This window comes from Janthinobacterium sp. BJB301 (genome assembly GCF_002735685.1).
Taxonomy (GTDB): Bacteria; Pseudomonadota; Gammaproteobacteria; order Burkholderiales; family Burkholderiaceae_D; genus Janthinobacterium; species Janthinobacterium lividum.
Map to the genome: position 1 here is coordinate 1 of NZ_PDZJ01000007.1, position 57,671 is coordinate 57,671.

The window sequence follows — 57,671 nt, forward strand, 5'->3', positions numbered from 1 at the left end:
CTGATGACCATAGCAAGTTGGTCCCACCCCTTCCCATCCCGAACAGGACCGTGAAACAACTTTGCGCCGATGATAGTGCTGCAACCAGTGTGAAAGTAGGTTATCGTCAGGCTTGTTATTCGCAGTAGAGAAAAACCCGATCAGCAATGGTCGGGTTTTTTTTCGTCTGGCGGTTTGTGATGGCGAACCCCAAACGAAGGCTGGGGTCAGACCCCCTCCCGCGTTGGCGTCGAATCTGGCGTTGGCGGTGTGGAGGGTCTGACCCCGGTGGCTCGGTTCAGCAGGCGAAAAAAAAGCAGCGCTGCGCGCTGCCTTCTTCTTGATTTTATTGGCCGCCCACTACCGGCGTGGCGCCGCTCCTGGCGACCCATTCAATCAGCGCATCGACCGCTGCGCGGCCGTTGCCATTGCCCACCAGATCGCTATTGATCATGGCGACCACCACGCACAGCTGGTTGTTGGCGTCGGGTACATAGCCGGCGATGGCGACGACATTCTTTAACGTTCCCGTTTTGATGCGGGCCCGCGCGGCGGCCGGGCTGTTCAACAGGCGCTTGCGCATGGTGCCGTCCAGCGCCACGATGGGCAGGCTGGACTGGAACTCGGGCGCCCACGGACTTTGCTGCATCGCCTGCAAGACGCCGGCCATTTGCGCTGGCGCAATGCGTCCCGTGCGCGACAAGCCGGAACCATTGTCAACCAGCATGCCCTGGGTATCGATATTGTGCCGCTGGAACCATTCCTGGATGACTTGCCGTGCCCGGCTGGCCGTGTCTTCCGGCACCGCCATGGCGACGGGGCGGCTGCCTAACCAGCCATCGCTCTGCAAACTGCCCAGGCTCAGGAACAAGGTACGGGCCAGGGTGTTGTCGGAGGTCTTGTTGATATCGCGCAAGACCTCGGGCAAGGCGCGCGCCACGTGGTCGGCCAGCATGCGCGTGCCGACGGGTTCGGCCGTTGGCGGCAAGCCTGTTGCCGGCGCTTCGCGCACCGTGCCCGTGATCGAGCCGCCCAGACGTTTCCAGGTGGCACGGAACAAACGATCCGCATAATCGTTGCGGTCGAGCACGTTGATGCTGGTGGCCTTGCTGCAATTCTGCGGGAAAGTGCCGTGCAGAATCACCTGCAGCTTGCCGCCCGCATCGCGCCGGTATTCGGGCGGGCGCCAGCCGTCTTCCCATCTGGCGCAACTGCCCTTGACCAGTTTCATGTCGCTCGTGATGCTGACATTTTCGAGCGGCGGCTGCATCAGGATGCTCAATTGCCGCTCCGTCGAGCTCATGTTGATATCGAGCAGATTGGTGTTCAGCAATAAGGCATCGGGAATGACGTTGTAGCGGAATTCGGCGGATTCGTCGAACGGTGCTGCGCCGATGTCGGGCCGGGCCGGCTGGAACAGCTGGCGGTCGAGGATCAAGTCACCCTTGATTTTCACGATACCCTGGTTGCGCAGGGTTTGCAGCATGTGTGCGAGTACGTCCGCATTGAAATCCATGTCGGCGCCGCCGCGCAGGATCAAGTCGCCCTTCAGCACGCCATTGATGACATCGGCGCTGGTGCGCAACTCCGTGCGGCCGCGAAAGATGGGGCCCAGCTGCTCCAGGCCCACGGCCGTCGTTACCAGCTTCATGGTGGACGCGGGCTGCATGCTGCGCTCGGCGCCATGCGACAGCACGGTGGCGTTGCCGCGCAAGACGATGGCGCCCATGGCGTCTTCCGGAATATTTGCGCTGCGCAGCAGCAGGCTGACGGATTCGGGCAATTGCGCGTGGGCAGTCGACAGGCCAAGACCCGCCAACAGCGCAGCCATCAGAACAGGACGTAACATGGTGCTCCTTAGTGGAAAAAGACGTAGGCAACGAAGACGGCGGTAATCACGCCAGCCAGATCCGCGATCAGGCCGGCCGTGATGGCATAGCGCGTCTTGCGGATGCCCACCGAGCCGAAGTACAGGGCCACGATATAGAAGGTGGTGTCGGCCGAGCCCTGGAAGACGCAGGCCAGGCGGCCGACGAAGGAGTCGACACCGTAGGTATTCATGGCATCGATCATCATGGCCTTCGAGCCGGAGCCGCTGAGCGGCTTCATCATGGCGGTCGGCAAGGCGGGCACGAAGTCCGTATTGATACCCAGGTTGGCGAAGAACCAGTTCATGCCGCTCATCAGGAAATTGAACACGCCCGCATTGCGGATCACGCTGATGGCTACCAGCATGCCGACCAGGTAGGGAATCACGGTGATCGAGGTCTGGATGCCGCCTTTTGCTCCTTCGATGAAGGCGTCGTACACGTTCACTTTCTTGCGCAGCGCGCCAATAATAAATATGGCAATCACGCTGATCAATACCAGGTTGCTGACCACTTTGGACACCAGCTCGATTTCCTGTTTCGTCAGGTATTGCGTAAAGTACCAGATCATGGCGACGATGGCGCTCGTCATGCCGCCCATCCAGCCCAGCACGACCCGGTTGAGCAAGTTGATGCGTTGCTTGATGGAGACCGTGATGATGCCGACCATGGTGGCCACATAGGTGGCGATCATGCAGGGGATAAAGATGTCGGACGGGTCTGCCGCGCCGAGGATGGAGCGCTGCGCCATGATGGCCAGCGGAATCAGGGTCAGGCCCGAGGTGTGCAGTACCAAAAACATGATTTGCGCATTCGTCGCCTCTTCCTTGTTCGGGTTCAAGGTTTGCAGGCTTTCCATGGCCTTTAAACCGAACGGCGTGGCCGCATTGTCCAGGCCCAGCAGGTTGGCCGAGAAATTCATCACCATGTGGCCCGTGGCCGGGTGGTCTTTCGGAATTTCCGGGAAGATGCGCGAAAAGAAGGGCGCGATCACTTTGGCCAGCCAGCCGACGATGCCCGCCTTTTCGCCGATGTTCATGATGCCGAGCCATAAGGTCATCACGCCGGCCAGCGGCAGGGCGATATCCATCACGCCCATGCGCGCCGTCTCGAAGGTGCCATCGATGATGCGCTTGAAGATATCGGTATCGCCGAGAAACAGCCACTGCAGCACTGCGGCCAGGAAGCCAACGAGGAAAAAGCCGGACCAGATGTAATTAAGTGCCATATGCGATCAGTTCTGTGTGTCGGGAGTGAAAAATGTCTGCAAACAAAGTATAGGGGCAGCCCGATACGAGTTGATGAAAGAATGCAGCAATCGCATGCCAAAAAGTTATAAGCTGGCAGCCTGTTTTCATTGGCGCCCCGTCGCTTGTCCGCGTAGTGTGGGGGATGCCTGTCGCTTAGCGCTGTTCCTTACCTTTGTCTGCACTGGATCACTGATGATGTTTTTACGCAAAACCGCCTGCGCCGCCGGCCTGGCCCTGTTGACGCTTTTGACTGTGCCGGCCCATGCCGCCGCCGATGCCGCCCGCGCCGGCAAGACCCTGCACTTGTTTTTGAGCACCAGCGAGACGGGCCTGGATCCGGCCGTGGCGTCCGACCTGGCCAGCCTGAACTTGATGGAAAACATTTTCGACCCGCTCTTGCGCTACGATTACCTGGCGCGCCCGGTGCAGCTGCAGGGCAACACGGCGCGCGGCTTGCCGACGGTGGAAGATGGCGGACGCACGTATATCTTTCACTTGCAGCCCGGCATTTTCTTTACACCCGATCCCGCCTTCAAGGGCCAGCCGCGCGAAGTGACGGCGCAGGATTATGTGTACAGCCTGACGCGGCTGTATGACCCCAACCTGAAGTCGCCGTGGTTGTTCTTGCTGGAAGACAAGCTGGTGGGTGATGCGGCCCTGAAAACAAAATTCAGCTATGACACGCCGATCGCCGGCCTGCAGGCGCTGGACAAATACACCCTGCGCATCCGCCTGAACGGCGTCGATCCGAACTTCCTGTTTTACCTGGCGATGCCGGCGACAGCGGTGGTGGCGCGCGAAGTGGCTGAAGCGTACCCGGCGGCAGGGCAGATCGGTAACCACCCCGTCGGCACGGGGCCGTTCCTGGTGAAGGAATGGAAACGCAGCGACAAGATTGTGCTGCAAGCCAACCCGACTTTCCGTGCCACCGTGTTCCATACGGAGGCCAAGGTGCTGGCCGCCTTGCCGCTGGATGCGCGTGCCATCGCCACCGCGCTGGAAGGCAAGCAATTACCGCTGGTCGAGCGCATCGAGGTGCGCATCGTCGAGGAATATCAATCGCGCATGCTGGGTTTCCTGAAAGGCGAATTCGACTACCTGGAACAAGTGCCGGAGTCGATGACGGACATGGTGCTGGAAAATGGCGCGCTGAAACCGGCATTGCTTGCCAAGGGTCTGCAGCTGACGCGCTTTCCCGTGCTGCAAACGTATTACATGTGGATGAATATGGACGATCCCGTGCTGGGCGGCACGAGCAAGGACAAGCTGGCCCTGCGGCGCGCCATCGCCCTCAGCTACAACAGCCGCGAAGATATCGCGTTGTTGAAAAAGGGGCTGGCCTTGCCGGCCCAGTCGCCGCTGCCGCCCAATGTGCTCGGTTACGACAAGCTCTACCGCAGCCCCGTCGCCTACGATCCCGTGCTGGCGCGCGCCCTGCTGGACCGCTTCGGCTACAAGGCAGGCGCCGACGGTTTCCGCACCCAGCCGGACGGCACACCCTTGCTGCTCACCATGCACACGGAACCGAGCACGGTGGGACGCTTGCGCGATGAATTGTGGCGCCGCAACCTGAACGCCATCGGCCTGCGCGTGGAATTTAAAAGCGACAAGAAGACGGAAATCATCAAGGCGTCGCGCCTTGGCAAGGTGCAGATGTTCGAAACCAACTGGATCGCCGACTTCCCCGATGGCGATAACTTTATGCAATTGTTGTATGGTGGCAACGTTGGCCGCGCCAACTATGCCCGCTTCAATTTGCCCGATTACAATAAACGCTATGAGGAGGCGCGCCTGCTATCCGATACGCCGCGCCGACGCAGTCTGTACTTCGACCTGTTTCAGCTGATCCACGCCTACACGCCGTGGGTGTTGCTGACGCATCCCATCTCTGCCGACCTGCAACAACCGTGGCTAAAAAACTACAGGCGCCACCCCGTGGAATTCACGTCCTGGCGCTATCTGGACGTGGATAAAAGCAGGGCTAGCCCCGCAGGCAAGTGACCATGTCACTGAAAAGGGCATTCATTCCAAAAAGTTATGGTTAGGAAAGCATTTTTCATTGGCTGGGCCCGGATGCATCGCGCTACTCTGAAAATGAAAACAAATAAAGTCATGCGCAAATGTCATAAAAAAATGTACTGCGAGACAGACAGTTGCGACGTGAAAAAAACAGCCTGACTTGAGAACTCAAGTTTCGATTGCCCAAATAAAGGAGAGACCCGTGAAATTGAAGAAGCTAGCGCAATTGGTGGCATTGATGGGGGTGGTGGGGCCGGTGATGGCACAGGAAGCGGCGGCACCAGCAATGCAACGGGTCGAAGTCACGGGCAGCAGCATCAAACGCGTCGCCAAGGAAGGCGCGCTGCCGGTGCAAGTCATTTCGTTTGAACAGATCGAAAAGCAGGGCATCACGACGACCGAGCAACTGGTACGTACGCTGTCGGCGAATGGCACGGGTGCCGATAACATGACTTCGGGCAATAACGTGTTTGGCGCGGATGCCGACAGGGTCAGCGGCGGCGCCTCGTTCGCCTCGCTGCGCGGCCTCGGTCCATCGAGCACCCTGGTGCTGTTGAACGGCCGCCGCATCGCCACGCATGGCGCCAGCGGCAAGTCGGTCGACCTGAACTCCATTCCGCTGGGCGCGATCTCGCGCGTGGAAATTCTCAAGGATGGCGCCTCGGCCATCTACGGCACGGATGCCATCGGCGGCGTGATCAATTTCATTCTGAAAACCAATTACAGCGGCGTGGAAGCGTCCGTCTCCACCAACGATACGCAGGCAGGCGGCGGCGCCACGCGCCGCGCCTCGCTGCTGGCCGGCACGGGCTCGCTGGAAAGCGATCGCTATAACATCATGGCCAGCCTGACTGTCGACAAGGCGCAGCGCCTGAATGGCAGCGACCGCTCCTTCGTCAACGGCTACCAGCCGGGCCGCGGCCTGTCGCCCGACACCACGGGCACGCCGTTCGCCAACCAGATGGCGGGTGCCGGCACGGCGCTGGGCGCCTCGTTCCAGCTGCCCGGCGACGCGAATAAATACCTGCAAGCCAATCCCCTGAGCTTCCAGGGCAAGTGCGACAGCATCGCCGGCATGTCGCAGTACCAGACGGAGCTGTGGAAAGACGTGACCTCGCCGCTGCGTACCAAATATTCCTGCGCCTACGACTATGGCGCCGACTATGTGCTGCAATTCCCCGTCGAACGGGCCAATCTGTTGTCGCGCGGTACGTTCCAGCTGGCGCCCGACCACCGCATGTTCGTCGAAGTGCTCGGTTCGCGCACCAAGGCCACGGCCATTTTGACGCCGATGCAGGTGCAGGCGACCGTCGCCAACAAGAATCTGTATCCGGTCGGTGGCGCGTACTACCAGGACCTGTCGGCCTACATCCCCTCGTTCGACAAGACCAAGCCGATTTCCTACAAATGGCGCGCCAATGACGTGGGTAACCGCACGCAGGAAAACACCACCGACAATGCCCGCGTGCTGGTGGGCTTTGAGGGTAACTTTGGCAAGTGGGATTACAAGGCCGGCATTTCGCGCGCCGAAAGCAGTACCAAGACCAAGCTGACGGATGGGTATTCCTATACGGACAAGCTGTACGCGGCATTGGCGACGGGCATCATCAATCCGTGGGTGGGCGCTGGCCAGAGCCAGACGGAAGCGGCCAAGCAATTGATCGAATCGACCAAGTTCCGTGGCGACTTCCAACATGGCAAGACAACTCTGACGCAGATCGACGGTTCCGTTTCGGGCGAACTGTTCCAGCTGCCGGCCGGTGCGCTGGCCATGGCAGCCGGTTTTGACTTGCGCCGCGAAGGTTACAGCTTCGGGCAAGATGTCGACGCCATCCAGATCCTGCTGGCGCCAGGCAATGCCGCATTGAAAGATGCCAGCCGTACCGTCAAGGCCGTGTATGCCGAATTGCTGGTGCCGGTCACGAAGGACCTGGAAATGCAGCTGGCCATCCGCCGCGATGATTACAGCCTGGTAGGCGCGACGACAAATCCGAAAGTGGCTTTCCGCTACCAGCCAACCGATTTCCTGCTGTTCCGTGGTTCGGCCAGCAAGGGTTTCCTCGCGCCAAGCTTCCAGCAGCTGTACTCCGGTTCGCTGAGCCAGGAATTGCCGAACGGCGTGATCGACCAGGAAGGCTGCGCCAAGCATCCGGGCGTGCCCGAGTACTGCGCCATCGACCGCCTCGACTACAAAACGGGTGGCAACACGAACCTGAAGCCGGAAACGTCGAAGCAGGGCAGCGTCGGTTTTGTCATCGAGCCATTCAAGGGATATTCGGCCTCGTTCGACTACTGGGCCATCAATACCAAGGATCGCATCCTGAACCGCACGCCGCAAATCGTGCTGACCAACTACCAGGCGCTGAACCAGTACATCCACCGCAATCCGGACGGCACCATCGAGTACGTGCAGGCGGGCTGGATCAATGCGGCAGGCAGCCGCGTGCGCGGCCTCGACGTGGGCTTGCGCGGCGAGGGCAAGATCCAGGACGCGAAATGGACGGCGACGCTGGACGGCACGTATATGGACAGCTTCAAGTTCGCGGAATATCAAGGCCAGGAATACCAGGAACTGGTCGGCAAGTTTTATACGCGCGACCTGTACCTGCGCTGGAAACACAACGCCAGCTTCGGCGTGTCGCGCGGCGACTGGAGCGGCTTGCTGATCCAGAGTTTTTCGTCGGGCTACAAGGACCAGGTGCCGAATGGCGGCAAGGGTACGCCGCCGCCAGGCTTCAAGCCGGATGTGTCCAGCTACACCACGTATAACTTGTCGGGCACGTACACGGGCTTCAAAAATACGACGATTACCGTGGGTATCCAGAACCTGTTCGACCGCGATCCACCGTTCACCGCGCACAACGTGGATGAAGTGGTGGGCGCCGGCTGGGACCCGCGCGTAGCCGACCCGCGTGGCCGTTCGCTGTCGTTCCAGCTGAAGTACAAGTTCATGTAAGGCAGCCATGCCGGCGGTGATCCTGCCGGCATGCTAACCTCGTGCGGCGGCGCCTGGCGTCGCCGTTTTTTATTCCAGGAAAGGGCCGCATGTCCAGTCAGACCAATCTCAGCCGGCGCCGCTTCGGCGGCTTGCTGGCCGCCACCCTGGGGGCGGCAGGCACACCGGCGTGGGCGGCGGCCGCGCAAGGGAAGGGCAAACGCATGCAACAGCAACAGGCATTGATCAAGCCGGCGCGCCTGCGCGACGGCGACCTGGTCGCCATCATCGCACCGGGAGGTTTTACGGATGAGGAGTCCATCGCCAAGGCCGTACGCAATATCGAATCGCTGGGCTTGCGCGCCAGCCTGGGCGCGAATATTCGCGCCGTGCACGGCAACTATGCGGGCACGGTGCAGCAGCGCCTGGAAGACCTGCACGCGGCGTTTCGCGATCCGGAAGTCAAGGCCGTGTGGGCCATCCGCGGCGGCTCCGGCTGCATTTCGCTGCTGGCGCTGCTCGACTATGCCTTGATCCGCGCGAATCCGAAAGTGCTGATCGGCTATTCCGACATCACGGCCCTGCACCTGGCCATCGGCCGCCAGACGGGCCTGGTGACGTTCCACGGCCCCGTGGCCTCATCCACGTTTTCCGATTACACGGTGACGCAGCTGCAAAACGTGCTGATGACGCCGCAAGACAGCTATACGATCCCGATGGCGCTGGACAATCATCGCCGCGCGCAGACGCACGCCAACTTCGCCATCCGTACCGTGCACGGCGGCCAGGCGACGGGGCGCTTGACGGGTGGCAACCTGTGCATGGTCAGCGCGCTGGCGGGCACGCCGTATGCGGCCGATTTCCGCAAGCATATTTTGTTCCTCGAAGAAATCAACGAAGTGCCCTACCGCATCGACCGCATGCTGTGCCAGCTCGACCTTTCCGTGGGGTTCAACAAGGCTGCGGCCTTGATGCTGGGCATCTTCGAGCATTGCGAGGCGGCCGAGGGCGACACCGCGCTGACCCTCGATGCTACCCTGGACCAGCATTTGCAGCCTTTACGCGTGCCGGCTGTCAGCGGCTATTCGTTTGGCCACATCCGCCACCAGTTCACGATACCGATGGGCATATTGGCGACCCTGGATGCGGACCGGCAAACCCTGACCTTGTTGGAGCCGGCCGTCTGCTAGCGTACGGTGCAGCGGGGCGATTGTCAGTATGCTAGTGTGATTGCAGGTGCGGCACGAGGCCGCGCCGCCTTCTTCACCGCACCCGACATGATCAACCGCCACGCCAGTACCTACATCCTCAGCCACCCGCTGGCCTTCACGCTGCAGGTGCTGAAGGGTTTCCGCGCCAACCAGGGCCTGCTGCTGGCGGGCGCCGTCGCGTATTACTCGCTGCTCTCCATCGTGCCCCTGCTGATGCTGGTGGTGGTGGCCCTGTCGCACGTGATCGCGCAAGGCGAATTGCTGCAAACCATAGGCCATTACCTGGAATGGCTGGTGCCGGGGCAATCGAAAGCCATCGTGGGCGAGATCGCGCATTTTCTCGACAACCGGGGCGTGATCGGCTGGCTCTTGCTGCTGACCATGCTGTTCTTCAGCTCGCTGGCGTTTACCGTGCTGGAAAACGCTATGAGCGTGATTTTCATTCACCGCGTGGCCATCCGCCGCCGCCATTTCCTCATTTCCGCCGTGCTGCCGTACTGCTACATCCTGTGTCTGGGCGTCGGCATCTTGCTGATCACCCTGGTGGCGGGCGGCTTGCAGGTGATGGGCGAGGAAAGCGTGCGCTTCCTGCGCCATGACTGGGGCCTGGAAGGGGTGTCCGGCGTGCTGCTGTATTTGCTGGGGCTGGCGGGTGAAATCCTGGTGCTCAGCTCGATTTACCTGGTCATGCCGGTGGGGCGCCTGTCGATCACGCATGCGCTGATCGGCGGCGTGACGGCGGCCCTCTTGTGGGAAATCGCGCGTCACGTGCTGGTCTGGTATTTTTCCACCTTGTCGCAGGTCAACATCGTGTATGGCTCGATGACGACGGCCATCGTCGTGATGTTCAGCCTGGAAATCGGCGCCACCTTGCTGTTGCTGGGCGCGCAAGTGATTTCCGAATACGAAAGAGTGGCCCGCGGCGGGGAAGAAGACAAGCCGTTGGCGCTAAGGACCTGATTTAAGGTATGGCTTCAATTCATTATTGCATTGCACAAAAAGCTGTGTTATACTCCGTTCAGTGATTGAGATTTGGCAACAAATTATCTCACCATCCAGTTTCAGCGCGGCGACCGACAGGTGTAATGTCGATGGCGTGACAGTGCGAAGAAATGGATTTTGTAATTCCGGATACGTTGGTCGATTTACACTTGGAGTCACCATGCAGATAGCATGGGAGTCCGAAAATCAGGAGGCACTTTGCAGATAGCACTGGCGTCCATGACACGATTAAAGCATTGGTAATACATTGGAACGAAGCCCGCGCTAGCGGGCTTTTTTTTCGTCTGTGGCTGGCGCGTTGAGCAACCTACTGCGCCGCCCGCTCTCGACTCGGCGTTACTCGCCGTACTTAAGTACGGCTGCGTTACTCAAGCCGATATCGAGCTTGCTCGCTACGGTTGCTCAAGGCGCCGAGACTTCTACTGCTTTTATAAGGCTCTGGCGATGAGTATCTTCTGGATATCGCTGGTCCCCTCATAAATCTGGCACACGCGCACGTCGCGGTAGATGCGCTCGACGGGGAAATCGGACACATAGCCGTAGCCGCCGTGCACCTGGATGGCGTCCGAGCACACTTTTTCCGCCATTTCTGACGCAAACAGCTTGGCCATGGCCGCTTCCTTCAGGCAGGGCAAGCCTGCATCCTTCATGGCCGCCGCGTGGCGTATCAGCTGGCGCGCCGCTTCAATCTGCGTGGCCATGTCGGCCAGGCGGAATTGCACGGCCTGGTGCTCATAGATGGGCTTGCCGAAACTCTCGCGCTCGCGCGCATAGCTCAGGGCCGCTTCATACGCGGCGCGCGCCATGCCCACGGCTTGCGAAGCGATGCCGATGCGTCCGCCTTCCAGGCCGGACAGGGCGATCTTGTAGCCTTGTCCTTCTTCGCCGATCAGATTTTCCGCCGGGATGCGGCAATTCTCGAACAGGATCTGCGCCGTGTCCGACGAATGCTGGCCCATCTTCTGTTCCAGTCCCGCCACGATGTAGCCTGGCGTGTTCGTCGGCACCCAGAAGGCGCTGATGCCGCGCTTGCCGGCCGCCTTGTCGGTGACGGCCATGACGATGGCCACGTCCGCATATTTTCCGCTGGTAATGAATTGCTTGGTGCCGTTGATGACGTATTCATTGCCGTCAAGCGTGGCCGTCGTGCGCAGGGCCGAGGCGTCGCTGCCCGTGTGCGGTTCCGTCAGGCAAAATGCCCCCAGCATGGCGCCTTGCGCCAGTGGACGCAGCCATTGTTCCTTTTGCGCATCGTTGGCGTACATCATGGCGATGCTGCACACGGGACAATTATTCACTGAAATGATGGTCGACGTGCCGCCATCGCCGGCGGCGATTTCTTCCAGCACCAGGGCCAGCGACACGTAGTCGAGGCCGGCGCCACCGAGCGCTTCCGGCACGGCCACGCCAAAGGCGCCCAGCGCGGCCAGTTCCTGCAATTCTTCTTTCGGGAAATGATGTTCCTTGTCCCAGCGGGCCGCGTTGGGCGCCAGGCGCTCGCGCGAAAAACTGCGCAGCGCTTCCTGGATCATGGTCTGTTCTTCATTGAGTATCATGGGACGTCGTCTCGTATTTTTTATAGTGGATGCGGGAATTACCAGGCTATGGGCTTGCCATCGTAGTTGCGGAACACGGCCTTGTCCGTGGCCGGCAGGCTGGCCAGGGTGGCGCGGATGCCGGCAGCGCTTTGCTCGGGTGAAATATCGGCGCCGGCGCCGCCCATGTCCGTGCGTACCCAGCCCGGGTGGAAAGCCACGCAGCTGACGCCTTGCGGGCCATGCATGAGGGCTGTGTCGATCAGCACGGAATTCAGTGCCGCCTTGCTGGCGCGGTACAGCGAACCGGTGGGATTGCCCCGCTCGCTCAGGGAACCCATGTGCGAGGACAGCACGGCCAGTTTGCCTTTCGCGTTGGCCACCAGCGGCGCGAGGATCGGCAGCAGCCGCATGGCCGCCAGCACGTTCGTGTGCATGACGAGGTCGAAATCGGCTTGCGCGGGGAAACCGTCGTGGCGGGGGCCGTACACGCCCGCGTTGAGGATGGCCACGTCGAGCTTTTCATCGTCGAGCTTCCAGCCCAGGCCGGCACAGCCTTCCACGTCCGTCACGTCGAGCTGGTGCGCTTCCGCGCCCAGTTGCGCGAGGGCGTCGCAGGCGTCCGGTGTGCGGGCCGTGGCGATGACACGCCAGCCATCGTGGCGGTATTGACGGACGAGCTCGTGGCCGATGCCGCGCGAGGCGCCGATGATCAATGCGGTAGGCATATGTTTTCTCCCTGAAAATAAAATGAAAGGGCGCGTACCGTGAACTGCGGTGCGCGCCCGTGCTCAGGAAGAGCTTATACCAGTTCGATCGCCATCGCCGTCGCTTCGCCGCCGCCGATGCACAGGGCCGCCACGCCGCGCTTGCCGCCGGTTTTTTTCAAGGCGCCCAGCAGGGTGACGATGATGCGCGCGCCCGAGGCGCCGATCGGGTGGCCCAGCGCGCACGCGCCGCCGTGGATGTTGATCTTGCTGTGCGGAATGTCGAGGTCGTGCATGGCGGCCATCGGTACGGCCGCGAATGCTTCATTGATCTCGAACAAGTCGACATTGCTGCTGCTCCAGCCCGTTTTGGCGTACAGCTTTTTCACCGCGCCGATGGGGGCCGTGGTGAATTCGTTCGGCGCCTGCGCATGCGTGGCGTGGCCGTGGATTTTCGCGATGACGGTGCAACCGAGCTTTTTCGCCGTCGATTCGCGCATCAGCACCAGGGCGGCCGCGCCATCGTTGATCGACGAAGACGAGGCGGCCGTGATGGTACCGTCTTTCTTGAACGCCGCCTTCAAGGTCGGGATTTTTTCCAGGCGGGCCTTTTGCGGGCCTTCATCGATGCTGACGACGGTGTCGCCGCCACGGCCGGACACGGTCACGGGCACGATTTCCCATTCGAAACTGCCATCCTTGGTTGCCGCTTGCGCGCGTTTGACGGATTCGATGGCAAACGCATCCTGCGCTTCGCGCGTGAACTGGTACTGGCTGGCGCACTCTTCTGCAAACGTGCCCATCGAGCGGGCATTGCCCTTTTCATCGCGGCTGTAGGCGTCTTCCAGGCCATCCATCATCATGTGGTCATAGATCATGCCGTGGCCGATGCGGTAGCCGCCGCGCGCCTTCGGCACCAGATAAGGGGCGTTGGTCATCGATTCCATGCCGCCCGCCACCACCACATCGGCGCTGCCGGCGAGCAAGGTGTCGTGCGCGAACATGGTCGTCTGCATGGCCGAGCCGCACATTTTCGACAGGGTCACGGCGCCCGTGGAATCGGGCAGGCCAGCCTTGCGCAAGGCTTGGCGCGCGGGCGCCTGGCCCTGGCCAGCCATCAGGCAATTGCCGAAAAACACGTGTTCCACGGCATCCGGCGCCACGCCGGCCCGTTCCACGGCGGCGCGGATGGCCACGGCGCCCAGGTCGCTGGCGGTGACGTTGGCAAAGTCGCCCTGGAAGGCGCCCATGGGGGTGCGCGCGGCACCGACGATTACGACTGGATCATTCATGTTGGATCTCCGGTTAAGGGTGGGGATGGTGACTGCATACAAAAACGCAGGTGCTGCGGATAAGGGAAGACGTCCTCGATATGGCCGTCTTCGATGCGCTGCTTGCGCGCCTGCCAATATTGCGCCGTCAGCAGGTCGGCATGGTGCTGCATGAAATAGGTGCGGATGCGGGGATTGCCCAGCAGGAAGGTGCCAAATTGTTCGGGAAACACATCGTGTTTGCCGATGGGATACCACGGTTCGGCCGACATTTCTTCCTCCTCCGTGCGCGCTTCAGGGATGACGCGGAACTGGCAATCGGTGATGTACTCGATTTCATCGTAATCGTAAAAAACGACACGCTGATGACGGGTCACGCCAAAGTTTTTATACAGCATGTCGCCCGGGAAAATATTTGCCGCTACCAACTCCTTGATGGCGTTGCCGTACTCGACGATGGCGTGTTCGACCAGGTCATCGCGGCCTTCTTTCTCGGCATTGCTCAGCCACATGTTCAGCGGCACCATGCGCCGCTCGATGTACAGGTGGCGGATGATGATCTGCTCGTGGTCTTCCTCGATCAGCGAGGGGGCGAACTGTTTCAGCTCGGCCAGCAATTCCTCGGCAAAACGGGCGCGGGGAAAGGCCACGTTGGAATACTCGAGCGTGTCGGCCATACGGCCCACCCTGTCGTGGTGTTTCACCAGCAAATACTTTTGCTGGACTTGCGCGCGCGTCGTTTCCTTGGGCGGCGGGAAGAAATCCTTGATGACCTTGAAGACATACGGAAACGACGGCAGGGCAAACACCAGCATCACCAGGCCGCGGATGCCGGGCGCGCTCTCAAAGTGGTCCGACGAGTGTTTCAAATGCTGCAGGTAGTCGCGGTAAAACAGCGTCTTGCCCTGTTTTTGCAGGCCCAGTATCGTATAAATTTCGCTGCGCGGTTTGCGCGGCAGCAAGCTGCGCAGGAATTGCACATAGGCCGATGGCACTTCCATATCGACCAGGAAATAGGCACGCGTAAACGAAAACAGCACGGCGATCTGCTGGTGCTCGAACAGCACCGTGTCGAGCACCAGCTTGCCGTGGCGGTTGTGCAGGATCGGCACGACAAACGGGTATTCGCGGTTGCCGTTGATGCCCTTGCCGACCAGGTAGGCGCCCTTGTTGCGATAAAACAAGCTGGTCAGGACCTGGATCTGGTGGTTCGGCTCCAGCCGGTCGCCGCCAAACAATTGCTGCAACCGCGCTTCCACCTGGGCCACATCACGCTCCAGGTTGGCAAATGCGCAGCCCAACTGGAAGTCCGTCACCATGCGCGTCAGGGTGTGGCGCAAGCCATCCTGGCCGGGGTAATACACGCGGTAGGTGGGGGCCGGGTCTTGCGTTTCGATGTATTCCGTGGACACGACGGGCCGCACGAAAATATAGTCGTTATTGAAATACGTGCGGTGCAGGATGTTGCAGCAGACGGAATTGAAGAAGGTTTCCGCCAGTTCCGGCTGCTTGTGTTCCGTCAACATGCCGATGTAGTGCAGCTTGAGTTCGCGCCACACTTCGTCGCTCAACTCCGACTCTTCGTACTCGTCTTCGAGCATCTGCACGCATTCCTGCACGCGCTTGTCATAAAAGTCGATGCGTTCGCGGGCCGCCGTCTGCGCCGCAGCCCAGGCGCCCTGCTCGAAATACTGCTTGGCGTGCTGGCTGGTTTCGCGGAACAAACGGTAATGCTTGTCGAAGCCGTCGCGGATGGTGCGCGCGATATCGAATGCAATCTGGGAAGAGAGCAATTTGGGGAAGGCAATGTGCGTCATATCTGTGCTCGCATGAATAGCTCATCACCCAGTCGATAATCGCGCGCCCGTACTTACTTGGTTTCCGCAAACAGTTCGCGGCCTATCAGCATGCGGCGGATTTCGCTGGTCCCGGCGCCGATTTCATACAGCTTGGCATCGCGCCACAGGCGGCCGGCCGGATACTCATTGATGTAGCCGTTGCCGCCCAGGGCCTGGATCGCTTCGCCTGCCATCCACGTCGCCTTCTCCGCACTATACAGAATGGCGCCGGCCGCATCCTTGCGCAGCTGGCGCACGGCTTCCGGCGTGGTGGCGCGGTCGCAAGCCTGGCCCACCGCATACACATAGGCCTTGCACGCCATCATGGTCGAATACATATCGGCCAGTTTGCCCTGCATCAATTGGAATTCGCCGATGGGCTGGCCGAATTGCTTGCGGTCATGCACGTAAGGCACGACCAGGTCCATGCACGCCTGCATGATGCCCAGCGGGCCGCCGGACAGCACGGTGCGCTCGAAGTCGAGGCCCGACATCAGCACGTTGACGCCCTTGCCCAAGCCGCCCAGCACGTTTTCGGCCGGTACTTCGCAATCCTGGAATACCAGTTCGCCCGTGTGCGAGCCGCGCATGCCCAGCTTGTCGAGCTTTTGCGCGATGGAAAAACCCTTGAAATTCTTTTCGATCAGGAAAGCCGTCATGCCGCGCGGACCCGCTTCCAGGTCGTTTTTCGCGTACACCACCAGCACGTCCGCGTCGGGGCCGTTGGTGATCCACATCTTGGTGCCGTTCAAGACCCAGCGGTCGCCCTTGAAGTCGGCGCGCAGCTTCATGCTGACGACGTCCGAGCCCGCATTCGGTTCCGACATGGCCAGGGCGCCGATGTGCTCGCCCGTGATCAGTTTCGGCAGGTATTTGGCTTTTTGCTCGGCCGTGCCGTTGCGCTTGATCTGATTGACGCACAGGTTCGAGTGGGCGCCATAGGACAGGCCGACGGAGGCCGAGGCGCGCGAGATCTCTTCCATGGCGATGATGTGCGCCAGGTAGCCCATGCCGGCGCCGCCGTATTCTTCGCTGACGGTGATGCCGAGCAAGCCCATGTCGCCCATCTTGCGCCACAGGTCCATGGGGAACTGGTCCGTGCGGTCGATTTCGGCCGCGCGCGGCGCGATTTCGGCGGCGGCAAATTGTTGGATCGCTTCGCGCAGGGAGGCGATGTCGTCGCCGTGGTCAAAGGTCAAGCCTGGGAGATGGAGCATGTCGTCCTCGTCGTCGTTATAAGTGTGGCGGTCATGGATGCCGGGTCAGTGAAGCTATGATACTCAGTTGTGACGTTTACGTAAACGTAAAGCGATACGCGTAAAGCGCTGCGCGGCAAGCGCCGCCGCATGGATACCTAGTTTGTTTGCGCCTTATCAAGGCTCAAGTCCGCCAGCATGCGCGCGCAAGCGTCTTCATGCGCGCTGATTTCCGCCAGCGCCATTTCGATATCGATGCGCTGCTGCTCCAGCGTCTGCCGGTGCTGCGCCAGCACACCCAGGAAACGGTCCATCTGCGCGCGCGTATCCTTCGGCGACTCGTACATGTCGACCAGGCTCTTGATTTCCGACAACGCCAGGCCCAGGCGCTTGCCGCGCAGGGTCAGTTTCAAGCGGGTGCGGTCGCGCGGCGTATAGACGCGGCTGCGGCCGCCGGCGCCTTCGCGTTTCGGGCTGAGCAAGCCCTGGTCTTCATAGAAACGGATGGCGCGCGCCGTGATGTCGAATTCCCGCGCCAGTTCGGTAATGGTATAGGTCGTCATTGCTGCGGGCGGTGTCGGTTGCATGGGTGGTCGGTCGCTGGATGGGTGCTGCAGGGTAATGGGTGGCAAAGTGCCGTTTACGTCAACGTCAATACTATTGTAGCGTGCCCTGCCCGTGCTGCAACAAAGAAAGGCGTGAATGGGGGGATTTGGCGAATAAGGCAACAATTACTGAAAATAAATTGATTCTTCTTGCGCAAACGCGCTTAAGATCGAGAGTTGGTGGCCAAGATGACACCAAAAAGAGCTTTCCTGGCATAACAGCGACATTCTTTTCGCTGCGATGGCAGTAAAATTTTCAGGCACAGATTCTTTCCAGCCGGCACGATCAAAAAACAACGTTTCACTATGAGTACGTCGTTCATATCGTTTCCATTTTGGAAACAAAATGGCCCTTCTGAAAACTTTGTCTACAAGAAATTGTATGACATGGGCATTGCGTGTATCGGTAGAGAAGGGCATTATCCGATACCGTACGTTGTAATGCCAAACCGAGGCTTTGAATCGTGCTGCAGTGCGAAAATCAAGGCTAGCCGCGAATTTGACCCGAAGCCACGCAGAATCGCAAGAGAAAATTTGGCCCACTTTTTCACCTGAAAAGCCCGGCTGGAGTGTTAATTGTTAATTTATACTCTTTTCAAATGTAACAATCTGTATGGTCATTCAAGAAACTGACTTTCATGTTACAACATGAAATAGTACACCTATGAATTCTTCTAACGAACGCGAAAGCTTCAGCCAGCGACTTCAGTTGGCTCTCAAAAACGCCCATTATTCTCCAGACAGCCCGACCAGACTGGCCCGGGAATTCAATATCCGTTTCGACGGGCGCCCGATTACCGTGCATGCAGCTAGGAAATGGTTAGTAGGTGAAGCAATTCCGACGCAAGAGAAATTGCGCATGATTGCCCAATGGTTGGGCGTTCCAGCGGAATGGTTGCGTTTTGGTGGTCCGGAAAGCGCCACGCCGAATGGCGAAGCGGGCAGCGCTTTGTCGCGTTTTGAGTCCGCCGATGTGAAATTAATTGCCGATTTGCAAAGATTAGATGAACATCATCGTCAAATCGCGCGAGAATTTATTCGCATGCTGGTCAGAGTCAACTACCAAAAGTAAGCATTCAGGCCATCCCCGGCCGGCGCCGTCCGCCTTTCGCTGACGGTGCTCTCCCTGTCCTTTTATTTGCGCAACGTCATACTGGAGACATGATTTTGCCGCACAATAAGACCTCGCATGTTGCGCTGCAGCGGAATTATTTAACAATAATCCCGCTCGCGGCGGCGCAGCGGCCAATACCAGCGCATAATCACATCAGAAGCAGCCAGTTCATCCACTACGGAGCCGAGCATTTGAGCCGTCTTATGAAAAGTAACTACAGCAATACCGCGCAGCTGAAGGACTTGATGACCGTGCCCCCCATGACTGCCGCGCAACATGCGGAAGTGATGCGCAAACGGATCGCCCACCGCAGGATGGTTGAAGAAGCCAGGGATTTGAAGCAGGCAAGTGCTACGCAATTCGAAAAACGCTAGTGGTGGATGCCTGACCAAAGCTACTGCGCGTCGGCATAGCTAGCCTGCGATGCTCACCGTACTAGAGTACGGTTGCGCTTCTCGACTAGCTCTTCCTTCCGCTCGCTACGCTTTTGTCAGGCATCGTGATGCCAGTTAATTCGTGACGCCAACTAGAGGATAGGGGTGTCGCCAGCGGACTTCAAGCCATTCCACCGCGGTGCCAGGCTGTGCTCGATGCCCAGCAGGTCGATGACGCGCGCCACCGTATGGTCGACCATTTCCGCAATGCTCTGCGGGTGGTGATAAAAGCTCGGCAAGGGCGGGAAGATGATGCCGCCCATTTCGGTCACGGCTGTCATATTGCGCAGGTGCGCCAGGTTGAACGGCGTTTCGCGCACCATCAGGATCAGGCGGCGGCGCTCCTTGAGCACCACATCGGCTGCCCGCGTGATCAAATTATCCGACAAGCCATGCGCCACGGCCGCCAGGGTCTTCATCGAGCACGGTGCGATGACCATGCCATCCGATTGAAACGAGCCGCTGGCGATGCTTGCGCCGATGTCGCGCAGCTTGTGCACCACGTGCGCTTGCGCTTCGATTTCCTTGCGCCCCACGCCTGTTTCCTGGTGCAGGGTTAGTACGGCCGCATCGGACAAGACCAGATGCGTCTCGACGCCAGGGATGGCGCCGAGCAATTGCAGCAGCCGCAAGCCATACACGGCGCCCGTGGCGCCCGTGATGGCCACGACGATACGGCGCGGCCGCGCAAGCTGGCTATCAGGCATCCAGCAGGGACTTCAGTTCGCCCGATTCAAACATTTCATTCATGATATCGGAACCACCGATGAACTCGCCTTTGACATACAGCTGCGGAATGGTAGGCCAGTTCGAGTAATCCTTGATGCCTTGGCGTACTTCCGGGTCATCCAGCACGTTGACGGTGGCGATGTTTTCCACGCCGCATGCTTTCAGGATCTGGATGGCGCGGCCGGAAAAGCCGCACTGCGGGAACTGGGCCGTGCCCTTCATGAACAGCACGACTGGCGTGCTCGTCACGGTTTCTTTGATCCAGGTTTGTACGTCGCTCATAGCTGCCTCTGATGGGTAAATAAATAGATGCCGTCATTTTATAAGAAAACGCCGGCACGGGTATGCGCTCAAGTCATAAATCGGGCAAGTCAGCCACGTTGAGGCTTATAAGGTCTTGCCCAGGCACACCGATTGTGCCGCGCCCACGTATTTACCCCAGGCAATGACGGGCGCATAGCCGTGTTTGGCATAAAACGCCACCGCGCGGCCATTTGCCACGCGGGTGGACAGGTGCAGGGCATGGTAGTGATGCTGGCGCGCCTGCGCCTCTACATGGGCCAGCAGGGCCGCGCCCACGCCGGCGGCGCCAGGGCGCGCATACATGCGCTTGAGCTCGCCTATGGTGCTGTCCGCCTCGCCCAGCGGCCGCAGGGCGGCACAGCCTAGCAGTTCTCCAGCGCCATCGCGCGCCAAGTAAAAGCCGCCGCGCAAGGTTGCCGCTTCGACATCGAAGGAGGAACGGCCGCTGTCGCCATTGATGCGCAGCAGCGTATCCGACAATTCATCGAGCAGCAGCTGCGCCTCCATGCTGGCGGCGTCCACCGCCAGGATGACGAAATCATGCCCGGCGGCCATGGACTTAACCGCGCAGCTTGGCGAACGCGGCGGCCATGCTGCCGGCCGGCTCGGGCGCGTTGCGCGACTGCGACTGATGCTGCGCCATGCTGCGGCGGTCGTTGCGGTCGCCCTTTTGCTCGGGCTTGCTGCCCGCTTGCGGCGCGCTGTCCGTCAGGCGCATGGTCAGCGCGATGCGCTTGCGCTTTTCATCGACTTCCAGCACTTTTACGCGGACGACTTGTCCCGCCTTGACCACCGTGTGCGGATCTTTCACGAACGTGTTCGACAGGGCCGAGATGTGTACGAGGCCATCCTGGTGCACGCCGATATCGACAAAGGCGCCAAAGGCGGCCACGTTGGTGACCACGCCCTCGAGGATCATGTCCGGGCGCAAGTCGCGGATTTCTTCCACGCCTTCCTTGAAGGTGGCGGTGGTGAACTCCGGACGCGGGTCGCGGCCCGGCTTTTCCAGTTCCTTCAGGATGTCGGAAATGGTCGGCACGCCGAAGGTTTCATCCGCGTACTTTGCCGGACTCAAGGTTTTCAGCAGCGCCGTTTCGCCGATGACAGCCTTGATATCCTTCTTGATATCGGCCAGGATCTTTTCCACCAGCGGGTACGATTCCGGGTGGACGGCCGAGGCGTCCAGCGGATTGTCGCCGCCCATCACGCGCAAGAAGCCGGCGGCCTGTTCGAACGTTTTATCGCCCAGGCGCGGCACGGCTTTCAAGGCGGCGCGCGAGGTGAACGCGCCCTTCATGTCGCGGTAGGTGACGATGCTTTGCGCCACGCTGGCCGACAGGCCGGAGACGCGCGCCAGCAGCGGCGCCGACGCCGTGTTCACGTCCACGCCCACGGCATTCACGCAATCTTCCACCACGGCATCGAGCGAGCGGGCCAGCTGGCTTTGGCTCACGTCATGCTGGTACTGGCCCACGCCGATCGATTTCGGGTCGATCTTGACCAGTTCGGCCAGCGGGTCTTGCAGGCGGCGCGCAATCGACACGGCGCCGCGCAGGGACACATCCATGTCTGGCAACTCTTTCGAGGCGAATTCGGACGCGGAATACACCGAAGCGCCCGCTTCCGAGACGACGATCTTCGTCATCTTCGCTTCCGGATGCTGCTTGATCAAATCCTGCGCCAGCTTGTCGGTCTCGCGCGAGGCCGTGCCGTTGCCGATGGAAATCAGGGACACATTGTGCTTGGCGGCCAGGCGGCCCAGCGTATGCAGCGAGCCATCCCAGTCGTTCTTCGGCTGGTGCGGATAGATCACGGCCGTGTCGACCACTTTACCGGTGGCATCGACGACCGCCACTTTCACGCCCGTGCGCAAGCCAGGATCGAGGCCCATGGTGGCGCGCTGGCCGGCCGGCGCGGCCAGCAGCAGCGCTTTCAGATTGGTGGCGAACACGTTGATGGCGTCGAGTTCCGAGCGTTCGCGCAGGGCGCCCATCAGTTCCGTTTCCAGGTGCATGAAGCTTTTCACGCGCCAGGTCCAGCGCGCCGTGTCGGCCAGCCATTTGTCGGCCGGACGGCCTTGTTGCTTGATGCCGAAGCGGGCGGCGATGCGGCCTTCGCACGGATTGTGCGGCGCATCCCATTTCGGTTTTTCCGCTTCCGTATCCAGGCGCAGGGTGACGTCGAGGATGCCTTCGCGGCGGCCGCGCAGCAGGGCCAGCGCGCGGTGCGATGGGACCGTGGAAATGGTTTCCGAGTAATCGAAATAATCGGCGAATTTTTCGCCTTCGTCCTGCTTGCCTTCCACCACTTTCGATTCGACGATGCCATGTTCCTGCACGTATTCGCGCAAGGTTTGCAGCAACGTTGCGTCTTCGGCAAAGCGCTCCATCAAAATCTGGCGCGCGCCGTCGAGGGCCGCCTTGGTATCCGCCACGCCCGGGTTGTTACCGTCGGCACTCGTAAACGCGTCGCGCAGGAACTTGCCCGCTTCCATTTCCGGCGTCAGTTCCGGATTGTCCAGCAAGCCGTCGGCCAGCGGCATCAAGCCCGCTTCAATGGCGATCTGCGCCTTCGTGCGGCGCTTCTGCTTGTAGGGCAGATACAGGTCTTCCAGGCGCGTCTTGTCTTCCGCGTGCATGACGGCGTCGAGCAATTCGGGCGTCATCTTGTTCTGTTCCGTGATCGAGGCCACGATGGCGGCGCGCCGCTCTTCCAGCTCGCGCAGGTAGCGCAAGCGCTCTTCGAGCAGGCGCAGCTGGATATCGTCGAGGCCGCCGGTCGCTTCCTTACGGTAACGGGCGATGAAGGGCACGGTGGCGCCTTCGTCGAGCAGTTCGATGGCGGCGGCAACCTGCACCGGTTTGGCGGCAAGTTCAAGGGCAAGACGTTGTTCGATAGTGGGCAGCATGGTTGTTTCCAGAGCGATCAAGCCTGGAATGATACGCAATCGGCGCGATTGCGCAATCTTGACAGCGCAAATGGACTGTGCGTTGACAACAGCGTCAGCGGGCCGGCAGCAGCGGGCTGGCGGGCGCGGGAGCTGGCGGCCTCTGCGGCGTGACGGATTTGCCAAAGGCATTGCCCATGCGGTGTTCGAGGGCGGCGCGGTTGTACAGCCCCAGCTGGTTCGACGGACGCTGCACGGCCGCTTCCGCACCGGACAGGGCGGGCGGCTGACGCTTTATTTCGTTGCTATTCGGCAATAATTTTTCATTCAAGCATGACATCGATTGCGCGCGCTGGCCATTGACTTCCACTTCCACGCAGCCCTTTTGCGGCGCGGCGGCCTTGACGACGACGGTGTGTTCGTCCGCCTGTGCGGACAGGGCGGCGCAGGCCAGCAGTAACAGCAAGAACAGGCGTGCCATGGCGGCTCCCGGAGCGGTGGATCAGGCGTTCAGCATAGCAAGTTCATATGTCGCGGTGATGACACAGGCCGGGATGCGGGCTGGCGCCATGTCATGCAGTTGTCATTTTATGAAGCTACCATCTTGCCATTCTGCAGACAACATTGCAGTCAAGACACTTCATGAGCAGGCTTTCTCGTTGATTTCCCTGGAAAATGACACAAACCTACCGCCGCGCCGCAAAGGGCAATGCCCTGTCCGCCTGCTTGCTGATGACATTGATGACATTCATGACATTCGTGCGACCGGCTGCGGGTGCGGACGGTGCTGATGCCGCCGCGCACGCTACCCTGCACTTCGACTTGCCCGCCCAGCCGCTCGATGCGGCGCTGGTGGCGTTTGGCGAAGTGACCGGGTATTCCGTGCTCGTCAGCAGCCAGCTGGCGGCCGGTCGCGTGGCAGCGGCCGTGCGCGGCGACTACACGCCGGCCGAAGCGCTGCAGCGCCTGCTGGCCGGCACGCAGCTGGGCGCGCGCTTCAGCGGCAGCAACGCGTTTACCTTGCTGGCGCTGGCGGACGCCCCCGTGGCGCCGGCGCCCGTGTCGGCCGAGGCCGTTCCCGCCGCGCCTCCGTTGCAAGGCTATGCGGCCGTTCTGCAGCGTTCGCTCACGCGGGCCCTGTGCCGCTTGCATCCGGACGCGTTTGGCCGCTACCGCCTGGCTTTCCAGCTGTGGCTCGACGAGCGGGGCAAGGTGCGCGCCGTACATGTGCTGGAACCGAGCGGCGTGGAACAGCGCGACCGCGCCGTGCTGCAGCGCCTGCGCAGCCTGCTGATCGATGGCGCGCCACCGGCGGGCTTGCCGCAGCCGCTGACGATTTTACTGACGCCGCGGCCCGACCCAGGCGCCGATTGCGCGCCCTACCTCCTGTCCGGGGTGTCCTGACCATGCCGGATTTGCTGAAAGCCACCTTGCGCAAGCTGTTCCTGGAACGCTATGGACAGTTTCGCCGCCATTTGCAACGCCGCCTGGGCTCGGAAGACCTGGCCAATGACGCGCTGCATGAAACGTATTTGCGGGTGGAACGGATGAACGCGCCCGAGGCGATCAGCTATCCATCCGCCTACCTGATGCGCATCGCCATCAACATTGCGGAAGATCAACGCCGCGACAATGCGCGCCTGCTCAGCCTGCCGGATATCGACGACCTGTACGAGATGGCCGATGAGTTGGCCGACCCGGCCCGCACCTTCAGCGCGCGCGCCGAGCTCGAGGAACTGGAACGGGCCTTGCAGGAGCTGCCGAAACGCCGGCGCGCCATCGTCATCGCCGCCCGCGTCGACCAGTTGCCGCACCGCGACATTGCCGAGCGCTTCGGCATTTCCGCCCGCACGGTGGAGAAGGAATTGCGCGCCGGCCTGGAACATTGCTGCGAACGCATGGGACGCGATTTCATCCAGCGCTTCGGTCCCGGGGCGGGAAAAACGTCTAAACATCATGACTGAACAAGCGGAAGACGACATGGGTGTCATCGAACAGGAAGCGCAGGCGTGGGTGGTGCGCCTGGCCTCGGGCCAGGTCAGCGAGCGCGACGCGCAAGTGTTTCGCCACTGGTGTGCGCGCAGCCGCAAGCATGCCAACGCGTTTGCCGAGGCGCGCGCCGTGTGGGGCGCCATGGCGCCGGCCGCGCGCGCCGTCAAGCGGGCGCAGGCGCCCGTGAACGTGGCGCGGCGCGCCTGGCTCGGCGGCGCCGTCGCCGCCTCACTGGGCTTGCTGGTGCTGCGCCCGCCCACGGACCTGTGGCCGGCCGTGGCGGGCCTCGCTGCCGACTACGCCACCGGTACGGGCGAGCAGCGCGAAGTGGCGCTCGATGGCGGTGTGCTGGTGCAGATGAATACGCAGACGCGCCTCGATGCGGCGCCGCTGCAGGATGGCGCCGCGTCGCTGGTGCTGCTGGCGGGCGAGGCGGAATTCCAGGCCGGCTTGCGCGGCGCGGCGAGGGTGCGCGTGCAGGCGGGCGATGGCACGGTGTCGGCCGGCAGCGCGCGCTTCAATATCCGCTTGTTTGGCCAGGAAGTGTGCGTGACCTGCCTGGCGGGCCGCCTGCGCGTGGCGCAGGCCGGCAACGATGCGGAGCTGGCGGCCGGGCAGCAGCTGCGCTACCGGCCCGAGCATTTCGGCATCGCGCGCGCGGTGGCGAAGAGCGATGTCAGCGCGTGGCGCCAGCGCCTGCTGGTCTTCAAGCAAAGCACCCTGGCCGAGGTGGTGGACGAGGTGAACCGCTACCGTCCCGGCAAGCTGATCCTCAATGGCGAGGCCTTGAAACACACGCGCGTGCAAGCGAGTTTTTCGCTCGACCGCCTCGACGATGTGATCGCCCTGATCCAGGATGCGTATGGCGCGCGCGTGACGCGGCTGCCGGGAGGCATCGTGCTGTTTGGCTAGCGATGCAGGCCGATGGCATCTCGCCAATTATGACATTTTCATGACCTTTTGCAGTCCCGGACCTTGTTCCCTGTCAATGCTGCTGGAAGCCGCGAATCAGTGCCTGCCGCCCGCCCCGTGCGTGCCGCGCGCCGCCTCGCGATATCGGTCAGCAACGGAACATGAAAAGGGAATGTCGCCATGCAGCGAAGCAAGTCGGTCACGAAACACGCATCCTCCTCCGCCATGGCGGGCAACCGGATTGGTCGCCCGGTGCGATTGAAACCGCTGGCGCTGGCCATCGCCGTGCTGCTGCAGGCGGGCGGCGCGCAGGCGCAGCAGCCATTCAGCGGTGCCTGGTTTGCCGGCAAGGGTGCGCAGCAGGGCACGGCCGCCGCCACGGGACGCTTGCCGAATGGCCAGGCCATCATCGGGACGGACAATAAGCAGGCGCAGCAGCAAAAAGCCAATGCCCAGCTGCAAAGTTCGCTGAACAATCTGCAACTGGCCGCACGCGCCATCGCCGTGCAGCAGGCGGCCCAGCAGGCGGCGCGCCAGGCGGCCATTGCCGCCGGCTCGAAGGTGCCGGAAGGCTTGGCCGAAGGCGGCTTGAAGGTCGACAGCAACAGCCTGACGGCGGGCTGGTTCAACGCGAATGGCCCCGTGCAGGCGCAGGCCGACGGCAAGACCGTGGTGACCGTCAAGCAGACGGCCGACAAGGCGATCCTGAACTGGGAAACGTTCAATATCGGCCAGAATACCACCCTGCAATTTGACCAGTTGGCGAACTGGTCCGTACTCAACCGCGTCAACGATCCGCTGGCCCGTCCCAGCCAGATCCGCGGCCAGATCAAGGCTGACGGCACGGTAATGCTGGTCAACCGCAATGGCATCGTGTTTACGGGCAGCAGCCAGGTCGATACGCGCAGCCTGGTGGCCGCCGCCGTGGGCATGAGTGACAGCCAATTCCGCAAGGGCATCTACAGCGAAACGCAGGGCGCGGGCTTCAAGCCCACGCTGGCCAACGACCTGGTGCTCAACGGCAGCGTGGCCACGCACGCCAACGCCACGGCCGACGTGGTGGTGCAGGCCGGCGCGCAGATCAGCACGCGCAAGCCGCAGACGGTGACGGAAGGCGGCGGCTATGTGCTGCTGGCCGGGCGCGAAGTGCATAACGGCGGCAGCCTGTCCGCGCCGAACGGCCAGGTCACGCTGGCCGCCGGCGACAGCTTCGTCATCCGCAAGGGGCTGGGGACGGATGCCAACCAGACTTCGAGCACGCGTGGCAACGAGGTCGACGTCAAGTTCAATGCGCAAAGCGGCGCCGGCAAGGTGACGAATAGCGGCCTGGTGCAGGCGCTTACCGGCGACGTCACCTTGACGGGCCGCGACGTGAAGCAGGCCGGCGTGCTGCTCAGCAGCACCAGCGTGACGACACGCGGCACCGTGCACCTGAAGGCCGACGGCAGCGAAGGCCTCGTCACCCTGGCGCCGGACAGCCTCACCACGGTGCTGCTCGATGACAGCGGCGCCACCGCGCTGGACGTGCAGCGCGACGCGCTCATCAAGGATTCGGCGCTGCCCAGCGACGGCGCCTACAACCGCCGCGACCTGTCGCTGATCCAGATTGCTTCCGGTGGCGATATCGCCTTCGATACCGGTTCGCTGACTTTGGCTACCGGCGGCCAGGTCAATGCGCTGGCCACGCGCCGCACGCAAGTGGCGCGCGGCGCCAGCATCGACGTTTCCGGCGCCGTCGGCGTCAACGTGGCGATGGCTTCAAACAACGTGCTGATCAATGCGCAGGGCAACGAGCAGCGCGATGCGCCCGGCAACCGCGACAGCAAGGCCCTCAACAGCACCGACCTGTGGGTCGACCGGCGCGACCTGGTGCGGGTGGCGGCCGGCACGAATGGCTATCCGACCGACCGTTGGTACACGGGTGGCGGCTTGCTTGAAGTGAGCGGTTATCTGAACACCAGTGGCCATAGCATCGGCGAATGGGCGGCGCAGGGCGGCACGGTGGCCTTCCAGGGCGGCGAACTGGTGACCCAGGCCGGTTCCCTGCTGAATGTGTCCGGCGGCACATTTGACGTCCAGACGGGCATGATTCGCCAGAGCTGGCTCAGCGGCAAGGATGGCCAGCTCTACAGGTTGTCGAGCGCGCCCGGCGACATGCTGTACACGGGCGTCTACCAGGGCTACGCCGCGCAGCACCAGCGCTGGGGCGCTGAAGTGACGGAAAATTTCGCCAATCCCCTGATCGGCGCCCAGCAACGGCTGGAAAACGGCTATACCGTGGGCCGCGACGCGGGCCGCGTGGTGGTGGCAACCACATCCGCCGTGCTGGAAGGCGCGATCGAATCGAGCGTGTTCCAGGGAGAGCGCCAGCAGGACGCGCGCGATGCCACCCTCGACAGTTACCGCCAGTCGCAACTGGCCGCCGCCCGCAACGGCCAGCTGGTGCTGGGCCAGCTGGCGCCCGTGTACGACGCCGCCAGCGCGCAGCTGCGCGACAATCCCGCGGCGCTGCTGCAGGCCATCCATATCGGCAGCGGCGGCGCCAGCGCCGGCAATCTCCAGCGCGAAGACGCGCTGCCCGAAAACCTGGTCGGCAAGACCTACCTGGATGCCGGCTGGCTCAACGCGCAACACCTGGGCGGTATCAAGGCCTATGCCGGCAGCGCCATCGAGGTCGACGCCGCCGTGCACGTTACGCCGGGCGGCGACATCGCGCTGCATGCGCCGCAGGTCAAGGTCAACGCCGGCCTGACGGCGCGCGGCGGCAGCATTGCGCTGGGCGACATCGTCAGCAAGCAGGCCAATGCCACCAGCGGCTGGCTCGAAACAACCGTCGCCACGCCAGCGGCTGGAACAAAGGTGGGCATCGATGTGGCGGCCGGCGTGACGCTCGACACGCGCGGCCTGTGGAGCCAGCTCAAGCTGGATCCGGGCAACACCTCCGGCTTACCCTATGTCAACGGCGGCGCGGTGGCGCTGGTCAGCAGCGGTAGCATCAACCTGGCGGCCGGCAGCGTGATCGACACGTCTTCGGGCGCGGCCGTGCTGGCCGACGGCAAGCTGAAGGGCGGGCGCGGCGGCGACATCAGCTTGCGCGCGAATCAGAACGATATCAACGGCGTCAAGTCGGAGACGCTGGTGCTCGATGGCGAACTGCGTGGCTACGGCGTCAACGGCGGCGGCACCCTGACCATCGACAGCGGTACCGGCGTGGCGCTGGGCGGCGGCGTGCTGGCAGACAATGGCGTGTTGCCAGCCGGCCAGTCCGTACCCGTGCACCTGACCTTGGCAAAAGCCTTCACCATCAAGGCCGGTACCGTGCTCGATACCGACTTCAGCTATATCAGCACGCAGGTCCAGCCCGGCCAGCCGTTGCTGGACTTGCCGGACTTCAGCGCGGCGCGCCCGTACACCCTGCCGGCCGCCTGGGTGGTGCCGCCGGCCTCGATCAGCTATGAATACATCACCGTCACCGGCAGCAACGGCATCGGCTACACCAGCGGCATGACCGTGCCGGCCGGCGTCACGCTCACGGGCGTGCGCGGCAAGCTCGGTTCGGGCTACCTGGTGCCGGCCAACGCCTTCCCGAACGGCATGCCGGTGGCCGCTTTCAACGCCAAGGTGGCGGCCGGTACCGCGTTCGCGTTTGACGTGACCCTGAATGCGGGCGATCGCCTGCTGGCCGGCAACCGTGCGCCGCAGGATCTGGCCGTCAAGCCGCTGCTGGTGCTGGACAACACACTGTTCCAGCGCGGCTTTGCGCACTACAACATCAACGGCCAGCAGGGCTTGCAGGTGGCGCAGAACGCCGCCATCGACGTCAGCATGCCCGTGCTGCGCGCCGACCTGGCGCTGGCGGACCAATTGTCCACCGGCGCCGATCCGGCCGCCGTCCTGCAACCGTGGCTGGCGCCACTGTGGCAGGAAAATGCCGTGAAAGGCGTGCTCAAGCAACGCGCCGGCGCTGATATCGCACTGTCGGCCGGCACCCGCAACGCCAAGGCGCCGCTCGTGGTGGGCGAGGGCGCCACGCTGCGCGTGGATGACGGCAAGAGCATCAGCCTGACCGGCAACGGCCAGATCACCATGGAAGGTACGCTGAGCGCGGCCGGCGGCCGCATTGCCGTGTTGCCGGGCACGCTAGTCACCGGTGGCGAGATCAACCGTCCGGACGGCAGCGCCAATGCCCAGTCGATCTGGATCGGCGAGCGCGCGGTACTCGACGTGGCTGGCCGCGCGGCCACCGCCACCGACGCCCAGGGCGGCGTGTATGGCCATGTGGGCGCTGGCGGCACTATCGAGATCGGTGCCAGGCATAAACTCGACGCCACCCAGGTGGAGGCGGCCGACGCCTTTGTCATCGTGCGCCCCGGCGCGCGCCTGGAAGCATCGGGCGCCGCCGCCCGGCTCGACCTGCCCGGCCAGGGCAGCGTGCAGGTGGCCGCTGACGGCGGCACCATTGCGCTGAGTTCCTTCCGCGGCTTGTTGCTCGACGGCAGCCTGCATGCGGCAGCCGGTGGTGCCGGCGCGGCCGGCGGCACCCTGGCGCTCAACCTCGAAGCCCCGAACTACGGCATCGTCGGCAAGCTCGACTTGAAGGGCCTGGGCGTGGAAGACGCGGTGCGCGTGCCGCGCGAGCTGGTGCTGTCGCGCCTCCAGGGCGACAGCGGCCTGGCCACCGATCTGCAGGCGGGCGACAGCGATCCGGCGCTGCGCTATGGCGTGGCACGGCTGGGCGCGGACCACGTGGCCGCCGGCGGCTTCGACCACCTGGCCCTGCTGTCGAATGGCTTGATCAGTTTTGATGGCAACCTCGACCTGTCGCTGGGGCAGAGCCTGCGCCTGACTTCCAGCGCACTGGCCCTGGCCGAGCATGCCGACGCCGCCACCACCGCGCAAGTCAAGCTGGCGGCGCCCTACATCCGCCTGGCCGGCACCAGCCGCACCCAGAGCGACGACCACCTGATGCCCAATCCGGTGCGCGGCTCCGGCAACGGCGGCGTCGGCGCCGGCAAGCTGGGCGTGCCCGACGTGGACGACCACGCCAGCCTGACGCTCAATGCCGCGCTGATCGACCTTGCCAACGCCGTCAATGTCGGCAGCAACGGCGTGATCATGCAAAACGTGGCTGACGACCTGGTCGTCAAGCGCGATGCCTTTGGCGAGCTGGCGCTGCGCTCGAGCGGCGACATCCGCATGCGCACGGCGGCCGCGCTGTACACGCCCGGCAACCTGACCCTGGCGGGCGCGCAAATCTATCCGGTGAGCGGCGCCACCGGCAAGGTGGAGGTGGGCAAACGCAATGTGATCAACGAATTCGGGCAACTGGCGACCGAGTTCGATCCGGCCCGCAGGCTGACCATCGAACGCAGCGGCGACCCTGCCGCGCCGTTGCCGGCCCTGCCCTACTCGGTGTTCGGCTCGCTTGAACTGAGTGCCGGCACGGTGAACCAGGGCGGCGTGGTGCGCGCGCCGCTGGGCAAAATCACGCTGGGCCAGAATACGAATGGCGCAGTGACGGGCCACACCAATCTGCTGCCTGGCAGCGTGACGTCGGTCAGCGCCAATGGCCTGGTGATGCCGTACGGCGGCTCGCTCGATGGCCTGAGCTACATGATGGACGGCGTCGACGTCGTATACAAGGGCGTGGGCAATGACCCGGCTGTCGTGCTCACTGGCGAACACGTCGATGTGCGCGCCGGCGCCGTGCTCGACCTGTCTGGCGGCGGCACCCTGACCGGCGCGGCCTTCCTGGCCGGCCGCGGCGGCTCGACCGACGCCCGCCTCAACCCGCTGGTGCAGACGTCCGGCAAAGGCAGCTTCGTGCTGCCGGGCCTGGCCACCAATCCCGTCTACGCCATTGTTCCGGGCACGCAGGCGGGCTATGCGCCCATCGTGGCCGAGAATGGCGCCGGCGATCCAGCGCTGGGGCGCCAGATCACCATCGGCGCCGGCGTGCCCGGCCTGGCTGCCGGCACGTATACCTTGCTGCCGTCGAGCTTTGCGCTGCTGCCCGGCGCGTTCCGGGTGGAACTGAACGGCCTGGCCGCCGGCGGCTTGCCCGTTGGGTCGGCCACGGCCATGCGCAACGGCTCGTTTGCCACCGCCGTGCAGCTGGGCACCAGCAATACCGACCGGCGCGCGGCGCTGCCATCGCAGGCGGTGCTGACGCCGGCCGACGTGCTGCGCAGCTATTCGCAATACAATGAAACGAGCTACGGCGCATTCGCGCTGGCGCAGGCGGTGCGCGATGGCGTGCCGCGGCCGCTGCTCGAACGCGACGCCAAGGCGCTGCACATCGAACTGGTGCGTTCGGAGGCCGGCACGGACGACGCGCTGCGCTTTGCCGGCACGGCCAATTACACGCCAGGCAAGGACGGTTTCGGCGGCAGCGCGCTGCTGCTGGGCGGTTCCGGCAAGAACTACGAAATCATCGGCAGCGCTGCCGCGCCTACCGTCGGCTTCGATGGGATCGCCGTGCGGGCGGAAGCCCTGAACGCCATCGGCGCCCCGCGCCTGGGCATTGGCGGTTTACCCACCGTCAACTACAGCGGCGTTACCGGCAACCAGCAAGCCAATATCGCCCAGTTCCAGGGCGGCGTCGACAACATCGTGGTGCGCGATGGCGCCGTGCTCAAGGCTGGCGAAGTGTTCCTTGTGACCAATAGCAAGGCCGGCGGCATCGTCATCGAGCAGGGTGGCGGCATCAACACCCTGGGCCGTGGCAAGGCCGCCTGGGATTCGGCTGACGGCTACGTGTATGCGCCTGGTACGTCCAGCGTGCTGGCCGTCTCGAATGGCCGGCTCGACATGCTGGCGCCTGGCGTGAGTATCGATCCGCGATCGGGTCCGGGCCGCATCGACATCGGCGCCTGCGCGGCGGGCGCCGTGTGCAGCGGCAGCACCCCGCTGTATTCCGAGGGGACCATCGCCGCCGCCACCGACCAGAGCTTCAATCTGCGCGACGCCACCACCTACGGCACGCGCAACCTGGTGCTGGCCGTGGGCGGCATCAACGTGGGCAGCGCGGCGTCGCTGGCCGCCATGGCCGCGCGCGACGCGCTGCCGGCCGGACTGACCCTGAACCAGGACATCCTCGACCGCCTGCTGCGCGGCGACGCCAGCGCGGGTGCGCCGGCGCTGGAAAACCTGGCGCTGACGGCGCGCGACGCCATCAATTTCTATGACAACGTCGAGTTGTCGACCATCAACGCGAGTACGGGAAAATCGTCGCTGGAGCGGCTGGTGATCGGCACCCCGGCGATCTACGGCGCCGGCGGCAGCGATGCCGTGGCGCGCATCAAGACCGACGTACTGGTGTGGAACGGCGCCACGACCGCGCCGGGCCTGGTCGCCACCGGCGGCGCCGGCAGCGGCAGCGGGCGCCTGCAGGTCGACGCCCGCCAGGTCGAGTTTGGCTACGGCCCGAACAGCCGGCCCGACACCATCCACAGCATGGATCGCTTGATCCTCGGCTTTGGCGACGTCGTGTTCAACGCCAGCGAGCGCATCACCGCCAACCATACGGGATCGTTATCGGTGTACCAGTCGCAAAGCGGCTGGGATACGGCCAGCAAGGGCTATCTGCGCAGCGGCGGCAACCTGGCGCTGAACACCGCGCTGCTCACCGGCGCGGCAGGCTCCGTCAACAAGATCAAGGCGGGCGGCGACATCCGTGTCGCCAAGCCATCGGGGGCGGCCGCAGCGGCCCCGGACGCGGCTACCCTGGCCGGCGCACTGGGCGCCGAAGTGGCGCTGGACGGGCGCAGCGTGACGCTCGACACGGCCGTGCTGCTGCCAAGCGGCAAGCTCAGCGTATCCGCCGAGCAAGACGTGGTGCTGGGCGATGGCGCCAGGCTCGACCTGGCCGGCCGCAAGATCGATTTCAACGGCGTGGCCAAGTACAGCTGGGGCGGCGAGGTGGTGCTCGACAGCCGCCACGGCGACGTGCGCCAGGCGGCCGCTTCGAGCATCGATTTCTCGGCCGTCTCGAATCGTGCCGGCAAACTCACGGCCACCGCGCTCGATGCGCAGGCGGGCAGCGTGGCGCTGCTGGGAAGTATCGCCGGCGGCAGTAGCGGCCACTACGACGCGGGCGGCACCGACGTGCCGTTCGCGGCGGGCGGCCTCGACGTGCGCGGCCAGCATATCGCCGATTTCAAAGGTTTGAACCAGCGCCTCACCAAGGGCGGCGTGTTCGGCAGCCGCAGCTTCCAGCTCAAGCAGGGCGACCTGGTGCTGGACAGTGAATTGAAAGCGCGCGAAATCACCGTCTCCGTGGATGGCGGCCACCTGGCCGTCAACGGCACGGTCGACGCCAGCGGCGAACAGGTGGGCAGCATCCGCCTGGCCGCGCGCGACGGCGTCAGCGTGGCCGGCGGCGCGCTACTCGACGCCCACGGCAGCGTGCTGCGGGTCGACAGCTACGGCAAGGTGATCGAGGCGCCCAACCGCGCCGTGATCGACATCGATGCCGGCAGCGGCCGCCTGGTGCTCGATACGGGCGCGCGCATGGACCTGCGCGCCGGCACCGCCGGCAAGGCTGATCAAATCGCTTCGCTGGGCACGCTGGAACTGAGCGCCCGGCGCGTGGGCGGCGCCACCGGCAATGACATCGCCATCGATGCCGCCGGTCCGCTGGCCATCGACGGCGCCCGCGCCATCACGGTCAATGGTTTCTGGTCGTATAACGACGCTGCACCCGGCACCGACGCCGGCGCGGACGGCCGCCCCTACCAGGTCATCAACCAGGCTTACCTGGACCGCAAGCACGACGACAGCGTGGCGTTCATGACAGGCGCCCTGGCCAACGACGGGCTGATGAATGGCCGCCTGTCCGGCTTGCGCAACTACAAGGACGCCTTCCACCTGCGTCCGGGCGTGGCCATCCTCAGCGCCACGCCGGACGGCGACCTGCACGTCGATGGCGACATCGACCTGTCCGGCTACCGCTACGCCAGCGTCAATTCGCACACGCAGCAGACCGGCGTGGCCGGTTCCGGCGAAGCGGGTGCGCTGGTGCTGCGCGCCGGCGGCAATTTGAACGTCTTCGGCAGCATCAATGATGGCTTCGATGGCAAGGCCTTGCCGGTCACGCCGGACGACAAGGGCTGGATGCTGGCCAAGGGGCGCGTGCCGTTCGGCGCCGACGTCATCGTGCCACACGGCCAGCTGGTCACGCTGGCCGACGACACCTTCTTCCAGCCCGGCCGCACCTTGAACTACGACTTGCCGATGAAGGCCATGAGCTTGCGGGCCGGCACGGCGCTGCCGTCGCAAGCCACCCTGACGGCCGAGGTGGAATTGCCGGCTGGCACAGTGCTGGGCGGCGCCGTGCGCAATGCCGTCGGCGATATCGTGTATGCGGCGGGCACCGTGCTGGCGAAGGCGGTCACGCTGGGCAGCGGCACGCGGCTCGATGCCGGCACCCGCCTGCCGGTCGGCATGTCCGTGGCGGCCATGACCTGGCCCGGCGGCGTGCCGCTGCCGTACCCGGTGGGCGCCGTCAGGGATACGCCCAGCCCCGACTACGATGGCAACGGTGAACCTGACACGCCCGCCAACGGTGTGGTGCTGGCCGGCGAACTGCAGCTGCGCAAGGGCGCGCTGGTGCCGAGCGAAACCTGGGTGCGGCTGCCTGGCGGCGCCGCCTCCGTGGCCCTGCGTCCGGCCGATGCCGATGGCAACCAGGGCCGCAACTGGGCGCTGGCGCCGATGCTGGCCAGCGGTTCGCAGTCGTGGTCGATGCGCCTGGTGGCGGGCGCCGATCTGCAGGCGGCCGATAGCCGCACACTGCGCCCCGTGGGCGAGAACCGCAGTCTGCTGCTGACCGACCACCATTACGGCGTGGTCCTGGGGCCCAGCGTGCCGACGGTGGCAGTGCCGCCGATCGACGGCGTGGCCGGCAATTTCTACTGGATCGGCGACTCGGCGCTGTATTTCAGCGCCGAGCCCGGCACCCTGATCAATGTCGACGATTTCGGTGGCGTCGAGGCCCTGCTGGAACTCAATAACATGAACCTGGGCGATCTGGTGACATGGCTGCCCGAAGGCGGCAGCTTCCCGACGGTGTCCCTGCCTGCGCGGCAGCAGCTGTTCAGCGTGCTGCGCACGGGCACGGGCGACCTCGACCTCCTGGCCGGCGGCAACTTCAACCAGAGTTCGCCGTACGGCGTGTATACGGCCGGTACCCAGGCGGCCAATGTGGCGGCCGCTTACCAGCTGCCGCGCGCGGCGGACCGCAACGGTTCCATCCTCGGCCCCGATGGCGACGCCTTCAAGCCCTATGTCGACGGTGGCGCGCAAAGCCTGTACCAGGCCTGGTATCCCGAGCATGGCGGCAACGTGCTGGTACGCGCGCAGGGCGACGTCACAGGCGACCTGGTGGGCGCCGGCTACAGCACCGAGCGTCGCCCCGACGACGTGGGCTATTTGCGGCCGCAGCAGGACAGCAGCGCCGTCGGTACCTGGCTGTGGCGCCAGGGTACCGGCAGCGCGGTCGCCCAGGGCGAGGGCGTGCCCACCGCCTGGTGGATCAACTTTGGCAGCTACGTGGCCGGCAGCAAGGGCACGAACTACCTGTACGAGACCCTGCCCGTGATGACCGGCTTTACCGGTATCGCCACCCTGGGCGGCGGCAACCTGGTGTTCGAGGCGGGCAAGGCCGCCGGCATGCTGTCGCCGCGTACCGACCAGGGCGGCAAATTCGTCATGCGCAGCCAGGGCCTGAACCTGGCGGTGGCCAGCACCGGCCGGGTATCGGCCGACGGTTCCGCGCTTACGCTGACCGGTGGTGGCGACCTCGACGTGCGCATAGGCGGCGGCCTCAATCCGGTGGCTGAAGTGCGCTCGTTTGCCGACACGACAGGCGAGATCACGCCGGATACCCGTTTTTCCGGCACGCGTGGCGACCTCAATAGCACCTTTGTCAATTTGCGCGGCGCCTTGCGCATGGAGGCGGGATCGGTGGGCGGCATCGAGCTGCGCTTCGACAAGGGCGACAGCCAGGAATCGCGCGCCTATCAGGTCTATACCGCCACCTCGTCCATCGCCGGCGGCGGGCCGGTGGTGGTGCCGGGCGACTCCGGCGTGCGCATCGATGCGCGCGGCGACCTGGTGCTGGGTGGCGTGGGCGATGCCGGCCGCGTCACCCAGATCAACAATGGCACGCCGTTCACGGCGAAGGGCCTGGCGCAAGACGGCGAGGGCTACAGCTGGTTCTCGCTGTGGACGCCGTCGACCGCTATCGACCTGTTCAGCGCGGGCGGCAACCTGACGCCATCGACGGCATGGAGCGATGACCGCGCCAGCGGCAACCAGGCGTCCAGCGGCGGGCGTTTCGTGATGCCGTCGCAATTGCGCGCGGTAGCCGCCAGCGGCAACCTGTATATGGGCAACTCCGCCCAGGGCGCGACGGACAGCGGCACCAACACGCTGGCGCGGCCGGCCACCGGCCTGCTGCTGGCGCCTTCGCCGGTCGATGCGCATTTCACGCGCCGCACGCCGGGGCAGCTGGAATTGCTGGCCGCCGATTCGATCTACGCGGGTGCTTATTCGGTGACGGCGTCGGGCGCTGATCCGACCGCGCTGCCGAGCCCTTTCAATCCGGGCTTCGCGGGCGTCTCCGGCGTCACCGAATACGGCGACATGTACACGCATAACGTGAACCAGAATGCACAGGCGCCCAGTGTGCTGTTCGCCGCGCGCGAAGCGGGTGCTACAGCGCAGCGCTATCCGCTGTTCACGCTGACGCCGCCCACCGCCTCGGGCTACGCCGTGCAAAACCAGCTGCCGGCGCGCTATTACGCGCTGGCGGGCGACATCATCGGCCTGCGCACCGGTTCCATCATCACGCGCGGCGGCGGCAATGCGGCCAGCCACAGCAGCTGGTACGAGGGCGCCGGTCCGGTCGACATCCGCGCCGGACGCGACATCGTCAACGCCGGCACGGCGCTGGGGCTGGTCGAAGCCACGCCGCAGGACTTGCTGGGCTGGACCTCGGAGATCGCGTATGCCAATCCCTTGCTGCCGCTGCGGCCGACGGAAATCCGCGTTGGTTCGGCGCGCGGCAATCTGGCGCTGCACAACAATCCAGACGACGTGTCGGTCGTGCGTGCCGGCCGCGATATCCGCTACGGCACCTTCTACGTGGGCGGTCCGGGCACGCTGGAAGTGATGGCCGGGCGCGATATCGACATGGCCGACAAGGCCGAGCTGAAGAGTATCGGCTCGGTGGCGAATCGCACATCCGGCGACCGCAGCAGCGGCGCCAGCATCGCGGTGGCGGCCGGGGTCGGGGCGCATGGCCCCAACTACGACGCCTTTGCCGCGCGCTATCTCGACGCTGCCAACCTGATCGATCCAGGCAAGTCGCTGGCCGACCAGCCGGGCAAGGCGGTGGCCGTGTATGGCGGCCGCCTGGGCCTGGCCGACTGGTTGCGCGCGCAATTTGGTTACAGCGGCGACGCGGCGGGCGCGCCAGCCTTCCTGGCAGCGCGCCAAAGTGAGCTCGACAAGACTCTGCAGGCCAGCGCCAGCGGCGGTGCCAAGCGCGACCTGCAGCGCGAATACGGCCTGTCGAGCCAACTGCACCTGGTCAACTGGCTGGAAACTCGCTACGGCGCCGGACAGCGCAATGGCGCCGGGCTGACCTTCGATGCCGCCAGCATGGATGCGCGCAAGTTTTTCGCGGCCTTGCCGGCCGAGCAGCAGCGTGTCTTCCTGCGCAACGTGTATTTCGCCGAACTCAAGGCTGGCGGGCGCGAGTACACGGCGGCCGGTGGCGTGCGCGAAGGCAGCTACCTGCGCGGCCGCGAGGCCATCGCCACCTTGTTCCCGAGCAAGGACGCGCAGGGCAAGCCCGTGAGCTACGCGGGCGACCTGACCATGTTCAGTGGCGCCACCTACTATGCGGACGGCGCCGAGAGCACCAGCACCAAGCGGCCGCGCAAGGGCGTCAACTACCTGACACGCCAGCAATATGTGTTGGCGGGTGATAACAACGCGCCCGTGTTCGACCTGGCCGATGCCGGCATCCACACCGATTTCGGCGGCAACATCGACATCCTGACGCCGGGCGGGCGCACCCTGGTGGGCGTCGACGGCGGCTTCGTGCCGGGCGAAGGCTCGGGCGTGCTGACCCAGGGCGCCGGTGAAATCCAGATCTACGCCAGGGACAGCATCCTGCTGGGCCAGAGCCGCATCTTCACCACCTTCGGCGGCAACATCCTGGCTTGGTCGGCGCAGGGCGACATCAATGCCGGCCGCGGCTCCAAGTCCACCGTGGTGTTTACGCCGCAGCGCCGCGTCTACAACGATATCGGCATGGTGAGTCTGGCGCCGACCACGCCGAACACGGGCGCCGGCATCGCCACCCTGAATCCGATCCCGGAGGTGCCGCCTGGCGACATCGACCTGATCGCCCCGCTGGGCACCATCGACGCGGGCGAGGCGGGCATCCGCGTCTCGGGCAACGTCAACCTGGCGGCCTTGCAGGTGGTGAATGCGGAAAACATCCAGGTGCAGGGCAAGTCGACGGGCATGCCGGCCATCGCCGCCGTGAACGTGGGCGCGCTCAGCAATGCCAGCGCGGCCGCCTCGCAAGCCGTGACGGCGGCGCAGGAGGTGTTGCAGCGCGAACGGGCCGCCACGCGCCAGGCCCAGCCATCGCTGTTCACGGTGAAGGTGCTGGGGTTTGGCAATGAACAGGCGGATGAAGCCGGTGTTGGCAAGCTCAAGGGTGGAGAGCCGCAGGCATCGACCTACCAGCCGGCCGGCGTGGTGCAGGTGCTGGGAGCGGGGCCGTTGACGGCGCCGCAGCTGCAGGCGCTCACGCCGAACGAGCGGCGCGGTTTGCAGCCTTGAGCGGAGTTTTATGAACATTTGATGACATTCGGCAGTCGCCGCGCGCGGCGGCTGTCTAGGCATCAGTAGATCAGCATTAGCAGAAAAAAATACGCCGGCCCAGCGCCGCAACACAGGGCAACCGTTTGATTTTAAGGTGAATGGAAGATGCGTGAAATGACAACCAAGGGCAGGGACGTGCCGCCAGCGGCGCCTGCGACCGCCTTGACGATGCTGTGCCTGGCCATGCTGGCGCTGCCGGGCATGGCGCGCGCGCAGGACGCGGTCCCGGCGGCCGCTGCCGTGGCCGCTCCTGTAGCCGGGCCGGAACGGCAGGTGACGATCGAGGAATATCTGGTGCGCGGCAATACCGTGCTCGATGCGCGTGCCATCGAAGAGGCGGTGACGCCCTTTCTGGGGCCGGGCCGCACCCTGAAGGACGTGGAAGGGGCGCGCGACGCCCTCGTTGCTGCCTATCAAGCGCGCGGCTACCAGTCCGTCTACGTGGACTTGCCGGAGCAGCAGGTGGAGCAGGGCGTGGTGGTGCTGCAGGTGAGCGAAACGAAGGTGGGGCGCTTGCGCGTAGTCGGTGCGCAATACAACTCGCCGCTCGACGTGCGCCAGCAAGTGCCGGCCCTGACGGAAGGCAAGGTGCCGGACTTTACGCAGGCGCAAGTGGAACTGACGGCCCTGAACCGCGGTCCCAAGCGCCAGGTGATGCCGCTGGTCAAGCAGGGCAGCCTGCCCGGCACCATGGACGTGGACTTGAAAGTGGACGACAGCAGCCCGTGGCGCGCCAGCATCGGCTTGAACAACGACTACAGCGCCGATACCAAGAAGTTGCGCAGCAGCATGTCGGTCGGCCACGACAACCTGTGGCAGCTCGGGCATAGCGCGACCATCAGCTTTTTCGGCACGCCGGGTGACCTGAACCAGACCAAGGTGTGGTCCGCCTCGTACGTGGCACCGATCGGCACGCAGGGCTGGAGCGTGGAAGCGACCGGCTACCAGTCGAACAGCAATGTGGCCAGCACGGGCGGCACCAGCGTGCTGGGCAAGGGCCACGCGCTGGGCATGAAAGTCAATTACACGGTGCCCAACAGCGGCATCTGGTGGCACAGCTTTTCTGCCGGCATCGATTTCAAGGATAACCAGGAAGCCTTGAAACTCAATGGCACGGGCAGCAATATTCCGCTCAAGTACGTGCCCCTGAGCGTGTCGTATAACGGCTTTGCGCAGACGGATGCGGCGACGTATGGCCTGGGCCTGTCGCTGGTGGCCGGCACGCGCGCCGCGTTCGGCTATGGCAGCAACAGCGCCGCCTACGACAACAAGCGCTACAAGGCGTCGCCCAGCTTCCTCGTCCTGAAGGGCGACGCCAACGCCACCTACACCCTGGGCAGCGGCGCGCAGCTGCACGGGCGCATGTCGGGCCAGTTGGCCGACGCGGCGCTCGTGTCGGGCGAGCAGATGGCCGCCGGCGGCGCCAATTCCGTGCGCGGCTACCTGTCGGCCGAAGCGACGGGCGACTATGGCGTCTCGGGCACCGTCGAATGGCGTACGCCCCAGCTGACGTATTTCAGCCGCCTGGAAAACTGGCGCCTGTTTGCCTTTGCCGATGGCGCGCGCCTGCGCCTGCGCGATCCGATGATCGAACAGAAAGACCTGTTCGGCCTGGCCTCCGTGGGCGTGGGCAGCAGCTTCCAGTTCCTGCGCTACCTGAATGGCCGCATCGATTTCGCTTACCCGCTGCGCGATGGCCCGCGCACGCACAAACACGTGCGCCGCATCAATTTCAACCTGTCGGCCAGCTACTGACGGGCCAGCTCACCAGCACTGCACTTTTTTAGACTTTTCTTCGGAGAATCACTGTCATGCAACGTTTTCTTTTTCTGCTCACGATCCTGGGCACGCTCGTTCCCGGCCTGGCGCATGCCTGGTGGCAGCCCGACTGGGCTTACCGCAAACCCGTTACCGTCGACGCTGGCCCGAAGGCGGGCGCCGTGGGCGGCGATCCCGGCCGCATTCCCGTGCTGCTGCGCTTGCATTCCGGTAACTTCAACTTCGAAGGCGTCAGCGACAACGGCGCCGACCTGCGCTTCGTGGCGGGCGACGACAAGACGGTGCTGAACCACCAGATCGAACAGTTCAATCCGCTGCTGGGCATCGCCCTGATCTGGGTCGACGTGCCGGCCCTGACGGCGGGCACGCCGCAGCAGCTGTGGATGTACTACGGCAATCCGAAGGCGCCCGCTTCCGGCAATGGCCAGCGTACTTTCGACCCCGACTACAGCCTGGTGTACCACTTCACGGAGCCTGGCGTGCCTTCGCGCGACAGCACCGCCTACGGCAACCATGCCCAGACGGCCGTGCCGGCGCTGGACGGTTCCGTCATCGGCGCCGGCGCCCGCCTGGGCACGGCACCGCTGATGCTGCCTGCCTCGCCTTCGCTGGCGCTGGCCGCCGGCGCGCCCTTCACCTTTTCCGCCTGGGTGCGTCCCGATAACCTGGGCCCGCAGCAAGTGCTGTATGCCCGCCGCGACGGCGCCAATGAATTGCTGATCGGCGTAGACCAGGGCGTGCCTTTCGTGCAGGTGAATGGCCAGCGCAGCAAGCCAGGCCAACCGATCCAGGCCGCGCAATGGTCGCACCTGGCCGTGAAAGCCGATAAAGCCAACGTGGCCCTGTACGTGGGCGGCCGTCCTGCCGTGTCGCTGGCCACCGCGCTGCCAGCCTTCACGACGGCCGCCTCGGTGGGCGCCGATGCGCCGCCTGCCGCCTCCGGTACCTCCACCCTGAACAACTTCACGGGCGCCATCGACGAGCTGCGCCTGTCGCGCACGGCCCGTCCCGATGCCCTGCTGCTGGCCGACGCCGTCTCGCAAGGTTCCGAATCGCGCCTGGCCGTGTTTGGCGCCGATGAACAGCAAGCGGGCAAAAGCCATTTCGGCTTCATCATCGCCGCCATGCCGCTCGACGCGTGGATCGTCGTCGGCGTGCTGGGCCTGATGATGGTCTTGTCGTGGATCATCATGATCGGCAAGGGCCGCAGCTATGGCGCCATCTCGCGCGCCAATGCGCAATTCATGCAGTCGTTCCACGAGGCGGCCGGCGCGCCGCTCGACCACCTGGCGCGCAACGGCAAGCTGAGCGCTTCCGTGAAGACGGATTCCTCGCTGTGGCGCCTGTATGACGTGGCCATCGACGAAATGCGCCGCCGCCATGACCGCGGCTACGACTTGAACGCCGTCTCGAACGCGACCATCGGCGCCATCCGCGCCGCCATGGATGGCGTGATGGTGCGCGAAAGCGAACGCATGTCGAAACGCATGATCTGGCTCTCGACCACCATCGAAGGCGCGCCATATGTCGGCCTGTTCGGCACCGTGATCGGCATCATGCTGGTGTTCGTCGTGGCGGCCATGGCCGGCGCCGTGGACATCAACTCGGTGGCGCCGGGCATGGCGGCAGCGCTGCTGTGTACGGCGGCCGGCCTGGGCGTGGCGATTCCCGCCCTGTTCGGCTACAACTGGCTGTCCTCGCGTTCGGACGCCATCGTTGCCGACATGGCCGTCTTCGTTGATGAATTCGCCACGCGCCTGGCTGAAGAGCAGGGCGACGGACGCCAGATGCGTCCCGTGCTGCAACAGGCGTGAGGGGCGCATAACCATGGCCACCTCCGCCAAGTTTACCCCCCGCAAGCGTAGCGGCGGCATCAACATCACGCCCTTCGTCGACGTGCTGCTGGTGGTGCTGGTGATCTTCATCTTGACCAGCAACGCCAGCATTCCCGGCATCAAGGTCGACCTGCCCAAGGCCAGTTCGGCCATGGCGCTGGAAAAACCGAAGACCAAGGCCATCACCATCGACAACGCGGGCCAGGTCTTCCTCGACGCCTATCCCGTCACCTTGCCCGAGCTGGAAGAGCGCCTGCGCACGGAAAAGGCCCTGACGCCCGACTTCCCCGTGATCGTGCGCGGCGATGCCGCCGTGCAATACGCGAAAGTGGTCGAAGTGCTGGACTTGTTGCGCCGCATCGACCTGAACCAGGTGGGCCTGGTGACCGGCAAGCCGGCATGAGGAGCGCAAGGTGAAGCGTGACGACATGATGAAGATGGCCGCCTCGGAATCGTCGGGCGCGGCGCAGTGGTGGCGCCGCTGGGGCGGCGTGGCCGGCGGCGTGCTGCTGGCTGGCGCGCTGGCCGCGCTGGTCTGGTATTTGCTGTCGGACACGGCAGCCACCAAGCGCGAAGTGGCGGCGCCGCCGATGCTGATGCTGCCTCCTCCTCCGCCACCGCCGCCGGAACCGGAAAAACTGCCGGAACCGACGCCGGACAAGGTGGTGCCGGAAGTATCGGAGCCGGAACCGACGCCGGCCGACAAGCCCATGGATGACGCGCCGGAAAGCCCGTCGCCGGACAAGGGCGACCCTGTCACCATCGACGGCGCGGCGCAGGCCGGCAGCGATGCCTTCGGCATCCAGGCCGGGCGCGGCGGCGGCATGACGGGCGGCGGCGGTGGCGGCGGCCTCGGCGCGGGATCGTATGGCCGCTATGTCGCCAACGCGCTGCAGCTGGCCTTTGCCCGCGACCCGCGCACGCGCCAGCTGGCGTTTGCCGACATCCGCGTCGACCTGTGGCTCGATACGGAAGGCAAGACGACGAAGGTGCAGCTGGTGCAAGGCACGGGCAATGCGCAGACGGATGAGCAAGTGCTGGCCATGGTGCGCGACTTCCGCGCCGACGAGCGGCCACCGGCATCCCTGCGTTTCCCGGCCCGCGTATCCATTAAAGGTCGGCGCCCGTAAGCGCATGAACTAATTCCTCATTTACCGAAAGAAGCGATGAATTCCTTATTTTCTCCCTCACAGCGCATGCGCCGCCTTCCGCTGGCGCTGGCTGCCCTGGCCCTGAGCGTGGCGGCAGGCGCAGCACAAGCCCAGTCCGCGGCACCGGCCGACAGCACCATGGTCAAACTGATCCGCGGCCTGATCCAGAGCGGCGCCCTGAACAAGGATGCCGGCGAAGCGCTGCTGGCGCAGGCGCAGAGCGAAGCGCTGGCCGCCGCGCAAGCCCGCCCGGCCGCCGCACCGGCGGCCCTGGCGCAGGTACAGGCGGGCGACGTGCGCGTGCCGTATATTTCGCAAACCGTGCGCGAGCAGATCCGCGACGAGATCAAGGGGCAAGTGCTGGCCGAAGCGAAGGCGGGCGGCTGGGCGGCGCCGAACGAAACGCCGGCCTGGACCAAGCGCATCCGCCTGGAAGGCGATGTACGTGCGCGCTACGAATCGCGTTATTACGACATGGCCAACAGCAATATCGAGATCGACTGGCGCTCGCTCAACAGCGGCAGCGGCTACGACGTCAATTCGAATACCAACCTGGCCCTGCCGGCGTTGTTGAACACGCGCGAAGACCGCAAGCACTTGTTGCGCGCCCGCGCCCGCCTGGGCATCCTGGCCGACATTTCCGACAGCACGCAAGCGGGCATCCGCCTGGCCAGCGGCAATGACGACAGCCCCGTGTCCACCACGCAAACCCTCGGTGGCGGCCTGGGCAAGAAAAACATCTGGCTGGACCAGGCCTGGCTGTCTTACCAGCCCGCTTCCTGGCTGAAACTGACGGCGGGCCGTTTCGACAATCCGTTCGTCTCCGGCGATGAACTGTTTTCCAGCGAACTCAATTTCGACGGCATCGCCGCCAAAGTGCAGCAACCCCTCGGCGACAGCAAGGACGTCACCGTGTTCGGTACCCTGGGCCTGATTCCGCTCGAGTATTCGTCCGACAATGCGCCTAGCCGCAGCCAGGCAAAAATGTCCAGCGAGAACAAGTGGCTGCTGGGCGCGCAAGTGGGCGCGTCGTGGAAGATCAATAGCGACCATCAGTTGCGCGGCGCGCTGGCTTACTACAACTTCCGCAACATCAGCGGCGAGTATTCGCAGCCATGCGCCCTGTACGCTGGCGCCGATGGCTGCAGCACGGACTGGTCGCGTCCATCGAGCATGCAAAAAGGCAATAGCTTGATGCTGCTGCGCAATATCGCTTTGAACCCGCTGGACCCGGCGAATACGCCGCAGCCGCAATTCGTGGGCCTGGCCTCGAAATTCCGCCTGGCCAACCTGAATGCGCGCTGGGATAGCAAGGTTGCCGGCGGCACGGACTTGCGCATCGAAGGCGATTATGTGCGCAACATGGCTTACGACAAGAACGCCATGTGGGCGCGCGCCAAGGGCGGCATCATGAACAACTTCGGCGGCACGGGCGGCGTCTCGCAAGCCGATTTCAGAAGCGGCGGCAATGCCTACATGCTGCAGGCGACCTTGGGCAAGGCCAGCCCGGCGGCGCGCGGCGACTGGAACGTGTTGCTCGGCTACAAGCGCATCGAACCGGATGCCTTGCCTGACGCCTACAACGATTCCACCTTCCACCTGGGCGGCACGAATGCGCGCGGCTACTACCTGGGCGGCGCGTATGCGCTCGACAAGAATACCTGGCTGAACGGCCGCTGGACGTCGAGCCGCGAAGTGTTCGGTTCGGCACTGTCGATCGACACCCTGCAAATCGAATTGAACGCGCGTTTTTAAGGAGCCATGATGTTGATATCCAACAAAATGCGCCTGCCTTTACTGCTGCTGAGTTTGCTGGCCGCCAGCACGGCCCAGGCGCAGAAGGGGCAGAGCATGGAAGAGCGCTTGCGGGCCGAGTTGCGCAATGTCACGGGGCAATTGCAGCAGACGCGCGGCGAGCTGGAATTGCTCAAAGCCAAGGGCGTGCCTGCCGCCAAGGCGGCGCCGGCTGCCGCCGCGCCCGCCAGCGATGGCTTGAAAAAGGAGCTGGCACGCAGCCAGTCGCAACTGGCTCAGGAGCGCGCGCAGCGGGAAAGACTGGGCGAGCAGCAACAGCGCAGCGCCGCCGCCGCGCAAGAGGCAAGCGCCAGCCTGGCGCAGTACCGCCAGGCCAGCGAACAACTGGCCGCCACGGGCAAGCAGATCGAAGCGGAGCGTGCGCGCCTCGACGGCGAAGTGGCGGCACAGCGGGGCGCCCTGGCACGCTGCGAAAGCAAGAATGCCCAGCTGTATGCGGCCGGACAGGAAATCCTGCAAGCGTATGAGGGTCTCAATGTGCTGGACGTCATGAAGGCGCGCCAGCCGTTCGCCGCGCAAAGCAGAGTGAAACTCGAACAGATTGCCCAGCAGTACGGTGATCAGCTGTACCAGGGGCGCTTTGATGCGCGTCAAACCGAAGCGGCAGCAACGCCGGCCGCGCCCGCGCCGGCTCCCCAGTAATTTTACTTTTTGAAATGAATGGAATGACGATGGAAAACACGAATAGCTTGCTGACCACCCTGAATGCGGAACAAACGGCCGAGGCCATCAAGGCGGCCGGCTGCGCCGTCACCAGCATCGAACACGACGGTGTCGTGCGCCTGCACAGCGCCAGTCATGGCATCGGCTTTCAGGTGCTGTGGGGCAATGAAGCATCGCCTGGCCAGTATGCGGACCTGACCCTGAGCTGTCCGCTGCGCGTGCAGGGCGGCGACTTGCCGGCCGGCTTGCTGGCCGAATGGCACCGCAGCAAGCGTTTTGCCCGCGTGGCCCAGCATGGCGATTTCGTCGTGCTGGAAATGGATGTGCTGGTCGCCGGTGGCGTCAGCCGCGAGTACCTGAATATCAATCTGCAACTGTGGACGCAGATGATGGGCCAGTTCTTCTTGTTTTTGCGCAACTTTACGCCGGCCGATACGAGCACCGCTCCGCTCGTCGAGGCCGCCAACGTGGCAGAAGAAGAAACTGTGCCGGCCTGATAAGCGGGCCAACGGCAGCAAAAAAGGCCCGTGACGGGCCTTTTTTGCCATCTGTGGGTCTCAAGTGTCGTATTAAATACTTATTTTTTAGGCATCGCGCATTAAAACTGCTCAAAGAGCGTGTGTGAATCAAGCCAGCAACGGCTGTATGGCGGATAATATTGCCTGTTGCCGATTTGGATACGACCTTTACACAAAAATGCGCCCCATGGATTTTACCCGCGACGAAACCAGTGAAACCCCAGTTGCCCCGGCCAGTGCGCCGGGAGCGCCTTTGCCGTATGCCGTCGCCACCTGGCTGCAGCGGGTGGAGGCTGCCGCCCATCCGAAGGCCGTACTGACCATTGCCGAGCCTGATCCCAAACTCAACCAGCACCGGCTGATCTACGTGCTGGCGCCCACCAGCGGTGGCCGCCACGTGGCCCTGTGCCTGTACAAGGCGCGGCTGCGGCCGAATGGCGACGTGGCGGCGGCTTCTCCCATCAGCGAAATCTTTTCCCTGCTGTCGGCGCCGCCCACGTTCCTGACGCCAGCCGACGAAGACCTCGTGCGTTTCTTCGTGGCCATGCGCAGCGGGCAGAATTCGCAGACGGGCAGCGCCACGGAGCCGAAGGGCAAGGTGGGCGCGGCCCTGCTGAAAATGCTGGCCGAGCAGGATAAATTGTTGTGGGCCAATTCCTGGGCCGACGTCGGTAATGGCCTCGTGTATCCGCTGAAGGAAGGTCCCGTGCGTCCCGCGCGCCTGTTCTGGCGCGACGAAGGCAAGACCATGCGCCTGGGCTGGCAAGTGGACCCGCCGGAAGGCGCGAAACACCACGGCGCGGACCAGATCGACTACATGCTGCCCACCGATCCGCCGTGGTACATCGACAACCTGTCGTGCGGCGTGCTGGAATTGAACCAGGGCGGCTCCGACATTTCCCTGGCCGACTTGCAGGCGCTGGTGGCGCAGGCGCCGCCATTGAACGCGAACGACAAGGTGCGCGTGTCGCAATTGCTGCTGGCGCAGGGCTTGCAGCATTTGATGCCGCTGCCGCAGCCGTTGCCGCAGCGCTTGCGCAAGGACGTGCCGGCGCAGCCGGTCTTGCTGCTGGACAGCGCCATGCTGGCCGATGGCAGCGCGCAGCGCTGGAGTGACTTCGCCGTGCTGTCCTACGACTACGATGGCGAGCGCGTCGCGTTCGACCCGTCGCAGCGCGTGGTGCGGCAAGTGGGCGACGTGACGGAAATTATCCAGAGAAATACGGTCGATGAAGCGCGCGCGCTGGCGACGTTGGCCGAGCTGCAGTTCAAGAAGCCGGGCTCCGCCCCCTTGAGCGGCTTGAAGGGTGCCTTGCAACTGCCTTCCCAGGCGGAATGGCTGCGTTTTGCCGAGTCCGGCATCGACGCCTTGCGCAAACAGGGCTGGATCGTGGAAAAGACGGCCAAGTACCGCTACGACGTGAGCGACGTGGGCGACTGGTATGCGGAGATCGACGACCAGGACCCGGACAGCGGCAACGCCTGGTTCGAGCTGGAACTGGGCATCGTCGTCAACCACGAGCGCGTGCCGCTGCTGCCCGTGCTGGTGCAGCTGATCCGCAACGCGCCCAACGATTTCAACCCGAAAGTCATCGAAGCGCATGCCGACGATGACCAGATGCTGGCGACCTTGCAGGACGGCACGCGCGTGGCCCTGCCGTGGGGCCGTGTGCGCCCGATCCTGAACACGCTGGGCGAACTGTATTTCAGCGACAAGATCAAGCATGCCGTGCGCATGTCGACCCTGGACGCGGCGCGCCTGGAAGAGCTGGCGCGCGGCCTGGACATGGAATGGACGGGCGGCGAACAGCTGCGCGCCATGGGCCGCAAGCTGAGCCAGTTCGGTTCCGTGCAAAAAGTGGCGGCCCCAGCCGGCTTGCAGGCGACCCTGCGCGATTACCAGGCCGATGGTCTGGCGTGGATGCAATTCCTGCGCGACCATGACCTGGCGGGGATTCTGGCCGATGACATGGGCTTAGGTAAAACTGTGCAGACCCTGGCGCATATCCTGGTGGAAAAGGAAGCTGGCCGTTTGACGCATCCGGCCCTGGTGATTGCACCGACGAGTCTGATGGGCAACTGGCAGGACGAGGCAGCAAAATTTGCGCCCAGCCTGAAAGTACTGCTGCTGCAAGGCAAGGACCGCGCCCAGCAATTTGACCAGATCGACCAATGCGACCTGGTGCTGACCACCTACGCCCTGTTGCCGCGCGACGAGGAAACCCTGCGCGAGCACGATTTCCACCTGGTCATCCTCGACGAATCGCACTACATCAAGAATACGCGCAGCAAGGCGGCGCAAAGCGCGGGCCTGTTGCGCGCGCGCCACCGCCTGTGCCTGTCCGGCACGCCGCTGGAAAATCACCTGGGCGAGCTGTGGTCGCAATTCCACTTCCTGCTGCCGGGCTTGCTGGGCGACGAGAAGACCTTCAATACGCAATTCCGCCATCCGATCGAGCGCCAGGACGACCCGCTGCGCCGCATGCTCCTGAACCGCCGCATCAAGCCTTTCCTGCTGCGCCGCACGAAGGACAATGTGGCCAAAGAGCTCCCGCCGAAGACGGAAATGGTGCGCAAGGTGGAATTGACTGGGCCGCAACGCGACCTGTATGAAACCGTGCGTCTGGCGATGGATCAAAAGGTGCGCGAAGAAATCGACAAGAAGGGCGTGGCGCGCAGCCAGATCGTCATCCTCGAAGCGCTGCTGAAACTGCGCCAGGTCTGCTGCGATCCCCGCCTGGTGAAATCCTTGCCGGCGAAGAAGCAGTCGGCCGGCTCGGCCAAGCTGCTCGACCTGATGCAGATGGTGGAAGACTTGCTCGACGAAGGGCGCAAGATCCTCGTCTTCTCGCAATTTACCAGCATGCTGGAATTGATCGAGGAAGAACTGGAATCGCGCGACATTCCCTACGCCTTGCTGACAGGCGAAACGAAGGACCGGGGCGCGCAAGTGGCGGCTTTCCAGCAGGGCGCCGTGCCGATCTTCCTGATCAGCCTGAAAGCGGGCGGCGTCGGCCTGAACCTGACGGCGGCCGACACGGTCATCCACTACGATCCGTGGTGGAACCCGGCGGCGGAAAACCAGGCCACGGACCGCGCCTGGCGCATCGGCCAGGACAAGCCCGTGTTCGTGTATAAATTGATCGCGAAGGGCACGCTGGAAGAAAAAATCCAGCTGCTGCAGCAAAAGAAATCGGAACTGGCGCAATCGATCCTGGCCGAAGGCGAATCGCAGAAGATGGCCCTCACGCAGGAAGACTTGCAGCAGATTTTTGCCCCGCTGGAAGATTAACGCTGCCGCACGCTTATACTTGGCGATTCTTTCTTGCCAGGTATAACGCATGCTGCCCTTCCTGCCCTTTCTTGTATTGCTGCTGGCCGGCGCCATCCTCATGGCGCTGCGCTTCGTCCAGTTGCGCCGCGCCCTGCTGCGCGCGCGGGCAGGCGAAGCGCAGTTCCGCCTGTTGGCCGAGCACGGGCGCGACGCGGCCTTCCTGCTCGACGCCACGACCCTGGAATTGCTCTACATCAGCCCGGCCGCGCAACGCCTGACGGGCCACGACTTGCCTGCCTTGCGCGCGCACGCGGCGCAGCTGGCGGCGAACGTGCCGGCCCGGCTGCAGCGCTGGCGCGACGGCGATGCCAGCCGTTTGACCCTGTTGCGCGAAGTGGAATTGCCGCACGCCGACGGCCACCAGCTGGCCCTGGAAATCCATTCCACCATCGTGCCTGCGGCGGCAGGGCGGGGCGTGACCTTGGCGGGTACCTTGCGCGACGTCAGCGCCGTCCAGGCGCAGGAAGCCGAGCGGGAAAAGGAGCAGAAGCGCTTCGCTTCGATGCTGTCGCACGAATTCCGCACGCCGCTGGCCACGATTGATGGCGCCATCCAGCGCCTCGTCTCGACGTCCACCGAGGCGGACGAGGCCACGCGCAAGCGCTACGTGAAAATCCAGACGGCCGTCGACCGTTTGTTGTCCATGATTGACGATTATTTGTCACCCGAACGCATGGCGGCCATCGGCCGCGAGCGGGCCGCCGACGGCATCGCGCCGCTGGCCCTGCTGCAGCAGGCGGCCGCCACCGTGCCGGCCAGCCACCGCGTGCAGCTGGAACTGGACGAGGACTTGCCGGCCAGGTTGCGCTGCGACGTGCCCGGCATGGCGCTGTGCCTGAAAATCCTGCTCGACAACGCCGTCAAGTTCAGCCCGCCTGGCAGCGTCATCACCGTGTCGGCCAAGCTGGTGCCCGAGGGCGGCGTGGCCCTGTGCGTGCGCGATGCGGGGCCTGGCTTGCGGGAAGACGAACTGGCGCAGTTGTTCGAAAAAGGAAGCCGTGGAACCTATGCCACGCATCCCGGTGCGGGGCTGGGCCTGTACATGGCGCGCGCCGTGGTGGACGTGCATGGCGGGAGTTTGCAGGGGCATAATCTGCCCGAAGGCGGGGCACTTTTCCGCATTTGGCTGCCGCTTCCTGTCTAGACAAGGAAAAGCCTTGCTTCCGCTGAAGGCAACCGTGATAATTCCTTGACGTAAACCTATTGTGCCGTCCATCATGGTGTAGAAGTGAATGGCATGGTTTGCCCACGGTAGCTCACTAACGGAAGAATGGCGTTGCAATGACGAAAATACTGATCGTCGAAGACAATCTGGACTACGCCGAAGACATGGCGGAGTTTCTCGTTGAGCTCGAACACGAAGTTCATATCACCAGCTCCGCTGGCGGGATGTGGACGGCGTTGAGCCATGGTAATGTTGGCGTGGTCGTACTGGACCTGGGCTTGCCCGATGAGGATGGCTTCAACGTCATTCCCCGCATGCGCCAGCTGTATCCGCAAATTGGCGTGCTGGTCCTGACGGGGCGTGTCGCTTTCGACAGCCGCATCCTGGGCTTGCGCCTGGGCGCCGACCACTATCTGACCAAGCCGATCAAATTCCCCGAACTGGCCGCCCACATCGAAGCGCTCGACCGCCGTGTCGGCCCGCAAGATCCCGTGCCCGAGCCGGGCAAGTGGACCTTGAAGGTAAGCGCGCGCCAACTTGAGCTGATGGGTTCAGTCATCGCCCTGACGGAAAAAGAATTCAACTTCCTGCACTTGCTCACCATCAATACCCGCCCCGTGCCGCGCGACGTCATCGTGGCCGGCATGGGCGGCGAAGATCCCGATGCGGGCCGCCGGGTCGACATGCTCGTGTATCGCCTGCGCAAGAAAGCCAAGACGGGCCTGGGCCAGGACTTGCCGCTGCGCAGCGCGTATGGCGAAGGTTACAGCTTGTCGGCCAGTTTCAATTTGTCCTGACCAGCAGAGGCGGTCCGGATGAAATGGCGTGTTCTGCTTGGGCTATTGCTGATCGTTGGCTTGTCCTGTGCGGTCCTGTTGCTGCGTCAGGAATGGAAAATCGACAGCTGTCTCGACAATGGTGGCCGCTGGAACTATTCACTTGCCGTTTGCGACGGCGCATGAGTATTCTGCTCTGAAATTAAGGGACAGAGTCAGCCGCTTTTTTCTGCATCTCAAATAAAACAGGGTCAGAGTCGCGTCCGGCACGCATACTGTGTAAAATCAAGGTCTTAGCCTTCTTTTTACCGATTCTGCCATGGCCCGCTTGCCCCGCCTCATCATTCCAGCACTGCCCCATTACGTGATCCAGCGCGGCAGCAACCGCCAGCCCGTGTTCCAGGATGCGGCCGACTACGCGCAATTTTTGTCCTGGCTGAAAACGGGCGCAAAAATGTTCAAGGTGGCCATCCATGCCTACGTTTTATTGCCTGATCAGCTACATTTGCTGGCCACGCCCAGCGATGCGACGGGTCTGGGGCAGCTGATGCAGTGGCTGGGACGCTATTACGTGCCGTATTTCAACCAGAAATACGGCCGGGAGGGGGCACTGTGGCAGGGACGCTACAAAACTTCCGTCATCGATCCCGACAATTTCTTCCTCACTTGCTGCCGCTACCTCGAATGCGTACCCGTGCAAACGGGTTTGGCGGGCCAGGCGCTGGACTATAGCTGGTCCAGCTATGCCCACCATGCGGGCGTGCGTCCCGATCCCGTGATCACCGACCATGCGCTGTACTGGGCGCTGGGCAATACGCCGTTCGACCGCGAAGCGGCCTATCTGCGCCTGTTCGAGCAAGGCCTGGGCCGCAGCCAGGTCAAGGTGGTGGAAGAGGCTGTATTGAAGGGCTGGCCGCTGGGTTCCGACGCTTTCAAGCAGGCGCTGGAGCACAAAATGCAGCGGCAAGTGCTGCCGGCCAAGCGGGGCCGTCCCCGCAAAATCGTGGCCGAAGTGGACGCCAATTGAAAAGCATTCGCATTTAAAACAAAAAATGGTTTCTTTCTGACGTTTTATTGAAATTGCTTTGACTATGTCCCTATTAAATTTTTGGAACGACTGAATCGAATTTAATTCGACTCCGACCCTAATTTTTCTGGTTGAGTTTTTTGTTGCGTTGCACTACTCTAGTTTTTCGATAGTCATATGCAGCGGAGAAGCCCATGAAAGCGCAAGGCCTGTACGACCCAGCCAATGAACACGATGCCTGCGGCGTCGGTTTCGTCGCCCATATCAAGGGCAACAAGACCCATTCGATCGTCGAACAGGGTTTGCTGATTCTGAAAAACCTCGATCACCGGGGCGCCGTGGGCGCCGATGCGCTGATGGGCGATGGTGCCGGCATCCTGATCCAGATTCCCGACCAGTACTACCGCGAAGAAATGGCCAAGCAGGGCGTGGAATTGCCGCCGCCTGGCGAATACGGCGTGGGTATGGTCTTCTTGCCGAAGGAACATGCGTCGCGCATCGCGTGCGAACAGGAAATCGAACGCGCCGTGCGCATCGAGGGACAAGTCGTGCTGGGCTGGCGCAACGTGCCCATCGATACGGACATGCCGATGTCGCCCACCGTGCGCGCCAAGGAACCGGTCATCCGCCAGATTTTCATCGGCCGCGGCCCGGACATCATGGTCACCGACGCGCTCGAGCGCAAACTGTATGTGATCCGCAAATCGTCGGGCCACGCCATCCAGGCATTGAAACTGCTGCACGGCAAGGAATTCTTCGTGCCGTCGATGTCGGCGCGCACCATTGTCTATAAGGGCTTGCTGCTGGCCGACCAGGTGGGCGTGTATTACAAGGACTTGCAGGATGCGCGCTGCATCTCGGCCCTGGCCCTCGTGCACCAGCGTTTCTCGACGAATACTTTCCCCGAATGGCCGCTGGCCCACCCGTACCGTTTGATCGCGCATAACGGCGAGATCAACACGGTGAAAGGCAACTTCAACTGGATGCGCGCGCGCGAAGGCGTGATGAAGTCGGCCGTGCTGGGCGACGACCTGCAAAAACTGTTCCCCCTGATCTATGAAGGCCAGTCCGACACGGCGTGCTTCGATAATGCGCTGGAACTGCTGTTGATGGCCGGCTACCCGATCGCCCAGGCGATGATGATGATGATTCCGGAAGCGTGGGAAAACCACACGACGATGGACGACAACCGCCGCGCCTTCTATGAATACCACGCGGCCATGATGGAGCCGTGGGACGGCCCCGCCGCCATGGCGTTCACGGATGGCCGCCACATCGGCGGTACCTTGGACCGCAACGGTTTGCGTCCTGCACGCTACATCGTCACGGACGACGATCTGGTGGTGATGGCGTCGGAATCGGGCGTGCTGCCGATTCCCGAGTCGAAGATCATCCAGAAATGGCGCTTGCAGCCTGGCAAAATGTTCCTGATCGACCTGGAAGCGGGCCGCATCATCGACGACCAGGAACTGAAAAACACCTACGCCAACGCCAAGCCATATAAAGCGTGGATCAACTCGGTGCGCATCAAGCTCGACGAGATCAAGCTGGCCGAAGGACAAGCGAAACAGGACCGCGCCCAGGGCGAAAAAGAGCAGCCATCGTTGCTCGACCGCCAGCAGGCGTTCGGCTACACGCAGGAAGACTTGAAATTCCTCATGGCGCCTATGGCCGTGGCCGGCGAAGAGGCGACGGGCTCGATGGGCAATGACTCGCCGCTGGCCGTCATGTCGAACAAGCTCAAACCGCTGTATAACTACTTCAAGCAACTGTTCGCGCAAGTGACGAATCCGCCGATCGATCCGATCCGCGAAGCGATGGTGATGTCGCTCGTGTCCTTCATCGGCCCGAAACCGAACTTGCTCGATACGAACAACGTCAACCCGCCGATGCGCCTGGAAGTGGCGCAGCCCGTGCTGGGCTTTGACGACATGGCCCGTTTGCGCAACATCAGCGCCCACACGGGCGGCAAGTTCAAGTCGTACGAGCTGGACATCTGCTACCCGCTGGCCTGGGGCAAGGAAGGCGTGGAAGCGTGCCTGGCCTCGCTGTGCGCGGAAGCCGTCGACGCCGTCAAGTCGGGCCACAACATCCTGATCGTCTCGGACCGCGCCATTTGCGCCGACCAGGTGGCGATCCCCGCGCTGCTGGCCACCTCCACCGTGCATCAGCACCTGGTGAGCAAGGGCTTGCGCGCCTCCACCGGCCTCGTCGTGGAAACGGGCTCGGCCCGCGAAACGCACCACTTCGCTTTGCTGGCCGGCTACGGCGCGGAAGCCGTCCACCCATATCTGGCCATGGAAACCCTGGTCGAGATGGCGCATGGCTTGCCAGGCGACTTGTCGGGCGACAAAGCCATCTACAACTACACCAAGGCGGTGGGCAAAGGCTTGATGAAGGTCATGTCGAAGATGGGCATTTCGACGTACATGTCGTACTGCGGCGCGCAAATCTTCGAAGCCATCGGCTTGAATAAATCGCTGGTCGACAAATACTTCAAGGGCACGGCCTCGAACGTGGAAGGCATCGGCGTGTTTGAAGTGGCGGAAGAAGCGCTGCGCCTGCACGCGCTGGCCTTCGGCAACGATCCCGTGCTGGCCGACAAGCTCGACGCGGGTGGCGAATATGCCTTCCGCGTGCGCGGCGAAGACCACATGTGGACGCCGGACGCGATTGCCAAGCTGCAGCATTCCACGCGCAGCAACAATTTCTCCAGCTATAAAGAGTACGCGCAAATCATCAACGACCAGAGCCGTCGCCACCTGACCCTGCGCGGCCTGTTCGAGTTCAAGCTCGACCCGACCAAGGCCATCCCGCTCGACGAAGTGGAACCGGCCAAGGAAATCGTCAAGCGCTTCGCCACGGGCGCCATGTCGCTCGGTTCCATCAGCACGGAAGCGCACGCGACGCTGGCCGTGGCCATGAACCGCATCGGCGGCAAGTCGAACACGGGCGAAGGCGGCGAAGATCCGAACCGCTACACGCAGGAATTGAAGGGCATCCCGATTCGCCAGGGCGACACCATGGCTTCCGTCGTGGGCGCCGAGCAGATCGTCGTCGACATTCCGCTGCAGGAAGGCGATTCCATGCGTTCGCGCATCAAGCAGGTGGCGTCGGGACGTTTCGGCGTCACGGCCGCCTACCTGAATTCGGCCGACCAGATCCAGATCAAGATGGCGCAGGGCGCCAAACCGGGCGAAGGCGGTCAGTTGCCAGGCCATAAGGTGTCGGAATACATCGCCAGCCTGCGCTTTTCCGTGCCGGGCGTGGGCTTGATTTCGCCGCCGCCGCACCACGACATCTATTCGATCGAAGATCTGGCGCAGCTGATCCATGACTTGAAGAATGCCAACCCGCGTGCCTCGATTTCCGTGAAGCTGGTGTCGGAAGTGGGCATCGGCACGGTGGCTGCCGGCGTGACCAAGGCCAAGGCCGACCACGTGGTCGTCGCCGGCCACGACGGCGGCACGGGCGCCTCGCCTTTGTCGTCCGTGAAACATGCGGGCACGCCGTGGGAGCTGGGTCTGGCAGAAACGCAACAAACGCTGGTACTGAACGGCTTGCGCAGCCGCATCCGCGTGCAAGCCGACGGCCAGATGAAGACGGGCCGCGACGTGGTCATCGCCGCCCTGCTGGGCGCCGACGAGATCGGCTTCGCCACGGCGCCGCTGGTGGTCGAAGGCTGCATCATGATGCGCAAATGCCACTTGAATACCTGCCCGGTAGGCGTTGCCACGCAAGATCCCGTGCTGCGCGCCAAGTTCTCGGGCAAGCCCGAGTATGTCGTCAATTACTTCTTCTTCGTCGCCGAGGAAGCCCGTCAACTGATGGCGCAGCTGGGCATCCGCACGTATGACGAACTGATCGGCCGCGTCGACTTGCTGGACAAGTCGAAGGCGATTTCGCACTGGAAAGC

Annotated in this window: 35 protein-coding genes and 1 rRNA gene (1 of these 36 running past the window's edge); 23 read left to right on the plus strand and 13 right to left on the minus strand. The window is 63.6% G+C overall.

What is annotated here, in order from left to right:
* Positions 1–112, plus strand: a 5S ribosomal RNA gene (gene rrf / locus CSQ91_RS26750).
* 213 nt (positions 113–325) lie between these two features.
* Here rrf and dacB read toward each other — a convergent pair.
* Both dacB and CSQ91_RS26760 read right to left on the minus strand, forming a co-directional pair.
* Positions 326–1,828 carry a D-alanyl-D-alanine carboxypeptidase/D-alanyl-D-alanine endopeptidase gene (dacB, locus tag CSQ91_RS26755; protein WP_099390099.1) on the minus strand — a complete coding sequence of 501 codons (1,503 nt, stop codon included), beginning with the start codon at positions 1,826–1,828 and terminating at the stop codon, positions 326–328.
* 8 nt (positions 1,829–1,836) lie between these two features.
* Complete coding sequence (locus CSQ91_RS26760) at positions 1,837–3,075, minus strand: nucleoside recognition domain-containing protein (protein ID WP_034753725.1); 1,239 nt, start codon at positions 3,073–3,075, stop codon at positions 1,837–1,839.
* 217 nt (positions 3,076–3,292) lie between these two features.
* On the opposite strand from CSQ91_RS26760, the gene CSQ91_RS26765 reads away from it, so the two are divergent.
* From CSQ91_RS26765 to CSQ91_RS26780, 4 genes are all read left to right on the plus strand, one after another.
* Positions 3,293–5,098 carry an ABC transporter substrate-binding protein gene (locus tag CSQ91_RS26765; RefSeq protein WP_099390202.1) on the plus strand — a complete coding sequence of 602 codons (1,806 nt, stop codon included), beginning with the start codon at positions 3,293–3,295 and terminating at the stop codon, positions 5,096–5,098.
* Positions 5,099–5,318: 220 nt separating this feature from the next.
* Complete coding sequence (locus CSQ91_RS26770) at positions 5,319–8,072, plus strand: TonB-dependent receptor (RefSeq protein WP_225317137.1); 2,754 nt, start codon at positions 5,319–5,321, stop codon at positions 8,070–8,072.
* 89 nt (positions 8,073–8,161) lie between these two features.
* On the plus strand, positions 8,162–9,241 hold the full coding sequence (locus CSQ91_RS26775; protein WP_099390100.1) for a S66 peptidase family protein: 1,080 nt from the start codon (positions 8,162–8,164) through the stop codon (positions 9,239–9,241).
* An 87-nt stretch (positions 9,242–9,328) separates the two neighbouring features.
* On the plus strand, positions 9,329–10,222 hold the full coding sequence (locus CSQ91_RS26780; protein WP_099390101.1) for a YihY/virulence factor BrkB family protein: 894 nt from the start codon (positions 9,329–9,331) through the stop codon (positions 10,220–10,222).
* A 470-nt stretch (positions 10,223–10,692) separates the two neighbouring features.
* Here the strand turns inward: CSQ91_RS26780 and CSQ91_RS26785 are convergent, their stop codons facing one another.
* The 6 genes from CSQ91_RS26785 to CSQ91_RS26810 all read right to left on the minus strand — a co-directional run bounded on the left by CSQ91_RS26785 (position 10,693) and on the right by CSQ91_RS26810 (position 17,374).
* The gene (locus CSQ91_RS26785; RefSeq protein ID WP_092613125.1) at positions 10,693–11,820 is read right to left on the minus strand and encodes an acyl-CoA dehydrogenase family protein; all 1,128 of its coding nucleotides are present in this window, start codon (positions 11,818–11,820) and stop codon (positions 10,693–10,695) included.
* A gap of 38 nt (positions 11,821–11,858) precedes the next feature.
* Positions 11,859–12,527, minus strand: coding sequence for an SDR family oxidoreductase (locus tag CSQ91_RS26790; RefSeq protein ID WP_099390102.1), 669 nt, complete (start codon positions 12,525–12,527; stop codon positions 11,859–11,861).
* 74 nt (positions 12,528–12,601) lie between these two features.
* Positions 12,602–13,798, minus strand: coding sequence for an acetyl-CoA C-acyltransferase (locus CSQ91_RS26795; protein WP_070221734.1), 1,197 nt, complete (start codon positions 13,796–13,798; stop codon positions 12,602–12,604).
* Positions 13,795–15,594: a bifunctional isocitrate dehydrogenase kinase/phosphatase gene (gene aceK / locus CSQ91_RS26800; protein WP_099390103.1), complete on the minus strand. Its 1,800-nt coding sequence runs from the start codon at positions 15,592–15,594 to the stop codon at positions 13,795–13,797. The genes CSQ91_RS26795 and aceK overlap by 4 nt, the downstream gene beginning before the upstream one ends.
* Positions 15,595–15,647: 53 nt before the next feature.
* The gene (locus tag CSQ91_RS26805) at positions 15,648–16,832 is read right to left on the minus strand and encodes an isovaleryl-CoA dehydrogenase (RefSeq protein ID WP_070260712.1); all 1,185 of its coding nucleotides are present in this window, start codon (positions 16,830–16,832) and stop codon (positions 15,648–15,650) included.
* Between the two features lie 137 nt (positions 16,833–16,969).
* Positions 16,970–17,374 (minus strand): MerR family transcriptional regulator, encoded by a 405-nt coding sequence (locus CSQ91_RS26810; protein ID WP_034780980.1) that lies wholly within the window; start codon positions 17,372–17,374, stop codon positions 16,970–16,972.
* A gap of 706 nt (positions 17,375–18,080) precedes the next feature.
* Between CSQ91_RS26810 and CSQ91_RS26815 the strand changes: the two genes are divergently transcribed.
* Both CSQ91_RS26815 and CSQ91_RS26820 read left to right on the plus strand, forming a co-directional pair.
* On the plus strand, positions 18,081–18,488 hold the full coding sequence (locus CSQ91_RS26815) for a hypothetical protein (protein WP_034753756.1): 408 nt from the start codon (positions 18,081–18,083) through the stop codon (positions 18,486–18,488).
* Positions 18,489–18,577: 89 nt separating this feature from the next.
* Positions 18,578–18,904: a hypothetical protein gene (locus CSQ91_RS26820; RefSeq protein ID WP_034780978.1), complete on the plus strand. Its 327-nt coding sequence runs from the start codon at positions 18,578–18,580 to the stop codon at positions 18,902–18,904.
* Positions 18,905–19,056: 152 nt separating this feature from the next.
* Here the strand turns inward: CSQ91_RS26820 and CSQ91_RS26825 are convergent, their stop codons facing one another.
* The 5 genes from CSQ91_RS26825 to CSQ91_RS26845 form a co-directional block, all read right to left on the minus strand.
* Entirely contained in the window at positions 19,057–19,671 is a 615-nt protein-coding gene (locus tag CSQ91_RS26825; protein ID WP_070280171.1) for a UbiX family flavin prenyltransferase, read from the minus strand.
* The gene (gene grxD / locus CSQ91_RS26830; RefSeq protein WP_010402157.1) at positions 19,664–19,975 is read right to left on the minus strand and encodes a Grx4 family monothiol glutaredoxin; all 312 of its coding nucleotides are present in this window, start codon (positions 19,973–19,975) and stop codon (positions 19,664–19,666) included. The genes CSQ91_RS26825 and grxD overlap by 8 nt, the downstream gene beginning before the upstream one ends.
* 105 nt (positions 19,976–20,080) lie before the next feature.
* Entirely contained in the window at positions 20,081–20,551 is a 471-nt protein-coding gene (locus CSQ91_RS26835; protein ID WP_070280170.1) for a GNAT family N-acetyltransferase, read from the minus strand.
* Positions 20,552–20,555: 4 nt separating this feature from the next.
* Complete coding sequence (locus CSQ91_RS26840; RefSeq protein ID WP_034780972.1) at positions 20,556–22,904, minus strand: Tex family protein; 2,349 nt, start codon at positions 22,902–22,904, stop codon at positions 20,556–20,558.
* 94 nt (positions 22,905–22,998) lie between these two features.
* Positions 22,999–23,364 carry a hypothetical protein gene (locus CSQ91_RS26845; RefSeq protein ID WP_099390104.1) on the minus strand — a complete coding sequence of 122 codons (366 nt, stop codon included), beginning with the start codon at positions 23,362–23,364 and terminating at the stop codon, positions 22,999–23,001.
* 194 nt (positions 23,365–23,558) lie between these two features.
* Between CSQ91_RS26845 and CSQ91_RS26850 the strand changes: the two genes are divergently transcribed.
* The 16 genes from CSQ91_RS26850 to CSQ91_RS26925 form a co-directional block, all read left to right on the plus strand.
* Positions 23,559–24,287, plus strand: a complete 729-nt coding sequence (locus CSQ91_RS26850) for a secretin and TonB N-terminal domain-containing protein (protein ID WP_099390105.1) — start codon at positions 23,559–23,561, stop codon at positions 24,285–24,287.
* Positions 24,288–24,289: 2 nt separating this feature from the next.
* Positions 24,290–24,847, plus strand: a complete 558-nt coding sequence (locus tag CSQ91_RS26855) for an RNA polymerase sigma factor (RefSeq protein WP_070260704.1) — start codon at positions 24,290–24,292, stop codon at positions 24,845–24,847.
* Positions 24,840–25,787, plus strand: coding sequence for a FecR family protein (locus CSQ91_RS26860; RefSeq protein WP_099390106.1), 948 nt, complete (start codon positions 24,840–24,842; stop codon positions 25,785–25,787). The genes CSQ91_RS26855 and CSQ91_RS26860 overlap by 8 nt, the downstream gene beginning before the upstream one ends.
* A 180-nt stretch (positions 25,788–25,967) precedes the next feature.
* A complete protein-coding gene (locus CSQ91_RS26865; protein ID WP_099390107.1) occupies positions 25,968–39,650 on the plus strand; it encodes a filamentous haemagglutinin family protein in 13,683 nt (4,560 codons plus the stop codon).
* Positions 39,651–39,797: 147 nt separating this feature from the next.
* Positions 39,798–41,447, plus strand: a complete 1,650-nt coding sequence (locus CSQ91_RS26870; RefSeq protein ID WP_257217491.1) for a ShlB/FhaC/HecB family hemolysin secretion/activation protein — start codon at positions 39,798–39,800, stop codon at positions 41,445–41,447.
* Between the two features lie 56 nt (positions 41,448–41,503).
* Positions 41,504–43,285, plus strand: coding sequence for a DUF2341 domain-containing protein (locus tag CSQ91_RS26875; protein ID WP_099390108.1), 1,782 nt, complete (start codon positions 41,504–41,506; stop codon positions 43,283–43,285).
* 13 nt (positions 43,286–43,298) lie between these two features.
* Positions 43,299–43,709: an ExbD/TolR family protein gene (locus tag CSQ91_RS26880; protein WP_034753784.1), complete on the plus strand. Its 411-nt coding sequence runs from the start codon at positions 43,299–43,301 to the stop codon at positions 43,707–43,709.
* Positions 43,710–43,719: 10 nt separating this feature from the next.
* Positions 43,720–44,436, plus strand: a complete 717-nt coding sequence (locus CSQ91_RS26885) for an energy transducer TonB family protein (protein ID WP_225317135.1) — start codon at positions 43,720–43,722, stop codon at positions 44,434–44,436.
* 66 nt (positions 44,437–44,502) lie between these two features.
* Entirely contained in the window at positions 44,503–46,212 is a 1,710-nt protein-coding gene (locus CSQ91_RS26890) for a putative porin (protein WP_225317134.1), read from the plus strand.
* Positions 46,213–46,221: 9 nt separating this feature from the next.
* Positions 46,222–46,914 carry a hypothetical protein gene (locus CSQ91_RS26895; protein WP_257217492.1) on the plus strand — a complete coding sequence of 231 codons (693 nt, stop codon included), beginning with the start codon at positions 46,222–46,224 and terminating at the stop codon, positions 46,912–46,914.
* A gap of 29 nt (positions 46,915–46,943) precedes the next feature.
* Positions 46,944–47,432: a YbjN domain-containing protein gene (locus CSQ91_RS26900; protein WP_230523257.1), complete on the plus strand. Its 489-nt coding sequence runs from the start codon at positions 46,944–46,946 to the stop codon at positions 47,430–47,432.
* Positions 47,433–47,640: 208 nt separating this feature from the next.
* Positions 47,641–50,745: a DEAD/DEAH box helicase gene (locus CSQ91_RS26905; RefSeq protein ID WP_034780958.1), complete on the plus strand. Its 3,105-nt coding sequence runs from the start codon at positions 47,641–47,643 to the stop codon at positions 50,743–50,745.
* 49 nt (positions 50,746–50,794) lie between these two features.
* Positions 50,795–51,931, plus strand: coding sequence for a PAS domain-containing sensor histidine kinase (locus CSQ91_RS26910; RefSeq protein ID WP_099390112.1), 1,137 nt, complete (start codon positions 50,795–50,797; stop codon positions 51,929–51,931).
* Positions 51,932–52,068: 137 nt separating this feature from the next.
* Complete coding sequence (locus CSQ91_RS26915; RefSeq protein WP_034780956.1) at positions 52,069–52,749, plus strand: response regulator transcription factor; 681 nt, start codon at positions 52,069–52,071, stop codon at positions 52,747–52,749.
* A 298-nt stretch (positions 52,750–53,047) separates the two neighbouring features.
* Positions 53,048–53,755 (plus strand): transposase, encoded by a 708-nt coding sequence (locus CSQ91_RS26920; protein ID WP_099390113.1) that lies wholly within the window; start codon positions 53,048–53,050, stop codon positions 53,753–53,755.
* 194 nt (positions 53,756–53,949) lie between these two features.
* Positions 53,950–57,671 carry the 5' portion of a glutamate synthase-related protein gene (locus tag CSQ91_RS26925; RefSeq protein ID WP_099390114.1) on the plus strand. Its footprint extends 979 nt past the window's final position, so the window shows 3,722 of its 4,701 coding nt (coding positions 1–3,722); it begins with the start codon at positions 53,950–53,952; its stop codon lies off the right edge, out of view.

What these genes read in the sequence shown, in the direction of transcription:
- dacB (WP_099390099.1), bottom strand. Translation starts at nt 1,828, where the DNA reads ATGTTACGTCCTGTTCTGATGGCTGCGCTGTTGGCGGGTCTTGGCCTG.
- CSQ91_RS26760 (WP_034753725.1), bottom strand. Translation starts at nt 3,075, where the DNA reads ATGGCACTTAATTACATCTGGTCCGGCTTTTTCCTCGTTGGCTTCCTG.
- CSQ91_RS26765 (WP_099390202.1), top strand. Translation starts at nt 3,293, where the DNA reads ATGTTTTTACGCAAAACCGCCTGCGCCGCCGGCCTGGCCCTGTTGACG.
- CSQ91_RS26775 (WP_099390100.1), top strand. Translation starts at nt 8,162, where the DNA reads ATGTCCAGTCAGACCAATCTCAGCCGGCGCCGCTTCGGCGGCTTGCTG.
- CSQ91_RS26780 (WP_099390101.1), top strand. Translation starts at nt 9,329, where the DNA reads ATGATCAACCGCCACGCCAGTACCTACATCCTCAGCCACCCGCTGGCC.
- CSQ91_RS26785 (WP_092613125.1), bottom strand. Translation starts at nt 11,820, where the DNA reads ATGATACTCAATGAAGAACAGACCATGATCCAGGAAGCGCTGCGCAGT.
- CSQ91_RS26790 (WP_099390102.1), bottom strand. Translation starts at nt 12,527, where the DNA reads ATGCCTACCGCATTGATCATCGGCGCCTCGCGCGGCATCGGCCACGAG.
- CSQ91_RS26795 (WP_070221734.1), bottom strand. Translation starts at nt 13,798, where the DNA reads ATGAATGATCCAGTCGTAATCGTCGGTGCCGCGCGCACCCCCATGGGC.
- aceK (WP_099390103.1), bottom strand. Translation starts at nt 15,594, where the DNA reads ATGACGCACATTGCCTTCCCCAAATTGCTCTCTTCCCAGATTGCATTC.
- CSQ91_RS26805 (WP_070260712.1), bottom strand. Translation starts at nt 16,832, where the DNA reads ATGCTCCATCTCCCAGGCTTGACCTTTGACCACGGCGACGACATCGCC.
- CSQ91_RS26810 (WP_034780980.1), bottom strand. Translation starts at nt 17,374, where the DNA reads ATGACGACCTATACCATTACCGAACTGGCGCGGGAATTCGACATCACG.
- CSQ91_RS26815 (WP_034753756.1), top strand. Translation starts at nt 18,081, where the DNA reads ATGAATTCTTCTAACGAACGCGAAAGCTTCAGCCAGCGACTTCAGTTG.
- CSQ91_RS26820 (WP_034780978.1), top strand. Translation starts at nt 18,578, where the DNA reads ATGATTTTGCCGCACAATAAGACCTCGCATGTTGCGCTGCAGCGGAAT.
- CSQ91_RS26825 (WP_070280171.1), bottom strand. Translation starts at nt 19,671, where the DNA reads ATGCCTGATAGCCAGCTTGCGCGGCCGCGCCGTATCGTCGTGGCCATC.
- grxD (WP_010402157.1), bottom strand. Translation starts at nt 19,975, where the DNA reads ATGAGCGACGTACAAACCTGGATCAAAGAAACCGTGACGAGCACGCCA.
- CSQ91_RS26835 (WP_070280170.1), bottom strand. Translation starts at nt 20,551, where the DNA reads ATGGCCGCCGGGCATGATTTCGTCATCCTGGCGGTGGACGCCGCCAGC.
- CSQ91_RS26840 (WP_034780972.1), bottom strand. Translation starts at nt 22,904, where the DNA reads ATGCTGCCCACTATCGAACAACGTCTTGCCCTTGAACTTGCCGCCAAA.
- CSQ91_RS26845 (WP_099390104.1), bottom strand. Translation starts at nt 23,364, where the DNA reads ATGGCACGCCTGTTCTTGCTGTTACTGCTGGCCTGCGCCGCCCTGTCC.
- CSQ91_RS26850 (WP_099390105.1), top strand. Translation starts at nt 23,559, where the DNA reads ATGACACAAACCTACCGCCGCGCCGCAAAGGGCAATGCCCTGTCCGCC.
- CSQ91_RS26855 (WP_070260704.1), top strand. Translation starts at nt 24,290, where the DNA reads ATGCCGGATTTGCTGAAAGCCACCTTGCGCAAGCTGTTCCTGGAACGC.
- CSQ91_RS26860 (WP_099390106.1), top strand. Translation starts at nt 24,840, where the DNA reads ATGACTGAACAAGCGGAAGACGACATGGGTGTCATCGAACAGGAAGCG.
- CSQ91_RS26865 (WP_099390107.1), top strand. Translation starts at nt 25,968, where the DNA reads ATGCAGCGAAGCAAGTCGGTCACGAAACACGCATCCTCCTCCGCCATG.
- CSQ91_RS26870 (WP_257217491.1), top strand. Translation starts at nt 39,798, where the DNA reads ATGCGTGAAATGACAACCAAGGGCAGGGACGTGCCGCCAGCGGCGCCT.
- CSQ91_RS26875 (WP_099390108.1), top strand. Translation starts at nt 41,504, where the DNA reads ATGCAACGTTTTCTTTTTCTGCTCACGATCCTGGGCACGCTCGTTCCC.
- CSQ91_RS26880 (WP_034753784.1), top strand. Translation starts at nt 43,299, where the DNA reads ATGGCCACCTCCGCCAAGTTTACCCCCCGCAAGCGTAGCGGCGGCATC.
- CSQ91_RS26890 (WP_225317134.1), top strand. Translation starts at nt 44,503, where the DNA reads ATGCGCCGCCTTCCGCTGGCGCTGGCTGCCCTGGCCCTGAGCGTGGCG.
- CSQ91_RS26895 (WP_257217492.1), top strand. Translation starts at nt 46,222, where the DNA reads ATGTTGATATCCAACAAAATGCGCCTGCCTTTACTGCTGCTGAGTTTG.
- CSQ91_RS26900 (WP_230523257.1), top strand. Translation starts at nt 46,944, where the DNA reads ATGGAAAACACGAATAGCTTGCTGACCACCCTGAATGCGGAACAAACG.
- CSQ91_RS26905 (WP_034780958.1), top strand. Translation starts at nt 47,641, where the DNA reads ATGGATTTTACCCGCGACGAAACCAGTGAAACCCCAGTTGCCCCGGCC.
- CSQ91_RS26910 (WP_099390112.1), top strand. Translation starts at nt 50,795, where the DNA reads ATGCTGCCCTTCCTGCCCTTTCTTGTATTGCTGCTGGCCGGCGCCATC.
- CSQ91_RS26915 (WP_034780956.1), top strand. Translation starts at nt 52,069, where the DNA reads ATGACGAAAATACTGATCGTCGAAGACAATCTGGACTACGCCGAAGAC.
- CSQ91_RS26920 (WP_099390113.1), top strand. Translation starts at nt 53,048, where the DNA reads ATGGCCCGCTTGCCCCGCCTCATCATTCCAGCACTGCCCCATTACGTG.